Below are 56,130 nucleotides of genomic sequence, written 5' to 3'. Positions count from 1 at the left end.
CATTCTGCTGGGCGCAGTGGGTGGGCCCAAGTGGGATACGCTGGAAGATCTCTCCAAGCGTCCCGAAAAGGGCCTGCTGGGGCTGCGCAAGAACCTCAACCTGTTCGCCAACCTGCGCCCGGCGCTGCTCTACCCGCAGCTGGCCGAGGCCTCGACGCTGAAGCCCGAGGTGGTCTCCGGGCTCGACATCATGATCGTGCGCGAGCTGACCGGGGGGATCTACTTCGGGCAGCCGCGGGGCATCGAGACGCGCAACGGCGAGCGCGTGGGCTATAACACCTACGTCTACTCGGAGTCGGAGATCGAGCGCATCGGCCGAGTCGCCTTCGAGATGGCGCAGAAGCGCGGTGGCAAGCTCTGCTCGGTGGACAAGGCCAACGTGCTCGAGGTCACCATCCTGTGGCGTGAGGTGATGAACCGGCTGGCCCCCGAGTACCCGGACGTCGAGCTGTCGCACATGTACGTCGACAACGCCGCCATGCAACTGGTGCGCGCGCCCAAGCAGTTCGATGTGGTGGTCACCGGCAACATGTTCGGCGACATTCTCTCCGACGCCGCGGCGATGCTCACCGGCTCCATCGGCATGCTGCCCTCGGCGTCGCTCAACGAGCGCCAGCAGGGCATGTACGAGCCGTGTCACGGTAGCGCGCCGGACATCGCCAGTCAGGGGCTGGCCAATCCGCTGGCGACGATCCTGTCGGTGGCGATGATGCTGCGCTACTCTCTCGGCGAGAGCGCGCTGGCCGAGCGCATCGAGCGCGCGGTGGGGCAGGTGCTGGATGCCGGCCTGCGCACCGCCGACATCGCCTATCCCGGTACCCGCCAGGTCTCCACCGTAGAGATGGGCGATGCCGTGGTGGCCGCGTTCGCCAACGCTTGATTCCACCGCGCCTGCGGCCCGCGTGGACGCAACGTCGTCGCCTTTACGCGCTTGGCGCCTGCGGCGGATCGGCGCCGCGTCCGGCGGGCTGCTAGACTGAGACTCTTTCGAGGGGGCCGTGGCGAGCGCGATACGCGCGTCACGGCAGACGTTCATGGAAGCGGAGCCGTGTCGGCCGGGAGATGACTGCCGTGGTCGGTCGTGGCTCCCTCCGTCTTCGGGGTAACCAATCTATGTTGAAAGTCGGATTCGTCGGCTGGCGCGGTATGGTCGGTTCCGTGCTGATGCAGCGCATGCTGGATGACAACGATTTCGCCGGTCTCGAGCCGGTGTTCTTTTCCACCTCCCAGACCGGGCAGCCGGGGCCGGACATCGGCATGGACGTGCCGGCGCTCAAGGACGCCGACGATATCGCCGAACTCAAGGCGATGGACGTGATCGTGACCTGCCAGGGTGGTGACTACACCACCGCCGTCTACCAGCCGCTGCGTGAAGCGGGCTGGAAGGGCTACTGGATCGACGCCGCCAGCACCCTGCGCATGGCCGACGACTCGGTCATCGTGCTCGATCCGGTCAACCGCCATGTGATCGACTCCCAACTGGCCAAGGGCACTCGCACTTTCGTCGGTGGCAACTGTACCGTCAGCCTGATGCTGATGGGGCTGGGCGGGCTGTTCGAAGCCAATATGGTCGAGTGGATGACCTCCATGACCTATCAGGCGGCCTCCGGCTCCGGCGCCAAGCACATGCGCGAGCTGCTGGCCCAGATGGGGGCGCTCAACGGTGCCGTGGCCCAGGAGCTGGCGACGCCCTCCAGCGCGATTCTGGACATCGACCGCGAGGTCACCGCGACCCTGCGCAGTAGTGCTTTCCCCACCGACAACTTCGGTGCGCCGCTCGCCGGCAGCCTGCTGCCGTGGATCGACAAGGCGATGGAGAACGGGCAGAGCAAGGAAGAGTGGAAGGGCGGCGTGGAGACCAACAAGATCCTCGCCACCGGCAGTCAGCCGATCCCGATCGACGGCCTCTGCGTGCGGATCGGCGCCATGCGTTCGCACAGCCAGGCGTTCACCATCAAGCTGCGCCAGGACGTGCCGCTCGACGAGATCGAAGACCGTCTGGCCAAGCACAACGAGTGGGTCAAGGTCGTACCCAACGACAAGGACCAGACCATCGAACAGCTCACGCCGGCGGCGATCAGCGGCACCCTGACCATCCCGGTGGGGCGTCTGCGCAAGCTGGCCATGGGCGGCGAGTATCTGACTGCCTTCAGCGTCGGTGACCAGCTGCTGTGGGGGGCTGCCGAGCCGCTCAAGCGCATGCTGCGGATCGTGCGCGAACACGCCTGAACCGACGCGCTGACACGCGTCAGCCGACCCAAGAGCCCCGCTGGCGCCCGCGCCGGCGGGGCTCTTGCGTTCGCGCGCAGGAGAATCTGGGTTGGCGAGTTGCGTTGTTTTCGCGTAACGCGATGTTAAAGATTGTGTGGCGCTGGCCGATCATCCATGCGAACACTTCTCTTTAAAACCATCGTGCAGGCGGAGACAGCATGCGGTCATGGGTCACGCTCTTCATCGGCGGTTGCGGGCTGCTGCTGGCTACTCGAGTACACGCCCTGGGCATCGGGGAGCCGCTGACGGTATCACCGCTCAATCGGCCGCTGCATGCGGTGCTGCCACTGACCGCTAGCGCCAAGCTGGAGCCTGGCCAGGTCACGGTGACGCTGGCCGACGCGGCGGCCTACCGGCGTGCCGGGCTGACGCCGGACGCTCTCGGCGATGGCATCAGCGCGCGGGTCGAGAAGCGTGATGGCGGGCTCGCCATCGTGCTCGACAGTGACCAGCGCGTGCGCGAACCCTTCCTCGATCTGCTGCTGACCGTGAGCTGGCCCCAGGGGCAGTGGCAGCGCGACGTGTTGCTGCTTTTCGACCCGCCCGACTATGCCGCGACACGTCCGCCGCTGGCGGCTGCCGGGGCTTCGTCTGCGGGGAGTCGCGCCGCCGCTTGGCCGCGGACGCTGACGGTCGCGCCCGGTGCCACGCTCTCGACCCTGGCGGCCGCGTTGCCGCCGCATCGGGGTGTCTCCCGGGAGGCGGCCATGCTGGCGCTCTATCGCGCCAATCGCGGTGCCTTCGTGGACGGGAATCTCGACCGCCTGCGTGCCGGGGCGCGCCTCGACGTGCCGCCGGCGGACACGGTCGCGGCGCTGGCCGATCAGGCCCCGCAGGCGCTTCGCGCGCTGCGCGAGGCGGCGACCGACATGGACGCCGGATCGCCGGCAGGGTCTGAGAGGGTGGGGCAGCAGCGTCCGGCGCGGGCGCCAGGATCGGATGACACTGAGGCGCTGGCGCGCCAGGTCGCCGCGCTGACCCAGCAGACCCAGCGGCAGCAGGCGACCATCGCCGATCTTCAGCGCCAGCGTGATCAGCTGCGGGCGACGCTCGCCGCACGCGCCACGCCGCTCGAGACCGGAGAGGCGCCGGCGCGCGACGGCGTGGGCGAGGCCGCCATGGTGGCGGCCAAGGGATTGTCGGGGTCGACCGGCGATGCCTCGGCTTCCTCGGCCCCGGCTTCATCGACGCCGACCTCATCGACCTCGACCTCGACCTCGACCTCGACGTCATCGACTTCGGCTGGGACGGCCACCGAGGCGTCTACCGCGAATGATGGCGGCGCGGCGTCGGCTGAGGATGTCGCCTTATCGTCTGCGGCGGCGACATCGCTGGCCAAGTCCACACCGTTGACCCCGTCGGCATCCTCGACGTCTCCCGTGTCCCCGGCGCCAAACGCCAGCGCGGCGGCGCCGAGCCTATGGCAGCGTGCCGTGTCCTGGGCGCCGCTGCTCGGCGCGCTGGCGATACTCGCACTGCTGTGGGCCCTGCTGTGGCAGCGTCGCCGCGCCCGGGCCCAGATAGCGCATATGGGCGAAAACGAGATGAAAGGCGACGCTCCCGAGGCGCACGTCGAGCTCCCGGTAACGCCACGCCACCGGGCGCCGGGGAAGCTTCTGGGGTGTATCAAGCGCGGCGGGAGGCGCCGCGGCGCGCAGCAAGATGTCGCAGAGACCGAGACGGGCGATGCGGCGATCAGCCAGGCCGATATCTATATCGCCTACGGCCGCTTTGCCGCTGCCCGCGAGTGGCTCGAACCGCGGCTGACGGAAGATCCGCGTCATCGCCTGAGCCTGATCCGCGCGCTCGGCGAGCTGCGTGAGATCGAGGCCATGGAGCAGGTGCTGGCCGAGTTCGACGACAGCGCCAGCCGCGAGCAGCGGCGCAGCGCGGAAGCGCTGGCCGACGACTACCGCGCCCGCTATGTCGATGAGAGCAGGGCGGTGGCCACCGATAACGCAAAGGCCGCGGCAGCCGACACTGCCGCGGCCAATCTGCTGGCGGAGGACGAGGAAGCGCTCTCGCTGGCGCGGGTCGAGGATGTGGATGCGCTGTTCGACGCTGCGCTGGGGGCGAGACGTCGCCCTTGCCCCAGTCACCCCTGCCTCAATCATCACCGCCCGACACCGTGGCCTCGCCGGAAGCGCCGTCCTTATCTGAAGCGCCGTCCTTGTCCGACACCACGCCTGCGCCTGACGTGCCATCCGCGCCCGAGAAGACGCCTTCCTCCGATTCGGCGTCCACCGGTAGCGTGTTGGCGCCATCTGGCTCTGAGGGCTGCGGCGCAGAAGATAGCGAGCCGCCGGGCGATGCCGCGCCGACGCTGGCACTCGAACCCCTGCCGCATGACTTCGAGGTGGCCCCGGAAACGCTGGGGGCGGGGTCGCCAGTCACGCCAGATCGATCCGCTGCCGAGCGCGGCGAGAATCCTCTGCCCGCTGCGCGAGATAGCGCGGCGCTGGCCCTGGGCGATGACCTGGCGCCGCAAGCGTGGCGTATCGACTACCAGCCGCCGACCCTGGACCTCGATGACGCGCCAACGTCGCCAGCGACGCCGTCGGATGACGCTGCGCCTGAGATCGAGCTGCCACCGCTCGATCTCGATTCGCAAAACTGGCGTCCGCTGGGGGAGCCGGCGCCCGCCGAGGTGCCTTCACCGAGTGGTACGGCCGCCCCCGACGGCGTATTCGCTCGCGGCAGCGCACCTGCAAGCCCGGCCGCCGGGGAGACGTCTACGCACAAGACTTTCTCCGAGAGCAGGTCTTTCGAGAGCAGGTCGTTCGAGAGTACGTCGTTCGAGAGCACGTCGTTCGAGAGCACGGCTTCTGGAAACTCGTCTTCCGCCAATAGGTCTTCTGACACGACCTCTCTCGACACTACCTCTCCCGGTATTACGTCCGGGGAAAATACCGTGCCCGGGCACTCGTCGAGCGAAAAGGAGACGCCCCGACATCGGGTCGCCCCGGGGGATACCTCGCTGCAGCGCGGAATACCCGTCGGCTGGGAGGTCGAGGAGGTGGAATTCGAGCCGGTGCATCGGGATAATGGTCGGCCCTAAGTTTTCCCGCGTTGCAGGTTTCGATGGCGTTTTTTACCCGGCAGGACGATACCCAGGCGCTGAGCGGCCGCCTGGCCCTCGGCGTGGAGTATGACGGCACCCGCTACTGCGGCTGGCAGCGGCTGAGCCACGCCGAGTCGGTTCAGGGCACCCTGGAGGCCGCGCTGTCGCGGATCGCCGCGGCCCCGGTCAAGGTGCTGTGCAGTGGCCGTACCGACAGCGGCGTGCATGCCACGCGCCAGATCGTGCACTTCGACGCGCCCACGCCGCGTACCCAGAAAGCGTGGCTGTTCGGCGCCAACGCCACCCTGCCGCGAGATATCGCGGTACGCTGGCTGGTGCCGGTGAGCGATGATTTCCATGCCCGTTTCTCGGCGCTGGCCCGGCGCTATCGCTACGTCATCCTCAATCAGCCGACACGCCCGGTGATGGAGCGCCACCACGCCACCTGGTGTCGCGAGCCGCTGGATGCCGAGCGCATGCATCGGGCCGCCCAGGTGCTGGTGGGCGAGCACGACTTCTCCAGCTACCGCGCGGCGGGGTGCCAGTCGAAGACGCCGATCCGCCATCTGCATGCCATCGAGGTGTGTCGCTACGGCACCCTGGTGGTGATCGACGTGCAAGCCAACGCCTTCTTGCACCATATGATCCGTAATATCGCCGGGGTGCTGGTGGCGGTGGGGCGCGGCGAACAGCCCGAGTCCTATCCCGCCGAGCTGCTGGCGCTCAAGGACCGCACCCTGGGCAATGTCACCGCGCCGGCCTGCGGGCTGCACTTCGTCGATGTGCGCTTCGACGAGCGCTTCGCCCTGCCCGAGGAGCCGCTGGGCCCGCAGATGCTGGCGTTCCGCGGCGACTGGACCGGCGACCGCGACCTGATTCCCGACACGCCGCTGATGCGCCGGCGGCGGGTATGGCCGAAGTGGATCGACGCCGAGGGGAACGTGGTCGACACGCATCCCGATGCCCGTGCAGCCGAGTCCGCCTCGTGAAGAGCGCGGCCGAAAGCCACCACGCCGGCCAAGCGGCGTGCCATGCCCCAGGAGAGACGACGCCATGAGTCGGGTGAGAATCAAGATCTGCGGCATGACTCGGCGCGAGGATGTTCACGCCGCCGTGGCCTGCGGCGCCGACGCCCTGGGCTTCGTACTGTGGGCGGGCAGTGCTCGTGCCATCGATGCCTCGCGGTTGGCGGCGCTCAGCGCCGAGGTGGCGCCCTTCGTCACCCGGGTGGGGCTGTTCGTCGATGCCGACGCGGCCAGCGTCGAGGCGGCGCTACCTCATCTCGACCTGCTGCAGTTCCATGGCGATGAGTCGCCGGATTTTTGCGCGCGCTTCGCCAAGCCCTGGATCAAGGCGCTGCGCATGCGCGACGACCTCGATCTGAGGCGAGCTGCCCAGCGCTACGCCGGCGCCGGCGCGCTGCTGCTCGACGCCTACCGCCCCGGGGTGCCGGGGGGCACCGGCGAGACCTTCGACTGGTCGCGCATTCCCGGTGATCTGGGCAAACCTGTTATCCTTGCCGGTGGTCTGACGCCGGACAACGTCGCCACCGCCATCGCCCGCGTCGCGCCCTATGCGGTCGACGTTTCCGGTGGCGTCGAGGCGCGCTCGAATACCGGCGCAGCGTGCCACGGCATCAAGGATGCCGAGCGCATGCAAGCCTTCTGCCAGCATGTCCGCGCCGCCGGCGCGACCACCATCCACGCAGCGACACCATGAGGGTCCACTCGTGAGCCGATTTTCTGACCTGACGCAACTGCCCGATGCGAGCGGCCACTTCGGCCCTTACGGCGGGCGGTTCGTCTCCGAGACGCTGAGCTTCGCGCTGGAAGAGCTCGACAAGATCTATGCGAGCCTCAAGCACGACCCCGACTTCCAGGCCGAGTTCGACCGTGACCTGACCCACTACGTGGGCCGGCCGTCGCCGCTCTATCATGCCGAGCGCTGGTCGCGCGAGATCGGCGGTGCCCAGATCTGGCTCAAGCGCGAGGATCTCAACCATACCGGCGCGCACAAGGTGAACAACACCATCGGCCAGGCGCTGCTGGCCAAGCCCTCGGGCAAGCCGCGGGTGATCGCCGAGACCGGTGCCGGTCAGCACGGTGTCGCCACCGCCACCGTGGCCGCGCGTCTGGGGCTCGAGTGCGAGGTCTACATGGGCGCGGAGGACGTGGAGCGTCAGAAGCTCAACGTCTACCGCATGCGCCTGCTCGGGGCCAAGGTGGTGCCGGTGGAGTCCGGCTCGCGCACGCTCAAGGACGCCATGAACGAGGCCCTGCGCGACTGGGTCACCAACGTCGACAATACCTTCTACATCATCGGCACCGTGGCCGGTCCGCATCCGTATCCGATGCTGGTGCGTGACTTCAACGCCGTGGCCGGCCGCGAAGCGCGGCGCCAGTCGCTGGAGCAGATCGGGCGCTTGCCGGATGCGCTGGTCGCCTGTGTCGGCGGCGGCTCCAACGCCATGGGCCTGTTCTATCCCTTCGTCGAAGACGAAGAGGTTGCCATGTACGGCGTAGAAGCCGGCGGCGATGGCCTCGCCACCGGCCGCCACGCTGCGCCGCTGACCGCCAACGCGCCGCGCGGCGTGCTCCACGGCAACCGCACCTATCTGATGTCCGACGAGGGCGGCCAGATCGCCGACACCCACTCGGTCTCGGCGGGTCTGGACTACCCCGGCGTGGGCCCGGAGCACGCGCTGTGGAAGGATGTCGGGCGGGTCGAGTACGTCGCCGCCGACGACCACGAGGTGCTTGCTGCCTTCCGCGAGTTGACCCGGGTCGAGGGCATCATGCCGGCGCTGGAGTCGGCCCATGCGCTGGCCCACGCCAAGAAGCTGGCCGCCAGCCTGCCGCAGGACAAGCACATCGTGGTCAACCTCTCCGGGCGCGGTGACAAGGACATCCATACCGTGGCCAAGATCGACGGCATCGAATTCTGACGGCGGGGACCGACATGAACCAACACGCGAATCGTATCGACCGGCGCTTCGCCGCGCTCAAGGCAGCGGGGCGCAAGGCGCTGATTCCCTATATCACCGCCGGTGACCCGGCCCCGGCGCACACCGTCGATTTCATGCACGCCTGCGTCGAGGCGGGGGCCGATGTGATCGAGCTGGGCGTACCGTTCTCCGATCCCATGGCCGACGGCCCGGTGATCCAGAAGGCGTGCGAGCGCGCGCTCGTCCACGGCACGCGGCTGAGCCACGTGCTGGAGATGGTGGCGGCGTTCCGTGAACGCGACAGCGAGACCCCGGTGGTGCTGATGGGCTATCTCAACCCGATCGAGCGCATGGGCTATGCGGCCTTCGCGCGTCAGGCTCGGGATGCCGGCGTCGACGGCGTGCTCGCGGTGGACATGCCGCCGGAGGAGATGGGCGAGAACGCGGCGCTGTTCGCCGACCACGGTCTGCAGTCGATCTTCCTGCTCGCGCCGACCACCTCCGAGCAGCGCGCAACGACGATCTGTCACCACGGCCAGGGCTATCTCTACTATGTGTCGCTCAAGGGCGTCACTGGCGCGGCGACCCTCGATGCCGAGGCCGTAGGGGCTCAGCTGGCGAGCCTGCGTGCGCTCACCGAGCTGCCGCTGTGCGTCGGCTTCGGTATCCGTGACGGCGCCACCGCGGCGGCTATCGGGCGCGTCGCCGACGGGGTCATCGTCGGCAGCGCCCTGGTCGGACGTATCGCCGAACGCGCCGATAGCCCCGAGACGATCCCGCAGGCGCTGCGCGAGATCCTTGGCGAGATGCGCGAGGCGCTGGATCGCGACGCGCGCGCCTGAGCTGCGCAGGGCATTCTGGTATCATCTGCGCTTTCCGTGTCGCGCCGGCGTGTGGCTGACCGCCGGCGCGGACCCGTTTCCTTAAACTGATGGAATCTCTCCCGACATGAGCTGGCTAGACAAGATCGTCCCGTCGATGAGCCGCACCCAGCGTAACGACCGCCGCGCCAGCGTGCCCGACGGCCTGTGGCGCAAGTGCCCGAGTTGCGATTCGGTGCTCTATCTCCCCGAGCTGGAGAAACACCAGAACGTCTGCCCCAAGTGCCAGCACCACCTGCGACTCACGGCACGCAAGCGGCTCAACTGGTTCCTCGATGCCGAAGGACGTGAGGAGATCGCCGCCGACCTGCAGCCGAGCGACCGGCTCAAGTTCCGCGATTCGAAGAAGTACAAGGATCGTCTCTCGGCGGCGCAGAAGGAGACCGACGAAAACGACGCCCTGATCGCCATGCGCGGCACTCTCGACGGTCTGCCGGTGGTCGCGGTGGCGTTCGAGTTCTCGTTCATGGGCGGTTCCATGGGGGCGATCGTCGGCGAGAAGTTCGTGCGCGCGGCGAGCCTGGCGCTGGAGCAGGAGATCCCGCTGGTGTGCTTCGCCGCCTCCGGCGGCGCGCGCATGCAGGAGGCGCTGTTCTCGCTGATGCAGATGGCCAAGACGTCCGCTGCGCTGGAGAAGCTCAAGCAGGCTGGGGTGCCCTATATCTCGGTGCTGACCGATCCGGTGTTCGGCGGTGTCTCGGCGTCGCTGGCGATGCTCGGTGATCTCAATGTCGCCGAGCCCAACGCGCTGATCGGCTTCGCCGGCCCGCGGGTGATCGAGCAGACCGTGCGCGAGAAGCTGCCGGAAGGGTTCCAGCGCAGTGAGTTCCTGCTCGAGCACGGCACCGTCGACATGATCGTCGCGCGCCCCGAGCTGCGGGCGCGGCTGGGCAACGTGCTGCGTATCCTCACCCACCAGCCGTCACTGGGTGGTGAAGCCGAGGCGGACTTCTCGCCGCTGCCGGACGAGGCCGACGCCTCCCAGGCGTCGCGCTGAGATGTCCGCGGCGCTGGATGCATGGCTGGCGCGACTCGAGCGCCAGCATCCCGTCGCCATCGAACTCGGCCTCGAGCGAGTCGCTGAGGTGGCGGCGCGTCTGGGGCTGAACGAGCGGCCGCTGGCGGGGCAGGTGGTCACCGTGGCCGGCACCAACGGCAAGGGCTCGACGGTGGCGCTGCTCGAACGCCTGGCAGCGTGCCACGGCCTCTCCACCGCCTGCTACACCTCTCCCCATCTGCTGCGCTACAACGAGCGCCTGCGTCTCGACGGCGAGCCGGCGGACGATGCGCTGCTGGTCGCGGGCTTCGAGCGGGTCGAGGCCGCACGCCTGGCGGGCGAGGCGGTGAGTCTCACCTACTTCGAGGCCGGCACCCTGGCGGCGCTGTGGGCGATCGCCGAGCGCCAGCCGCAGCTGGCGATCCTGGAGGTCGGGCTGGGCGGGCGCCTCGACGCGGTCAATGTGGTCGACCCCGATATCGCGGTGATCACCACCATCGCCCATGACCATGCCGACTTCCTGGGTGACGATCTCGAGGGCATCGGCTTCGAGAAGGCCGGCATCCTGCGTCAGGGGCGCCCGGCGGTGCTCGGCAGTCGCCAGCTCCCCGCCAGCGTCTCGGCCCGCCTCGAGGCGCTGGCAGCGCCGGCCTACTGGCTGGGCCAGGCGTTCGCGCCCGAGGCACGCGATGGCGGCTGGCAGTGGCAGGGCAGTGACGCCGAGGGCCAGCGCTATGAGTTCGATAGCTTGCCCGACCCGGGCCTGCCGCTGGACAATGCCGCGGTGGCGCTGCAGGTGCTGACGCTGCTCGGCGTCACCGCGCAGGGCGATGCCGTGCGCGAAGCGCTCGCCACGGTATCGCTGCCCGGGCGTCTACAGTGGCTGGGCAACTGGTGTCTCGATGTGGCGCACAACCCCCACGCGGCGGCCTATGTGGCCGAGCGGCTGGCGGCGCGCCCGCGACCGACACGGCGCATCGGGCTGCTCGGCGTGCTCGGCGACAAGGACGCCGAAGCGCTGATCGCGGCCCTCGGCCCGGCGGTCGACGCCTGGGTCGCGGTCGGGCTCGACGGCCCGCGCGGGCGCTCGGCGGCCAAGCTGGGAGAGGCGATCGAGGCCGCCGGGGCGCCGCTGCTGGCCCGCTGCGATTCGCCGGCGGCCGGCGTGGCGTGGCTGCGCGAGCGGCTCGGCGCCGACGAGGAGGTGCTGGTATGCGGCTCCTTCCTGACGGTGGCCGAAGCCCTCGGCGCGCTGACGGCGCTCGACTGAGGGCGCGGTGTACCGGATCGGCATTTTTCATCGCTCCGGCCAATGGATGACCGGAGTTCGAACAGGCCCGCTTGAGGAGGTCTCATGAAGTACGGATGGCGTGAACGGATCAGTGGTGCGGTCATTCTGGTGGCGCTGGGCGCGATCTTCGTGCCGATGCTGTTCGACGACCCCGAGCCGCGTCAGCAGGGCCCGGAGCCGGTGATGGTGATCGAGCAGCCGGTGGATGGGGGAGAGGCGCGCCAGCGCATCATCGAGGCCCCGCAGCCACCCGCTTCGGTGGCTCAGCGCGACAGCAGCGGCGACACCGGCGCGGTGCCCGAGCCCGATACCCGTGCCCAGCTAGGCGGAGGCGACGACGACAGCTTCGGGCAGTCGGCGGACACCGGCCAGAGCGGCGGCAGCGGCGCGGCCACCACGGGCGGTGGCTCGCAGGCGACCCAGCCGCGCACCGACCCGATCGCCGAGCTGGCGCAGTCGGACACCAGCCAGCCGGCCGAGCGCCAGGCGCCGGCCGCCAAGCCGGCCCCGGCCAAGCCCGAACCGGCGCCCAGCACGCCTGCGCGTACCGCCGCCAGCAAGGATGGCGGCTGGGTGGTGCAGGTCGGCAGTTTCGGTCAGAAGGACAACGCCACGCGGCTCGCGGCCAAGCTCAAGGCGCAGGGCTTCGCCGCCTATTCGCAGCCGCGCGACAACAACCTGACCTCGGTCTATGTCGGGCCCTTCGCCTCCTCGGAGGCGGGCGAGAAGGCGCGCGCCGAACTCAAGCAGTCCGCCAACCTGTCGGGACTCTTGATTCGCAAACCGGGTAGCTGATGACTCTCACCTGGCTCGACTACGCCTTCCTGCTGGTATTGACGATCTCGATGCTGGCAGGTTTCATGCGCGGCCTGGTACGCGAGGCGCTGGGCCTGGGGGCGTGGATCGTCGCACTGCTCGCGGCGCGGGTTTTCGCGAAGCCGCTGGGCGAGATGCTCGAACCCTACATCTCACACCCGGACGCGCGCCTGGTCCTCGGCTTCGTCCTGGTGATCTTCGTCGTGGTGATGGTGTGTGGCTTCGTCATCCGACTGCTCAACGCGGCGATCGAGTGGGTCGGGATGGGTTTTTTCAACCGGGTCGCCGGGGCCTGCTTCGGCCTGGCCCGGGGGCGGCGATCCTGGTGATCGCCACCGTGGTGATCGGGCTGACCCCTCTGGCTCAGCTGAGCGCCTGGCAGCAGGCCCAGCTGCGCCCGGCGTTCGAATCGCTGCGGGCCTGGGCGGTGGTTCAGCTCGAGGGCTGGAACGTGGATGCGTCGCAGGCGGAGGACGCCATGCGGCGTCTGCCACTGACGCTGCCCGGTACGACGACTTCGACAGTCGAGCAGAGCGGCCGCGCCGTGCCACCTCCGGGTGGCGCGCCGGCCGCGCAACCGGCGCCCTGAGGGGCGCAATCAAGCGAGGTAAGGCGGCATGTGCGGTATCGTGGGCCTCATGGCCAATGAAGCGGTCAATCAGTCGATCTATGACGCGCTGACGGTTTTACAACACCGCGGACAGGACGCCGCCGGCATGATGACCTGGGATGACGGTCGGTTTCTGCTGCGCAAGAACAACGGGCTGGTGCGGGATGTCTTCCACACTCGCCACATGAAGCGTCTCCAGGGCAATCTGGGGATCGGCCACGTGCGCTATCCCACGGCGGGCTCGGCGAGCGAGGCGGAGTCGCAGCCGTTCTACGTCAACTCGCCCTACGGCATCACGCTGGCGCACAACGGCAACCTGACCAACTCCGACCAGCTCAAGCAGGAGCTGTTCTCCTCCGATCTGCGCCACATCAACACCAGCTCCGACTCCGAGGTGCTGCTCAACGTGTTCGCCCACGAGCTGGGCAAGCAGGGGCTCTACCTCACCCCCGAGGACATCTTCGATGCGGTGCGTCGGGTGCATCGGCGCTGCCGCGGTGGCTATGCCGCGGTCGCCATCATCAGCGGCTTCGGGCTGGTCGCCTTCCGTGACCCCCACGGTATCCGCCCGGTGGTCTACGGCACCCGCGAGGGCGTCGACGCCGAAGGGCGCCCGGGTCAGGAGGTGATGATCGCCTCCGAGTCGGTGGCACTCGATGTCAGCGGCTTCGAGCTGGTGCGCGATCTGGCACCGGGCGAGGCGATCTTCGTCGACATGCACAAGAATGTGCACACCCAGCAGTGCGCCGATCGCCCCCGGCTGACCTCGTGCATCTTCGAGCACGTCTATCTGGCGCGCCCGGATTCCAAGCTCGACGGTGCCTACGTCTACGGCACGCGTATGCAGATGGGGCGCAAGCTCGGTGACCGCATCCAGCGCGAATGGCCGGAGCACGACATCGACGTGGTGATCCCGATCCCCGACACCTCGCGCACCACCGCGCTGGAGCTGGCGCAGCACATCGGGGTGACCTTCCGTGAAGGGTTCATGAAGAACCACTATATCGGCCGCACCTTCATCATGCCGGGGCAGACCCAGCGCAAGAAGTCTGTGCGTCAGAAGCTCAACGCCATCGGCAGCGAGTTCGCCGGCAAGAACGTGCTGCTGGTGGACGACTCGATCGTGCGCGGCACCACCTGCAAGCAGATCATCCAGATGGCCCGGGACGCCGGCGCCAACAAGGTCTACTTCGCCTCTGCCGCCCCCGCGGTGCGCTACCCCAACGTCTACGGCATCGACATGCCGGTGGCCTCCGAGCTGATCGCCCATGGCCGCAGCGACGCCGAGGTGGGTGAGCTGATCGGCGCCGACCGCCTGATCTATCAGGATCTGGAGGATCTCAAGGCGGCCTGCCGCGAGGTCAACCCGGCCCTCGACGACTTCGACTGCTCGGTGTTCGACGGCAGCTACGTCACCGGCGATATCGACGAGGCCTATCTCGCCGCGCTCGAGGCCGCTCGCAGCGATGCGGCCAAGGAGAGCCGCGAGCGTGTCAATGCGGTGGTCGACCTGCACAACGACAGCTCGGACGACTGAACCGGTGCGCCCCGCCACCGGCGGGGCCGCCTCAGTCTGGACCTAGACGATATTCAGGAGTGTACCCGCATGCCCCTAGATGACGCCCCGGACGACGACCTCTCGCTCGGCCTCGAGACCCTGGCGATCCGTGCCGGCCATGAACGCACCCATGAGCAGGAGCACGGCGAGCCGATCTTTCCCACCTCGAGCTTCGTCTATGGCAGCGCCGCCGAGGCAGCGCGCAAATTCAAGGGTGAGGAGCCCGGCAACGTCTATTCGCGTTTCACCAACCCCACCGTGCGCAACTTCGAGCAGCGCCTGGCGGCGCTCGAGGGCGGTGAGCGCTGCGTCGCCACCAGCTCGGGCATGGCGGCGATCCTCTCGACCGTGCTGGCGCTGCTGCAGGCCGGTGACGAGGTGATCGTGTCGCGCTCGGTATTCGGCTCGACCATTGCGCTGTTCGACAAGTACCTGGCCAAGTTCGGTGTGGTGCCGCGCTATGTGGAGCTCAACGATCTCGCCGGCTGGGAAGCGGCGATCACGCCCAAGACCAAGCTGCTGTTCGCCGAGACGCCCTCCAATCCGCTCAACGAGCTGGTCGACATCGCGCAGCTGGCCGAGCTGGCCCACCGCCACGGGGCCTGGCTGGCGATCGACAACTGCTTTTTGACCCCGGCGCTGCAGCGTCCGCTGGCGCTGGGCGCGGATCTGGTGATCCACTCGGCGACCAAGTATCTCGATGGGCAGGGGCGGGCGATCGGCGGTGCCGTGGTCGGCCGCAACCAGGAGCTGGAGCAGCTGTTCGGTGTGGTGCGCACCTGCGGCCCGTGCATGAGCCCGTTCAACGCCTGGATCTTCCTCAAGGGGCTGGAGACGCTGAGCCTGCGCATGCACGCCCACAGTCGCAATGCCCAGGCCCTGGCCGAGTGGCTGGAGCAGCAGCCGGCGGTGGCGCGGGTCCACTACAGCGGTCTCGCCAGCCACCCCCAGCACGCCCTGGCCCAGCGCCAGCAGCTCGGCTTCGGCGCGGTCATGGGGGTCGAGATCGCCGGCGGGCGCGAGGCCGCCTGGCATGTGATCGACCACACCCGGGTGATGTCGATCACCGGCAACCTGGGTGACGTCAAGACCACCATCACCCATCCGGGGACCACCACCCACGGCCGTCTGAGCGATGCCCAGCGCGCCTCCGCGGGCATCGATGACGGGCTGATCCGCCTGGCGGTGGGGCTGGAGACGCTGGAAGACCTGCAGGCTGACCTGGCCCGAGGCCTGGATACCTTGGCGTAAGTCAGCCGGGGTAGTTGACCGAAAAGCCCGCTACGGCGGGCTTTCTCGTATCTATCGTTTCCTTTCCGTCATCAATCGTTTTCCCTGGCTCTGGCTGTCGGCGTGCGTCATTCCCCGTATGCTGAGGCGAAACGTGGACCGGGGGCAGAGCGATGTGGCGCAATTCTCACAGCGGTTGGGGCAGGATCAGCATCGCGCTGCACTGGCTCAGCGCGCTGGCGGTGCTCGGCCTGTTCGCGCTGGGCTGGTGGATGACCGGCCTGGGCTACTATGACACCTGGTATCATCTGGCGCCGTGGTGGCATAAATCAATCGGTATCCTGCTGCTGGCCGCGAGTCTTGCGCGGGTGGCGTGGCGCCTGACCCAGCCCACCCCGCGCGCCTACGGCAGCGTGTTCGAGCGGCGTGCCGCCCACGCCGGCCATGGGCTACTCTATCTGCTGCTGTTCGTGGTGCTGTTCTCGGGCTATCTGATCTCCACCGCCGAGGGCCAGGGCATCAGCGTGTTCGGCTGGTTCAGCGTGCCGGCACTGATCTCGGGGCTGCCGGATCAGGCGGTGCTGGCGGGTAGCGTGCACTGGTACGCCGCCTGGGCGCTGGTGATTCTCGCCGTCGGCCATACCCTGGCCGCGCTCAAGCACCACTGGTTCGACCGTCAGGACACCTTGACCCGAATGCTGACGACGCGCGCCGCGCGGCGTCGCTGAGCGCTGGCCGCCACCGGCGCTCACTCCACCCCCAAGAGCCCAATCCTCGAGGACTCTCGTATGCTGCTGAAGAAGACTGCCCTGGCCGCCCTGGTCGCTGCCGTACTACCGCTGGCTCAGGCCCAGGCCGCCGACTACAAGATCGACAGCGAAGGCCAGCACGCCTTCATCCAGTTCAAGATCAGCCACCTCGGCTACTCCTATATTCTGGGGGACTTCAAGCAGTTCAGTGGCGACTTCAGCTATGACCCCGACGCTCCCGAGCAGTCCAGCGTGGCGGTCAAGGTCGACGTCGACAGCCTCGACAGCAATCACGCCGAGCGTGACAAGCACATCCTGAGCGGCGACTTCCTCGACGCCGGCAAGTATCCGCAGGCCAGCTTCAAATCCACCAGCTTCCAGATCGACGACGATGGCGAAGAGGGCGAGATGACCGGGGAACTGACTCTGCACGGGGTGACACGTGAGGTGACCTTCGACGTCGATCACATCGGCGGCGGCGACGACCCCTGGGGCGGCTATCGCCAGGGCTTCGAGGCGACCACCACACTGAACCTGGCCGACTTCGATATCGACATGAGCAAGTTCCCGGAGCCGATGCGCAGCGTGGATCTCTACGTGGTACTCGAAGGCATCCGCCAATAGGCGATGACGCTGGACCACCGCGCTGGCGTGCGGTGGCTGTTCGCTGAAACGACCCCGGCCCCGTGCCGGGGTCGCGTTTTTGTGCGGCAATCTCCTTGGATGTCGGCGCGAGCGCCGGCGTGGACGTGATCGGGTCAGGCGTCGTCCAGATAGCGCGCCACCTCGCGGCGGTCGCGGCGATGCTTGAGCCGGCGTACCCAACGCCCGCGGCACCACAGCGAGCCGCGCCAGGCGATATCGCGCAGATCGCCCAGATTGAGTGCCTTCCACTGGCTGGCATGGGGCCGCGCCTGGGTGGGGGCATCGCCCAGCGCCAGCAGCGCCGCGAGCAGGTTGGCGCCGCGCTCGCGGGTGGCGCGGCGAGTGGGCTCGCCGGGGGCGCTGGCCTGGTTGACGAACACCCGCGGATCTTCGCGGCTGCGCTGGCGCGGATCGACCTCCACCCGGCCCTGGGCGTCATGGGCCAGCCCGAAGACCGCGAACGCCGGCGGCGGACGCAGCGCCTCGACCACCAGCAGCAGGTCGGCGTCGACGGCGGTACCGTCGTCGAGGATCAGGCTGTCACGTTCGTAGCGCGCTGCCGTGGCCACCAGCTCGAGGCGCAAACCACGCCGCTGCAGGCGCCGGGTCAGCCAGCGATTGGCGCGGCGGCAGGCGTCGGGCAGCGGCTGGCGCTCGTTGCCGATCAGCGCCACCGGCAGCGGGCGGCCGTAGCGCTCCCCCAGCGCCAGCAGGTTGGCCGCCAGCTCCACCCCCAGGGCACCGCCGCCCAGCACCGCGACACTGGGCAGACGCCGGGCCGGGTCGGCCAGCTCGCTCTCGAGCTGCTGGCGCAGCGCCCAGAGGGAGTCGGCGCTGGCGCCGTAGACGCCCTGGGCGGTGTAGAAGCCGGGAATGGCCTGGGCGTCGACCACCGCTGGCAGATCGATCGACAGCCAGTCGTAGTCGAGGCGCCGACCGTCATCCAGGGTCACCCGGCGGTTGCCGCGGTCGGCGGCGACCACGCTGGCGGCGACATGGGTGGCGCCGTGGGCGGCGATGCGTGCCGCCGGCAGGCGCACGTCGTCGAGCTGCCACTCGCCGCCGAGCATGCCGCCCAGCCAGTCGGCGAAAGCGAACGGCTGTGGCGTGATCAGGGTGACGTCGATACCCGCCTGCGCCAGCTCGCGCGCGTGGCTGGCGACATGCAGGTGGGCATCGCCATTGCCGACGAGAAGCAGCTGCTGGCGAGGAGAGGAGGGCGTGGCGTCTGACATGCCTCGATCCGGGCAGAAAACCGAACTTGAGTCTAGCATGGTCAGGCACGGTGCCCGAATGCGGGCGAGGCGGGCACCGCTTTTCGCTGGTTTTCTTACCCCCCGCACGATTCGAGGAGTAGCTTCATGTCACGTCATCTTCTGCCGCAGCCGGGTCTGGGAACCTATCGTCTCAAGGAGCAGGCGGTCATCGACTCGGTGACCTCGGCGCTCGACCTCGGTTACCGCCATCTCGACAGCGCCCAGATGTATGGCAATGAGGCGGCGGTGGGCAAGGCGGTGCGCCAGAGCGGGATTCCCCGCGACGAGCTCTTCATCACCACCAAGATCTGGTGGGATCAGCTCGAGCCGGCGGCGCTCACCGCCAGCCTGGAACAGAGTCTCGAAGCGTTTGGTCTCGATCAGGTCGATCTGGCCTTGATTCACTGGCCTTCGCCAGAAGACAAGGTGCCCATGGCGGACTATCTGGGCGCGCTCGACGCCTGTCGCCAGCGCGGCCTGACCCGGCATATCGGGGTGTCCAACTTCACCATCGCGCAGATCGACCAGGCCCTGGCGCTGCCCGGCGGCGAGCATCTGGTGACCAATCAGATCGAGGTGCATCCGTTTCTGGCCAACCGTGCGCTGGTCGAGCACTGTCAGGCCAAGGGGCTCGAGGTGACCGCCTACATGCCGCTGGCGGTGGGCCGGGTAATGGACAATGACGTGCTCCAGCGCATCGCCGAGCGCCATGCGGTGACCCCGGCGCAGATCGCGCTGGCCTGGGTCGCCGCCCGCGATATCATCGTCATTCCGTCGTCGACCAAGCCGGCGCACCAGAAGGCCAATCTCGAGGCGCTGGAGCTTCGTTTGAGCGATGCCGAGATCGCCGAGATCGATGGGCTCGATCGCGGCGAGCGGATTGCCGATCCTGATTTTGCCCCGGCCTGGGACGAGTAAGCCCGCCTCAGATAGTATCGACCCCCTCGGGCCGCCGGGTGCGAGGGGGACGCTGCGCGAATTTTTTTGCCCGACCGAGGTCTCAACAAGACATCGTCTTGAGAGGATCTGCCATGCGTTCTTGGACACGTCCCTGGGCCCTGGGTCTGGGTATCGGCTTGCTCGCCGCGGGCGGTGCGCTGCCGGCCCTGGCGCAGACGGCTGACAGCGCCACAGGCGGCGACGACTCGAGCCTGAGGGTGAAGGCCGACAGCGGCCAGCCGCAGCCGCCGGCCAATGCGTCCCAAGTGGACCGTGAGTCGATCGAGAAGTCCGGCGGGGTGGGGCGCGACAACGCCGCCTTTACCGACGGCGGCGCCCAGACACCGGTGGATCAGCGCCCCAATGCGCTGAGCTTCGACCAGCTCGACGTCGACAACGATGGCGTCATCGACCGTGACGAAGCGGTCAGCGCCAATCAGCAGGCGCTGTTCGAGCGGCTCGCCGACCCCGAGGCCGGCGGCATTACCCATCAGCGCTTCCGCGAGGCGATGGGCTCGGATACCCTCGCGCCCACCGAGTGACCCGGCGTGCGCTTACCGTATCTTGGTTTCCCTACCGATAGCGCAAAACGAAAACGCCCGGCCAGTGGCCGGGCGTTCTGCGTTGATGCGATTTCGGTACCGCTGCTGTCTCGGCTCCGTCAGTCGACCACGGCGGCGATCGCCTTGGCCACGTAGGGCAGGTTCTCGCTGGTGAAACCGGCCACGTTGGCGCGACCAGAGCCGACCATGTAGATGCTGAACTCGTCGCGCAGGCGCTTGACCTGCTCGGCACTCAGCCCGGTGTAGGAGAACATGCCGCGCTGAGCCGCGACGTGGGCGAAGCGCTTGTCGAGACCGTAGGGCGCAAGCGCAGTGACCAGATCGCTGCGCAGGCCGTTGATACGGTCGCACATCTCGGTCAGCTCCTCGCGCCATACCCGGGCCAGTTCCGCCGACTCGAGAATCTCGGTGACCACGGCCGCGCCGTGGGAGGGCGGGTTGGAGTAGTTCTCGCGCGCCACGATCGCCATCTGCGAGCGCACGTTCTGCATCTGCTCGGCATTCTTGGCGATCACGATCAGGCAGCCGGTGCGTTCGCGGTAGAGGCCGAAGTTCTTCGAGCAGGAGCTGGTGATCAGCACCTCGTCGAGGTTCTCGGCCATCAGCCGCACGCCGTAGGCGTCCGCTTCCAGACCCTCGCCGAAGCCCTGGTAGGCGAAGTCCACCAGCGGCAGCAGGCCGCGCGACTTGACCACTTCCAGCACCTGTTGCCACTGCTCGCGGTCGAGATCGAAGCCCGAGGGGTTGTGACAGCAGGCGTGCAGCAGCACCACGTCACCCTGCGGCACCTCCTTGAGCGTCGCCAGCATGGCGTCGAAGTCGAGGCGGTTGTCGGCGCTGACATAGGGGTACTTGCGCATCTCGATGCCGGCGGCGTCGAAGATGCCCAGGTGGTTGGGCCAGGTGGGGTCGGAGAGCCAGATGCGCTTGCCCGGCAGGTTCGACTTGATGAAGTCCGCCGCCAGCCGCAGGGCGCCGGTACCGCCCGGGGATTGCGTGGCGCTGGCACGATCGGCCGCCAGCACGGGGGAGTCGGCGCCCAGCACCAGTGGCAGCAGCACCTTGCCGTAGCGCGGATCGCCGTGCGAGCCGATATAGCTCTTGGTCTGCTCGTGCTCCAGCAGATACGCCTCGGCCTGCTTCACGGCGCGCATGATCGGCGTATGGCCGTGGGCATCGCGATAGACGCCGACGCCGAGATCGACCTTCTGCGGATTGCTATCCTGGTTGTAGGCTTCGATCAACCCGAGAATGGCATCCCCGGGAACGCGCTCGATCTTCTCAAACATTGGCGTGCACTACCTCGTCGATTCTGGCGGCCATGGTGATAGGCCGGTGGTGTAACCGGCCTGGCGTATCGTACAAATTCAGCGGTGGATCGGCGACCTCGCGGGGCGCCCGGTTTCATGATGCCACCGCGCCTGCGCCCGCGCCACTCGCTGGCGCTGCCCCGAGCCTGCGATACTCTCAGTGCCCACTGGCGTCGAGCGCCGAGCTCGGTTCAACTGAAGCCGACCACCTCGTGGGGCACGTAGGGAGCCTCCAGCGCGGCGATCTCGTCCTCGCTCAGGGTGATATCGAGTGCGCCCAGCGCTTGATCGAGATGATGCGCCTTGCTGGCGCCGACGATCGGCGCGGTGATACCGGGTTTCTGCAACAGCCACGCCAGGGCGACCTGGGCCGGCGATACGTTACGCTTCGCGGCCACCTGGCCCAGCGCCTCGATCACCGGGGCGTCTCGATCCTGGCCCAGGTTCCAGGCGCGCATCTGCTCGTCGCTGCGCGCGCGGGTGGTGCTGCCCTCGCTGCCCACCGCCTTGCTGCCGGCGAGAATGCCGCGCGCCAGCGGGCTCCAGGGGATCACGCCCACGCCCTGGTCGCGGCACAGCGGCAGCATCTCGCGCTCCTCCTCGCGGTAGATCAGATTGACCATCGGCTGCATGGTGACGAAGCGCGTCCAGCCGTTGCGCTCGGCGACGTGCTGCGCCTTGGCGAACTGCCAGGCGTGCATGCTGGAGGCGCCGATATAGCGCGCCTTGCCCGCCTTGACCACCTCGTGCAGCGCTTCCATGGTCTCCTCGATGGGGGTGTCGTAGTCCCAGCGATGGGTCTGGTAGAGATCGACGTACTCCATCCCCAGCCGGCCGAGCGAAGCATCGATGGCGTGGTGAACATGCTTGCGCGAGAGCCCGCGTTCGTTGGGCGAGCGGTTGCCGGTGGGGTTGTAGACCTTGGTCGCCACCACGACCTCCTCGCGCCGGGCGAAGTCGTTGAGCGCCTTGCCCACCACGCGCTCGGACTCGCCGTCGGAGTACATGTCGGCGGTATCGAAGAAGTTGATTCCGGCCTCCAGCGCCTGCTGGATGAAGGGCCGGCTCTGGGCCTCGTCGAGCACCCAGTCGCGCCAGCGTGGCGTGCCGTAGGTCATGGTGCCGAGACACAGTGGAGAGACCTTGAGGCCGGTCTGGCCGAGACGACGATATTGCATGATGGGGCTCCCGAATGCGTGTACGCCTTCCAACTTAGCAGCCAGCGGATAGCGCGTGGTGCGAGACCTACCTAGCGCATAGCGCAAGGCCTGACTAACGCGGAGCCTCAGGGGACGAGGGATCACCCGATAGGTAGTGAAAAAAAGTCTATTCTGATATCTGAGATATCATTAAAGATATTTAGAAACGACTATCGATGCTTTAGACTGAGTGCGTATCAAGTCTCAATGGGTGGAGCGTGCCATGATCACCGGTCCTCAAATGCGTGCCGCCCGCGCCCTGCTGGGCATCGATCAGCGTGCCCTGGCGGCGCTGGCGGGCGTTTCGGTACCCACCATCCAGCGCATGGAAGCCAGCCCCGGCACCGTGCGCGGCGTCATCGGTAGCCTGACCAAGGTAGTGGAGGCGCTGGAGCGTGCCGGTGTCGAGCTGATCGGCGATGAGGCGATCAGCCAGGCCAGCGGGCGCGGTGTGCGTCTCAAGACCGCGCCCGGCGGGCCCTAGGCACTGTCTGAAAAGTACTGCGCTCACCCATGCGGCGTTAAAAATCGACTCAAAATGCTCATTTACACCCCGTAAACTCCGCGTTTTCGCCGATTTTTGCCTTGCCTGGCCTTCGCTCGTCGACTTTTCAGACAGCGCCTGATCCCGCCGATATCACCTTCCACGCTCGACGCTAGAGGCCTCGCCCACCATGAAGCATGTCCGCACCGCCAAGGCGCCGGGTTTCGCGGCGCTGTTCACACCCAAGCTGGTGACCGTCCTGCGCGAAGGCTACGGGCTCGCCAAGCTGCGCGCCGACCTGGTTGCCGGGCTGACCGTGGCCGTCGTCGCACTGCCGCTGTCGATGGCCATTGCGATGGCTTCCGGCGCCTCTCCCGCTCAGGGGCTCTACACCTCGATCGTCGGTGGTTTCGTGGTCTCGCTGCTGGGTGGCAGCCGCTTCCAGATCGGCGGGCCGGCGGGCGCGTTCATCGTGCTGGTGGCGGCGACCGTACAGGCTTATGGCATGGCCGGGCTGCTGCTGGCCACGCTGCTGTCCGGGGTGATGCTGGCGATGATCGGCTGGCTGCGGTTGGGCAGTCTGATTCGTCTGATTCCCTATCCGGTCACGGTCGGTTTCACCGCCGGGATCGCGCTGATCATCTTCGCCAGCCAGCTCAAGCCGCTGCTGGGGCTGACCTTCGCCGGGCAGGAGCCCGGCCCGCTGTTGGAGAAGCTGCCGGCGATCTGGCAGGCGTTGCCCACGGTCAGCCCGGTCACCCTGGCGGTGGCGCTGGCGACCATCGCGAGCATCGTCGTGATCAAACGCTGGCGGCCGCGCTGGCCGGGCATGCTGGTAGCGATAGCGGTGTCGGCGGTGGTGGCGACGCTGCTGGATCTACCGGTGGCGACCATCGGCTCCGCCTTCGGCGGGATTCCGCAAACGCTGCCGATGCCGTCGCTGCCGGCACTCTCCTGGCACCAGGTGATCGAGGTGCTGCCCAGCGCCGTGGCCTTCACCCTGCTGGGGGCGATCGAGTCGCTGCTCTCGGCGGTGGTGGCGGACGGCATGAGCGGGCGGCGTCATCGCGCCAACTGCGAGCTGGTGGCGCAGGGCGCGGCAAATATCGCCTCGGCGCTGTTCGGCGGTATCTGTGTCACTGGCACCATCGCGCGCACGGCCACCAACGTGCGCGCCGGCGCGGTAAGCCCGATTGCCGGTATGCTGCATGCGCTGTTGCTGCTGCTGTTCATTCTGGTGGCGGCGCCGCTGCTGAACTACATCCCGCTGGCGAGCCTGGCCGGGGTGCTGGCGGTGGTGGCCTGGAACATGGTCGAGAAGCACGCTTTCGCCAGCCTGCTGCGGGCGTCGCGGGGCGATGCCGCGGTGCTGCTGATCACGCTGTTGCTGACCGTCTTCCGCGACCTGACCGAGGGGATTCTGGCCGGCACGCTGCTCGGTGCGCTGCTGTTCATCCAGCGCATGTCGCACAGCGTGGGGGCGGCGCAGATGCCCTGGGTGCCGGAGGACGTGGCCGACGCGAGCCTGGACTACCATGACCCGGGGCTTTCGCCTGCCGATCCCGAGCTGGTGGTCTATCGGCTCTCCGGCGCCTGGTTCTTCGGCGCCGCCACCTCGATCGAGTCGATCCTTTCGCGGGTGTCCGATCGCCACCGCGGGCTGATTCTCGACTTCACCGAGGTGCCCTTCATCGATGTCAGCGCCGCCCGTACCCTGGAGGGCGTACTCAGCGCCTCGCGCCGTGCCGGTATCCGCATCGCCCTGACCGGCACCCGCAGTGACATGCGCCGGGTACTGTTCGCCAACGGCGTGCGGCCACCGCTGGTGCGCTATGAACGCTCCATCGAAGCAGCGGTGAAGAAGCTGCGCGGCTGACGGCACGCTTGTCCATCCTGGGTGATGATATGTCCCGTTCCGAACGTCTGTTCGACCTGTTGCAGGTATTGCGTCGTCATCGTCGCCCGGTGAGCGCCAGCGTGTTGGCCGAGGCGACCGGTGTCAGCGTGCGTACGCTCTATCGAGATATCGCCAGTCTGCGCCAGCAAGGCGCGTCGATCGACGGTGAGGCGGGCGTGGGCTATGTGCTCAATCCCGGCTTCCTGCTGCCGCCGCTGATGTTCTCGGCCGAGGAGATCGAAGCGCTGGCGCTGGGCCTCAAATGGGCCGGAGAGCGTACCGACGGGCCCATGGGGCTGGCGGCGCGGGAGGCCATGGCCAAGATCGAAGCGGTTCTGCCCGCGGCATTGCGCCATCGTTTCGAGGACGATGCCCTGGTTATCGTCCCCAACTGGGAGCCCTCGACGCGGGAAGACCTGCCCCTGATTCGTCAGGCTCTGAACGAGGAGCGCAAACTGTCTCTGGATTACACCGACCAGACAGGGGCGAGGACAGAACGGATCGTGTGGCCGGTGAACGTGGGTTTCTTCGATTCGATCCGGGTGCTGACCGCCTGGTGTGAGCTGCGTAATGCCTATCGTCACTTCCGCATCGATCGCATCCTCGGGGCCAGCATATTGCCCGAGAGAACCCCCAGGCGGCGTCACCAGATGATGAAGGAGTGGCGCAAAACGCTACTGACAAAAACTGACAGTGGTGAGCGCTAGAGTCTCCTGACACCCACCAGACGCCAGGAGAACACCATGAGCCCGGAATTGATCTTCTACACCAACCCCCAGTCACGCGGTAATACGGTGCAATGGATGCTGGAGGAAGTCGGCCAGCCTTACGAGACCCGAGTGCTGAGTTTCGGCGCCACCATGAAAGCGCCCGATTACCTGGCCATCAATCCCATGGGCAAGGTGCCCGCCATTCGTCACGGCAGTGTCGTGGTCACCGAAGCGGCGGCGATCTGCGCCTATCTGGCCGACGCCTTCCCCGAGGCTGGCCTGGCGCCGATATCGGCTGCGCGTGGCGACTATTACCGCTGGCTTTTCTTCACCGCTGCCTGTGCTGAACCGGCCATGTCCGACCATGCCGTCGGCTGGAAAGCCGATACCCCCGAGATGCAGCGACAGTCCGGCTACGGGTCGTTCGAGATGACCTATGACGTACTGGCAGGCTGGTTGGCCGGACGCGCCTTTGTCGCGGGTGAGCGCTTCAGTGCGGCGGACGTCTATCTGGTGTCGTTGCTCAACTTCGGGATGACGTTCGACGCGATTCCGCGTCGGCCGGAATTCGACGCCTACGTCGCCCCGCTGCTGGAGCGTCCCGCCAAAAAGCGGGCCGAGGCGAGAATTGCCGAGCTGATGGCCGCGTCTGACCCGACAGCCCTGTAGAGATGCGGGGCTACTGTCTCAGTGGCCCCGCTCCCGACAGGCCTGGCGGCATAGCGTCCATCACCTCGGCTAGGTGGAGTCACCCGTCTGCGGCGGCGATCAGCAGGGGCGGCGCGCTTCGAGTCGGTAAGCGCACCGTTACCCGGATCGTCATGACCTGAAACCGTAACCTTGGCATAATGCGGCGCTTCACGAGCACCCGCGGCAGCGCCATGGGCGGGTGCGGTTTTTCCTGTCTGGAGTCGACATGACCGCCTGGAACAAGCTGCTGGTCGCGACGACGCGGCTGCTCGATCTGCATGACAGTGCCCACGAGCCGGGGTCGCCCTTCGTCCAGGTCACCCAGGAGCAGCGGCGCGGCCTGCGTGACGGCTACTGGCTCGATCTGGGCTGCCTGCTGCTCGACTACCTGCTCGAGGTGGATTTCGCCACCAACAGCGCTTTCGTCACCCAGCGCCGCTGCCTGTCGCATCTGCGCGGCGAGTACCCGTCGCTGCCGGCGGACGATCTGAGTTTCGTGATCAATCTGCTCGCCACCCCCAGCGAGATCCACTATCGCGAGTGGCAGGCCGGGCCCGCCGGCGACGAGCTGGCCCCGGGCGATCGCAGCGTGCGCAGTACCAAGCGCACCGCGCTGATCGAGAAGCAGGGACAGACCGGCCAGGTGCGTCTCACCCCGAGTGGGCGCCAGGCGGTGACCCTGGCCAGTCAGGTCGAGGATCTGCTCTATTCCGAGTATGACGCGGCCAAGGTGGTGGCGGCGCTGTCGCGGGGCGACTACGCCCGGGTGCCCGATATCACCCAGCAGATCCTGATGGCGATCCGTGCGCTGACCCAGGAGCTGCGCCGGGTGCGCGAGAACCCCACCCACGAGGGCAAGCTGGCGGCGCTGGAGGAGAACGAGCGCCACTACCACAACGCCCTGAGCACGATCCAGAACACCCTGCTGAGTGCCCGCGCCCAGCTCGCTGCCCCCGGCGTCGCCGAGCACTTTGCCCACTGGGCCGAGCAGCAGGAGACGGAGTGGGACCTGCGCATGCTCTCGGGGGCGATCGGACGCGTGCTCAACGCCATCGAGAACCTGTCGCGGCGCCTCTCCGAGCTGCTCTCCGACATCGCCGAGGGGCGCATCCAGTCGATGGGCGTGATCGACTTCGCCGGGTTGGCCCAGCGCCTGCTGCTGGCACCACCGCCGCAGCGCCTGCAGGACGCGGTAGTGGCGCGCATGATGCCGCTGGGCACGCAGGTGGCGATGCCCCGGGTGGAGACGCTGCTGCCGCTGGTGGAGACCCGCCGCGCCGAGCGCAGCGGTGCCGCGCTGGTGTTCGACGAGGCCGGCGACCGGCCCGGGGCCGATCCGCTGCTGGCGCGCTATCTCAAGGCGCGCGGCCCGGCGCTGCGCCAGCGTCTGCGCCAGGCGCCGCTGTCGCTGCCCGAGGCGCTGCGCGAGGGCTGGCACCGCTTCGACGACGAAGCGCTCGACTGTCTGCCCCAGCTGCTCAACACCTTCGTCGATACCCAACTGCTCGACGACCAGCTCAGCGTGGGGATCGACGACACGCCCTTCGCCATCGAATTGCCCGACGGGCGCCGGATCGAAGGCGCCGTCACACCGTCGCTGCGCGTACGCGAGACGACGCTGCCAGACCAGGACGTTTGACTATGAACATGATGGAAATGGGCGAAGTGGTCGCCTACCTGCTGCGCTATCGCACCGCCGAGCGCGTCCCCAGCGGTGGCCGCAAGCGGCGTGCCGCGCGCGAGGGTCAGCTCTCCGAGCGTGATGTCTGCGCGCTGATCGACGACGCCCAGGAGAGCGAGCGCGAGGCGCTGCGCGACTTTCTCGCCGGCCAGGGCATGCGTCTCAAGGTGTTCGAGGCCGGTGACTATCCCGGTATCGCGCCGGGCTCGCGCTTCTTCGCGCTGCTGCCGGACCCGGAGCTGGAGCAGCCGCCGCTCTATACCCGCGATGCGGTGTTCGAGGCGCTCAAGCTGCGCCAGGAGAGCCGCGCCGAGCTGGCGCTGTGGTATCTGCAGCTGTGGCTGCTGCTGCACACCCTGATCTACACCCGCCTCAACCGCGCGCTCTCCGATGTCAGCCGCTATCAGGAGGCGACTTTCGTCACCCGTGAGCTGGTCGAGCTGGTACGCGATCAGCTCGAGATCCTGCGCGGGCTGGGCGAGAGCGCCCCGGAGAACAGCCGGGTGCTGCTCGACGAGCGCGGCGAGGATATCCCGCGCCGGGTCAAGGCGTTCATCGATCTGCTGGTACGCGCCGGGCATCTCGACCTGGTGCGCGAGTCCGGCGACGAGGACGTGTGGCAGCAGACGCTGCTGGGGGCGCTCGAGGCCGAGCAGATCGGCGTCCACCACCTGACCCATCTGATCGAACTGACCGCCGCCGAGGGTAGCGACGGCGAGCGTCTTCTGGCGACGGCGGAGACGCCTGACGTCGAGGCAGACTCCCAGTCGAGCGCCGCTGAAGAAGGTGAGGCGAACACCATGGCAGATGACGAGCCAGTCACCGAGGAGGACGAGGCCGCAGCCGCCGGGTTGCAAGACAAGGCCCCCGGGGACCAGGAAGACGAGGAGCCGCGTCAATGAGCGTCATTCACCGCATCGAGATCGCCAACCTGCTCAACAAGCACGGTGATATCGCCTCGCCGTGGGAAGCCAAGATGCGCCACCTGCTGATCGATCTGCGCGGGCAGTCGAGCGCGATCAGCATGGAGAACGGTTTCGGCAAGACCACCATGGCCGAGGCGCTGATCGGCATGCTCTCGCGCGACCGCCAGCTGCTCACGCGCACGCGGCGCAAGTGCTCGCCCTCCAAGGTCGCCGGTGAAGCGCGCAGCTGGACCCATCTGCGGGTCGAGTTCCGCGCCCAGCAGGGCAGCACCCAGCAGGACGACATGCTCGCGGTGGCCGGCGAAGAGGTCGCCGGCGAGACCTTCGTCTTCGGCATGTACGGCTACAGCGACGGCAGCGGCCTGGTGTTCTACCACTACCCGGGTCAGCTCTCCGACGTGCCGGTGCACCATATCACCCGTGACGGCAAGCTGGCGCTCTACGCCAATACCGACTTCCAGAGCCTGATGCGCGCCCACGGGGTCACCCGCGCCACCAACCGCGAAGAGTGGCTGGAGGCGGTAGGGGTGCACATCTCACGGCGCGAGCTGGCCCAGCTGGCGGCGTTCCAGAAGGAGGGCGGTGCCGACAAGAGCCAGATCTTCAACGCGATCAAGCCACGCGCCGGCGAGAAGGCCGATCAGGCATTCTTCTATGAAGTGCTGGCGCCGCAGATTCTCTCCGGGGCCACCCGCGGCGAGACCGACGAGGAAGAGGAGCTGATCGAGGACGTCATCCTCAACTCCGGCACCCGCATCACCGAGCTGCGCCACCGCCTGGCCGAGGCCGAAAGCGATCAGCAGCGCGCCGACGACAAGGTCGAGCGGCTCGCCACCCTCAACGAAGAGGGCGAGAGCCTGCTCGAATCGCGACGCCAGCTGGCCGCGCTGGACGCCTCGCTGCTCGAGGCCGAGCGGCTGCTCGGCGGCCAGGCGCTGGCGCCGCTGCCGGGGCTGCCGGGCCAGCGCGAGGATGCCGAGACGCTGGAAGCCGGCGTCGCCGAGGCGGCGAGCGGGCTGGCCTGGGCGATCGGCGACACCGAGCGCCCGCGGGTCTCCACCTGGCTGCTGGCCAAGCTGAGCCGGCAGGCCGAGCGCAACGTGCGCCTGGCGCTCTCCGAGCGCGGGGCGCGGGTCGACACCCACCGCCGCCTGGTGCATCTGCCCCAGGCGAGCTGGATCGTGGCCCGCGACATTGGCCATGTCGCCTTCGATCAGGCACGCGCCTGGCTCGCCGACAGCCACGCCTTCGCCGATGACGCCGCGCGCTACCGCGCCCTGGGCGTGCTCGACGAGGCCGCCGAGGCGTTCGAGGGCCTCGACGGCAACCGCTTCCGCGAAGAAGTGATCGCCGACCGCGAGTACCGCCGTTCGCTGCGGCTGGACGCCGAACAGCTCGACGAGTCGCTGGAGCGCCTGGAGCAGGAGCGCGAGCAGCTGGAGTCGCGTCAGCGCGACTTTATCGACAACCAGAGCGTCTACACCCAGGCGCTTGCCGAGGGGCTGTTCAGCGAAGCCGAGCTGGAGACGCCCGAGGCGACCCGTGAGGCCGCCCGCGAGGCGCTGGAACAGGCGCGCCGCGAGCATGCCGAGCATCTCGGGCGCATGGGTGAGCTCAAGCAGCCGGCGCAGTGGTACGCGGACTTCGAACGCGAACATCCCGGCGCCACGCCGGAAGCGGTGCTGGCCCTCAAACAGGAGCGCCAGGAGACGTTGGAAGCGGAACTCGGCGAGTGGGACGCCCAGGCCGCCAATCTCAACGCGCAGCGTGATCGGGCCCGTGAAGCGCTGCAGGCGCGGCGCGAGCAGCGCCAGCGCCTCGAGGGCGAACTGGCGCCGCTGGCCGCCGGACGTCAGGCGTGGCAGGCGTTCAATGAACAGTGGCCGGCGCACTCGGCGATCGGCTTCTGGGACGCGCGGCGCGCGTCACTGAGCGAGCACGAGCAGATCCTGGCTGATGCGCGGCGCGAGCTGGCCGATCTCGACGCGCGCCTGGGGCGTCTGGCGCCGCTGGAAGACGCCGCCGAGCGCTACCGCCACTGGCATGCCGACGCCGCGCCGGTGCATCTGCGCGATACGCTCTACCGTCAGTCGCGGGAGTGTCAGGACCGGCTGCACGAACTGAGCCAGCAGCGCGGCGAGCTCGAACGTCTGGTGCAGGCGCAGGCGGACTTCGGCGACTGCAGCGAGCAGTCGCCGGAGGCGTGGCTCAAGGATGCCAAGGCGCGCTATCCGCGGCTGCTGCGCGAGCGTGAAGGGCTCGAAGAGGCGATCGAAGCCCGCGAGCGCTATCTGCAGAGCCTGAGCGGCGACCCGCTGGCGCGGCTGGCGGCCGAGAGTGACGCGCAGCGCCTGCTCGAGGCGCGCGAGATCGCCTTCCGCCCGCTGCATGAGGTGCTGGCCGCGGCCGAGGCCGACACCCAGGTGCGTCGCGACTGGCTGGCCCAGGCCGCGGGGCAGCTGTTCGCGCCGGTGGTCGAGGGCGAGGACGCGGCGCGCGAGGCGGCGCAGTGCCTGATCGATGGGGGCTGCGGGGTGCCGGTGCTCGAAGGCGAGCGGCTGCGTGCCACGTTGGCCCGCGGCGAGCTGCCGCTGGGGGCGATCCAGGGCGTGGAGACGCTGGCGGTCAAGGCCGCGCTCGATCCGGCCTATCTCACTGCGCTGCGCGACGAGACCCAGCAGCGTCTTGAGATCGACCACCAGCGCCTGGCGGCATTGGGCGCCGAGATCGAGCGTCTCGACCCGCACGGCGAACGCTTCGCTCTGGCGCTGCGCGCAGCCGAGGCCGTGAGCCGCGAGGCAGCGGTGGAACTGGCGGCCCTGGAGGAGCGCCAGGCTTGCCTCCTCGCCGACCAGGAGGCGCTGACGCCGCGCCTCGGCGAGGCCGCGCTGAAGGCGATCGACGACTACCAGCGCTTCCTCGAAGAGGGGGGAGGCGGCGCTCGCCGCGGCGCGTCAGGCGCGCGCCCAGGTCGAGGAGCGCCTGGCCGAGCATACCCCCGAGCGCGAACGTCTGGCGCGGGAGTTCGAAACCCACGGCGAAGGCTGGCTGGCAGCGGAGCGCTTCGCCAGTGCCGGCGGTGTCGAACGTCTGGAGGAGATCGACGCCAGCCTCGCCGCGGTGGCCGAGGAGGCGGCGGAACTCGAGGAGACCCTGGCCGAGCTGACGCTGGAGAGCGAGGCGCTGGACGCGCGCCGCGACAGCCACCGCGAGCAGCTGCGCCAGCTGTTCGCCGACGGCGAGCGCGAGCGTCTGCGCCGCCTGGCGGCGTTCGTCGCCGAGGACGGCCCGGTCTTCATGCAGCAGGCCGAGCAGCGCGAGGCTGCGCTGCAGGCCGCTCTGACCGCTGCCAGCCGGCGCGCCGACTTCGATTTCGAGCGCATCCGTGCCTTCCTCGACGTGCGCGACGAGAAGGGCGGCAACCGCACCCTGGAGCGCGATATTGGGCGGCTCAAGCAGACGCTCAAGGAGACCCGCGACAAACGCCGCCACAACGGCCGCGAGCAGGAGGCGCTGGAGAGCCGCCTGGCACGCCATCAGCAGGCGCTCAATATCACCGACCAGCTCGCCGTGGCCTGGCTCGAAGTGCTGCGCCAACTGCCCGAGGGCTGGGCCGAGCGCGCCCTGGCCGACCCCGGCGCCGGCTGGCCGCAGGACCACGCCGAAGCCGAACGCCTCGATGCCGCCCTGGCCGACTGGCGGCGCTGGGCGCACGCCTCACTCGACCCGGACGATAGCGATGCCTTCGACCCGGCGGCGTTCGAGACCTGTCAGCAGACCCTGCTCGATGGCCTGGGCGGGCTCAATCTGGGCGAGCGTGCGCGCAACCGCGAGCGCCAGGCCCGCGATGTCGGCGCCCGCGAGAAGGCGCTGGCGCTGTCACTGGAAGCGGCCAGCGCCAGCCGGCTGTTCAACGAGTCCGAGCGCGCTCGTCTGGGCACCCTGGAGGGCGTTAGCCACGAGGCGCTGGAGTCGCTGCGCGGCCTCCATCGTCAGCTCCAGGGCCAGCTCGACGAGCACCGCACCCGGGTTACCCGGCTGCACGCCTCACGCGAGCAGATCGAGGACACGCTGGTCGAGCGTCTGAGTTCGATCATCATCGATGCCGCCGGCAATCTCGAGATTCTCAAGCGGGTGGCGAGTCGTTCGAGCGACGGCGGTGCCTACTTCGAGGTCAAGGCGGCGCTGATCGCCGACGATGCCGTGCGTGAGCTGATCCAGCAGCTGCTGGCGGATATCGACGCCCACCTGGCGGTGCAGCGGCGGCGTCTGGAGCAGTCCGGCGAGGCCGCCCAGAGCAAGGGCGGTCGCGATGACGAGCTGACCCGGCAGATTCGCCGGCGTATCTATCGCGGCCTGTTCCAGGCGGTGAGTATCCGCATCAAGCACGATGCGATCCGCCCGCACGGGCGGCTGTTCTCGCTCAACGAGGACATGTCGGAAGGGCAGCGCGAGGCGGTATCACTGATGTGGCTGGTCAAGCTCTCGGAGTTCGCCATCGAGCGCGAGCTGCGCGAACTGCCGGGAACCCACAAGCGCCGCGCCCGGGCCAGCCGCGAGAGCGTGATTCTGCTCGACGGGCTGTTCTCCAAGCTCTCCCACCGGCGCCTGATCCAGGACTCGCTGGAGTCGCTGCGCAACACCCGCGGGCGCTTCCAGATGATCGGGCTGATCCACAACCCCAACTACGAGAACGACCCGAGCATCTTCCCCACCTATCTGGTGGGCAGTGTGATCGGCGGTCAGCAGGGGCAGGGCGGCCACGTCATCGTGCGCGACGGGCGTCAGGTCGCGCCCGAGGAGACCGGGCGCGGCAGCGGCGAGGCGAGCCTGTTCGGCATCCACGTTACCCCGGCGACTACCGAATAGCGCCGGATGGCCTAAGCGCTGCGTGGCTTCGGCGAGAGGCCGCGCAGGGCCCAGCTCAGCGCGGCGCCCAGCTCAGCGCGGCGCTCAGTTCAGCTCGGTGCAGCACCTGGTTCAGCTCAGCGCGGGGCGTCGTAGCGGCCCTGGCGCGAGTGCGAGAACACCACCTGCCACAGCTGCAGCTCGCGGGCGCGGAAGGCCCCGGCGCAGGCGCCCAGATAGTAGAGGAACATGCGCTTGACGCGCTCGCTGTAGCGGTCGGCGATCTCGTGCCAGTGGCGCAGCAGGTTCTCCTGCCACGCCATCAGCGTGGTGTCGTAATCCGGGCCGAAGTTCTGCCAATCCTCCATCACCAGCTTGCCCTCGCTGGCATCACTGATCTGCTGCACCGAGGGCAGCACACCGTTGGGGAAGATGTACTTGTTGATCCAGGGGTCGGCGCTCACCTCGTTGGTGTTGGAGCCGATGGTGTGCAGCATGAACAGCCCGCCCGGCTTGAGCAGCCGTGTGACGGTGTCGAAATAGGTGGCGTAGTTGCGCTGGCCGACATGCTCGAACATGCCGATCGAGACGATGCGGTCGAATTCGCCGTCGAGATCGCGGTAATCCTCCAGCAGAATCTCTACCGGCAGCGCCGCGCAGCGCTCGCGGGCCAGCTTGGCCTGCTCCTCGGAGATGGTGATGCCGGTCACCTCGACACCATAGTGGCGCGCGGCGTGCTCGGCAAAACTGCCCCAGCCGCAGCCGATGTCGAGCACCCGCATGCCCGGTTCCAGTACCAGCTTGCGGCAGGCAAGGTCGAGCTTGGCGACTTGGGCCTGGTGCAGCGTGGTCGCCTGTTTCCAGTAGGCGCAGGAGTAGCACAGGGTGGCGTCGAGCATGCGCGTGAACAGGTCGTTGCCGAGGTCGTAGTGCTCGCGGCCGACGATATAGGCGCGCGCCTTGCTCTGCAGGTTCATGAAGCTCGAGCGCAGCCGGTAGAGCAGCCGCCCGGCGGGGGTGTGGGCGGCGCCGCCGAGCCCGTGGCGCAGCAGGCGGTGCATCATCTCGTCGATGCGTTCGCACTCCCACCAGCCATCCATGTAGGCTTCGCCGAAGCCGATCGAGCCCTGACGCACGATACGCGCGAACAGATCGGGGTGGTGGACGCGAATGTCCCAGGGCTGGCTGCCGTTGAGGGTGACGCCGGAGCCTTCGAGCATCTTCTCGATGGTGTGGCGGGCGCGGGTATCGGGTAGGGCCACGGGGGCCATGGGTGAATTACTGATCATCGTCGTTCCTCGCATGGGGCGCGTGGCGCTCCCCCGGCCGCACGGCAATGCCTGGGCGTACATGCGATGAAAGCCGAGTAGGAGAGGCATGAGATGACGCGAGTGACGGCCTGTCCCGGTCGGCGTCTCGATTCGCCTAAAACGACCCGAGCGATGAACGATGGCGGTGGAGGAGGGGCGTGGCCCCGGTTCCCTGAACTTTACCCGGTGGCGACCGCCGCCATCGGGCAATTACATTGCGTGCTAACTTCTTTGCCCCTCTTAGGGTAGCGCGCCTGGACGATTATTCCAGCCGCTTCGTTGGGGCTTGGTGACGTCAGGCTTTTTCGTCTGCGTCACCGGCATCGGCAGGGCACGCATCGAGTGCTAGTCTCGGCCTGAAAGGGCCGGCGATGAAGACCGCCGACATCAGCGTATCCGTACGAGCGACGACTATGAGCAGTGACGATATCAAAAGCGACATGAACGGCCAGCGCCAGGCGCCCATGCAGGTGATCGTGGATCTCTGCGTGGTGCCTTTGGGCGTCGGGGTCTCGGTATCCGAGTACGTGGCGGCGTGTCAGCGGGTGATCGAGGCCTCGGGGCTCGGCTACCGCATGCACGCCTATGGCACCAATATCGAAGGGCCCTGGGACGCGGTGATGGCGGTGGTCAAGGCGTGCCATGAGCGCGTTCACGCCATGGGTGCGCCACGTATCACCACCACCCTGAAACTGGGTACCCGCACCGATCGCGAGCAAAGCATGGACGACAAGGTAGCGAGCGTCGAGACGCGCCTGCGTTCCTCTGCCCCGGGCGCTGCCGAAGCGTAGCCTTGGCAGCGCCTGGCGGCGTGCCCGCCACGCTGGCGGCTGACAGCGGTCGGCGTCGGGTAGCGGTCGGTGTCGGGCAGCGGCTCAAAAAAATCGGCCCCGGGCGAGCGCGCCGGGGCCTGAGTCTCAGAGGGTGTCAGTCGTTCAGCGGCAGCGGATGGTCCAGGTCGCCTTGTAGCCATCGCCTTCCTGGGTGGCCGCCTGCAGCTCGGTATCTTCGTTCACCGTGGCGCCTTCCATCTGGGCATTGACTTCGGCTGCCTTGCCGGCGCCGTCGTTAGGTCCGAGGATCTGCTGCTTGACGATCACGAACTCCTCGCGATCTTCGGACTCGCACTGTTCCAGCGCGCGTTCCTTGGCGTTCTCCAGCGCCTCGTCCTGGTCGTCGCCCAGGCCGGTGACCACGTACTGCGAGCTGTCCTTCTCCAGTGAGCTGCTGTCGCTGGCGCAACCGGCCAGGGCGGTCAGCGAGAGGCCGGCGGCGAGGGCGATCAGCAGACGTTTGTCGAGGGTTGGGAGGGTCATATCCACGTTCTCCTTGTGCACAAAATGCGGTACCTCATCCGGATACCGATAAGGTTGAGTCTAGAAGCTCGCGCCGTCTTCGCAAGTCGTTGGAAAGTCTCAAAAAAACGTTGCCAAATAGCGACACACCAGAAGCGTCGAACAACGCCCCTGACATGAGACTCGCTAATCAGGCGTACGCGCCGGGGCCTGGCGACGCTTCCATGGGCAGCAGCCAGTCGTCGCTGGCAGAGAACAGGTGGACGGTGAGCGCGTCCAGCAGCTCGCCGCCGTGGCGCCAGAAGTGCCAGTAGAGGGGCACGTCCAGCGGCCGGCTGGGGTCGAGATCGACCAGCTCGCCGTGCTTCAGGGCGGTCTGCGCCTGGCACTCCGGGATCAGCGCATAGCCGATGCCCGCCAGCACCATGTGCAGTACCCCCTCCGATGACGGGCACAGATGGTGGGGGAAGGGCTCCTTGAAGCCCTGGCTGTCGAGGTAGCGCTGCTGCAGGCGATCGTCGGGGCCGTAGAGAATCGCCGGTGCCCGCGCCAGCGCCTGGGTCGACACCCCCTCGGGGAAATAGCGCTCGGCGAAGCCGGGGCTGGCGGCGACCCGGTAGCGCATGTGCCCCAGCGGGCGCGAGCGAGCGCCCTGCACCGGACGCGCGGTGGCGCAGATGCAGCCGGCGACCTCGCCATCGCGCATGCGCCGTAGGGCCACTTCCTGATCGTCGACCACCAGATCGAGCAGCACTCCGCGGCGATGGCAGAAGTCACCGATGGTCGGCGCCCACCAGGTTGCCAGGCTGTCGGCGTTGATCGCCAGACGCAGGCGCTGGGTGCCCTCGCCCAGGGCGGGGATGCGATCGAGCAGATCGTGTTCGAGCAGACGCACCTGCTGGGCGTGATTGAGCAGCCGTTGACCCAGCGGTGTGGGCAGCAGTCGCGGCGTGCGCACCACCACCGGCTGACCCAGGCGCGCTTCGAGTAGCTTGATACGCTGCGACACCGCCGACTGGGTCAGATTGAGCTGCTGCGCCCCGCGTTCGAACCCGCCCTGGTCGACGATCGCCGCGAGAGCTTCGAGTAGCTTGTAGTCGAGCATTAGGGTTCCTAATGATCCATTAGGGGTTTTAACTTCAGTTAATAGAGCATAGCACGCCATTCTGCGGGCCTCTGCCCATCCCAGGACCTATCGCATGAACCTCTCCGTCGACGCCGGATTCGCCCCTGACGCAATCGCCGCCGCGCCGCTTGGCGACTCACTGCTGCAGGGGCTGGTGATCGGCGCCGGGTTGATCGTGGCGATCGGCGCCCAGAATGCCTTTGTCCTGCGTCAGGGGCTGCGCCGGGAGTACGCGCTACGGGTGGCGGCCATCTGCGCGCTGTGCGATCTGGCGCTGATCGCGCTCGGCGTGGCGGGGTTCGCGCCGCTGCTGGCAGCCAACCCGCTGTTGATGCAGCTGGCGCGCTGGGGCGGGGTCGCCTGGCTCTGCTGGCAGGCCGGGCTGGCGCTGGGGCGCGCGCGTCGCCCGCAGGGGCTGTCGCCGGCGGCAGGCGCCGCTGCCAGCGCGCGCCGAGTGGTGCTGGCGACCCTCGGCGTGACGCTGTTGAACCCGCATGTCTATCTCGACACCCTGGTGATGCTGGGGCTGATCGGCAGCCAGCAGGCGAGCCCGCCGGCTTTTGTCGCCGGCGCGGCGCTGGCTTCGCTGCTTTGGTTCTTCGGTCTGGTGGGGTTGGCCCAGTGGTTGGCGCCACGCCTGCGCGACCCGCGCTGGTGGCGCGGTATCGACCTCGGCGTGGCGCTGGTGATGCTGTGGGTGGCGCTGCATCTGGCGCTGGGCTGACGGCGCGGCCGGCAGCGAGTCCCGGGCCCGCGTTCGTCCCGCGGCACCGCACCTCAACCGATCTGGATATCGCCGCGTGCGTAGCGTACGCCGCGGGCCCGCCGCGTGGCCAGGAAGTAACCCACCGAGAGTGGCCCAACACGCCCCAGCAGCATGGTCAGCCCGAGCAGGAACTGACCCGGCAGCGAGAGATCGCTGGTGACGCCGCGCGACAGTCCCACGGTGCCGAAGGCGGAAACGGTCTCGAAGGCGAGATCCAGAAACGGTTTGTCGGCGTCGGTGATGGTCAGTCCGAACAGTGCCAGCACCACCAGCAGGACCCCCGCTAGGGCTACGGTGATCGCCTTGATCACCGTCTCCTGGGGGATCGAGCGGCCGAACGCCGTGGGCTGTTCGGTATTGCGGTAGAAGGCGCGGGCGGTCAGCAGCAGCACCACGAAGGTGGTGATCTTGATCCCGCTGGCGGTGGAGCTGGAGCCGGCACCGATGAACATCAGCACCATGGTCAACAGGGTCGAGGCGTTGGTGAGCGACCCGGTATCGAGGGTGTTGAAGCCCGCGGTGCGCGGGGTGACGGCCTGGAACCAGGCAGCCTGGACCCGACCGAAGATATCGCCGATGGCGCCCAGCGTCTTGGGGTTCGACCACTCCAGCCCGAGCAGAATGGCGGTGGCGATCAGGTTGAGCCACAGCGTGGCCAGCAGAACGACTTTGGTCTGCATCGCCAGGCGCGACCAGCGACGCTGGCGATAGATATCGCTGACCACCACGAAGCCCAGGCCGCCGACGATGAACAGCAGTGTGATCACGCCGTTGACCAGTGGGTCGTCGACCTCGCCCATGAGGCTGTCGGACCAGGTCGAGAAGCCGGCGTTGTTGAACGCCGAGACAGCGTGGAACAGGCTGTGCCAGAGGCCCAGGCGCCAGCCGTACTCGGGCACCCAGTGGGCCGCCAGCAGCGCGGTGCCCAGGCTCTCCACCAGCAGCGCGAACAGGATCACCAGATTGACCAGATGACGCACGTCGCTGAAGGCGATCTCGCCGAGGGCCTCGCGCACCAGGTTCTGCTGCTGGATCGGCAGGCGCGCGCCGATCAGCAGCACCGTCAGCGCGGCGAAGGTCATGAAGCCGAGCCCGCCGATCTGGATCAGAACCAGCAGCACCGCCTGGCCGGTGAAGGTGAGATCGTGGCCGACGTCGATCACGCTGAGCCCGGTCACGGTGACCGCCGAGGTCGCGGTGAACAGCGCCTCGTGCCAGGCCAGCGGGCGCACCGCGCTGCCCGGCAGCCACAGCAGCAGCGCCCCCAGCGCGCACAGCAGGGCAAAGCCGAGCAGCAGCACCTCGGGCGGTGACAGACGCAGGACGCGGCCGTGGGGCGCCCGGCGCAGCGGCCTGCGCAGGCGTTGCCAGCGTCTCATTGGCGCACTCCCGTGTAGCGGGCGGTAGCCCGTGGTGCGCCGCTCATATCTGCTTGCCGATTTCGCGCAGGGCGTCGAGATCGCCCATCAGCACCAGGTTGTCGCCGGCCTGCAGCGTGGTGTCGTCGGAGGGGTTCTGGATCACCTCTTCGCCGCGCTTGATCGCTACCAGGAACAGCGAGTCAGGGTCGATCGCCAGTTCGGCCACGCTCTTGCAGTTGTCGACCAGCCGTTCGGTGGTCTCGACCTCGACGATGAACTGGCGCTCGCCGAGGCGGATGAAGTCGACCATGGCGTGGTAGTTGAGGCTCTCCGCCACGCGCACGCCGGCGTCGTACTCGGGGTAGATGACGCGGTCGGCGCCGAGCCGCTTGAGCAGCTTGTAGTGGGCATCGCTGTGCGCCTTGGCCCAGATCTCCTTGGCTCCCAGCTCCTTGACGTGGAGGGTGCAGATCACGCTCGCCTCGAGGTTGCCGTCGACATCGATCACCACCGCGTCGTAGGACTCCAGCGACAGCTCGGCGAGCGCCTTCTCGTCGGTGAGGTCGGCGATCACGGCGTGGTCGAGCAGGTCCGAGAGGGCATCGACGCGCGACTCGTCGCGATCGACGCCGAGAATCTGGTTCTGGTGACGCTTGAGCTCGCGGGCCACGGTGCTGCCGAAATAGCCCAGGCCGAGGATGGCGAATTGCCGGGACATCGATCACTCCTTGTATCGCCCGCCACGGTGCGGACGCAGACCCGCAGCTTGGCACAAGCCGCGGCATCGGCCAAACCGTGGGGCGCACCGTTACCCACGGCATGCACGGCTGTCGCATCGGCGCCGGGCCGACGGTACAATCCCCGCCGCATTTTCGCAGGCGCGGCCATCGGGACCGTGTCATCGCGCTCCATTCGCTGCCTGGTCCGTCAGGCGCGCTTTGCGTTCGAGGAATCATGACCGACACCGCACCCACCAAGACCCTCTGGCTCGGCCGCTGGGGTTTCGTGCTCGCCGCCACCGGCTCCTCCGTGGGCCTGGGCAACATCTGGAAATTCCCCTACATGACCGGCGAGTACGGCGGCGGCGCCTTCGTGCTGGTCTATCTGCTGTGCATCGCTGCCATCGGCGTGCCGGTGATGATGGCCGAGATCGCCCTTGGCCGCCGTGGTCGTGGCAGCCCGGTGGATGCGATTCGCCGGGTGGCCCGAGAGTCGGGGCGCAGCGGGCTGTGGTCGGCCTTCGGCTGGATGGCGATGCTGTGCGGCTTCATGGTGCTGTCGTTCTACGTGGTGGTCGCCGGCTGGTCGGTTTCCTATCTGTGGAAGGCGGTCACCGGCGGGCTGCAGGCGGATAGCGTCGACGGTATGGCGGCGATCTTCACGCAGAACAACGCCAACCCGTGGAACCTGGGCTTCTGGAGTACGCTGGTGACGATCGCCACCATGGCGATCGTCGGCAAGGGCGTGCAGGCGGGGATCGAGCGCAGCGTGCGCTGGATGATGCCGGGGTTGGTGGTGATGCTGGCGATCATGATCGTCTATGCGCTGTTCAGCGGCGGCTTTGGCGCGGGCTTTCACTTCCTCTTCGCCTTCGACCCCCAGAAGCTGACCGGGCCTGCGGTACTCGCGGCGATGGGGCATGCCTTCTTCACTCTGTCGCTGGCCTCCGGGGCGATCCTGACCTATGGCGCCTACCTGCCGGCGCAGCAGTCGATCGGCCGTACCACCCTGACGGTGGCGCTGTGCGATACCCTGGTCGCGCTGATGGCGGGGCTGGCGATCTTCCCGGTGATCTTCGCCAACGGCATGGACCCGGCCTCCGGCCCCGGGCTGATCTTCATGAGCCTGCCGCTGGCGTTCGCGCAGATGCCCTTCGGCGGCGTGGTCGAGGTGGTGTTCTTCCTGATGCTGGCGGTGGCGGCGCTGACCTCGGCGATCTCGATGATCGAGGCGACCGTGGCCTGGCTCAACCAGAGCCATGGCATCGCCCGGCGACGTGCCGCCTGGGGCGTGGGGATCGTGCTGTGGCTGGTGAGCACCCTGGCGATGCTGTCGTTCAATGTCGGCGCCGACTGGACCCTGGCCGGCAAGACCGTGTTCGACTGGCTCGACTTCCTCACCTCACGCCTGATGATGCCGCTCGGCGGGCTGGGCACGGCGCTGCTGGCCGGTTTCGTGCTGCGGCGTGAAGTGGTGCGCGAGGAGCTGGGGCTGCCCAGCGGCGCGTTCGCGCTGTGGCAGTTCGTGATCCGCTATGTCAGCCCGCTGGCGATCTTGGTGGTGTTCCTGGATGCGCTGGGCTGGCTGGGCGCCGGCTTCGACCTGCGCTGGGTCGCGGCGATCCTGCTGGTGGCGCTGATCGGCGAGATCGCGCTGGGCCGCGCGACGCAGCGTCAGGCGTCGTAGAGCAAATCGAGTGAGGCAGATCTCTCGAGAAGCCCTCTGCGCCGCGGGGTTCGCGGCGCAGAGGGCGGGCTCGACCGGCAGTGTCAGTCGTCGATCGACCAGGTCACGTTGACTCCGGCGTCGATGTCGATCTCGCCGCTGCGATACTCCGGTGCACTGCCGGCGCTATCTTCGGCGGCGGCACGCATCATCATCATCTGCGGCTTGAAGCTGGGGGCGGTGGTCTCCTCGACGCTGATCACGTCGCCGAGATCCACGTCCAGGGTCTTGGCCATCAGCTTGGCCTTGGCGCGGGCGCGTTCAAGCGCCTGAGCCAGCGCCCGGTCGTCGGCGGCGTCGCTGTCCTTGAGCCCGTAGGTGACGCCATCGAGGGCATCGACGCCAGCGCTGGTGAGGGCATCGAGTACTCGCGGCAGCCGCTCCAGGTCGTCCAGCGTGAGGGTGATCGGGCGCTCCAGCTGGGTGCGTACCTGCGGCGGCTGGGTGTCGTCGCCACGCTGCGGTGACGGCACATAGTCGGGCCGCACGCTGAGCGAGCCGGCGCGGATGGCATCACGCGGGATGCCTGCCTTCTCCAGGGTGCGGATCAGCTCGCCGGTGCGCTGCTCGAGCCGCTCGCGGGCCTGCTTGAGCGCGGCGGCGTCGCCGCTGGTCTCGCTGCCCTGGGCCTGCGCCGGGGTGCGCTCCCACAACCTTGCATCGAGGGTCGCGGTATCGGGGGCGACGCTGAGGGTGGCATTGGCCTGGACGCGCAGCTCGTGCGGGGTCTTGTCGGCCAGCGCCGGGGTGGCCAGGCTCAGGCCCGCCAGCAGGCCGACGGCCCCCAGGCCGAGGGTACGCGGCAGACGGCGAGTGAGCGGGCGGGCGGCGTTGGGGCGGTTGCGAATCATGGCGTTTCCTTGCTGTCGTGGCTGACTTCCAGCGTTTGGCTTGCACAGTTCACGGTGTCGGTGGCAGCAGCTGCCATCGCCGACACACGCTGGGCTTAGCCTCTCATGCTATGCTCGCCGGCGCCCATGTCCCAAGCGAGAAGGGTCGCCATGCGCGCTTTTTCCCCAATCATTCGCCCTATCGCCAGCCATATGCGCTGGTATCGCGGCTTTTTTCAGGCGCAACGTCCCTGTCGACCGCGATCTTTGTGGCCGCGATCTTCGTGGCTGGCCCGTGGCTTGGGGGGCGTCCTGCTCGTTCTGTTGGCGCTACCCACGCAGGCGCAGATCCGGGTGGTCGACGATCAGGGTGACACCTTGACGCTGGCCGCGCCGGCCCAGCGTATCGTCGCGCTGGCGCCGCATCTGGTCGAGGATGCCTTTGCCGCCGGGGCCGGTGCCGCGCTGGTCGGGGTGATCGCCGGCAGCGACTATCCGCCGGCGGCCCGCGAGCTGCCCCGGGTCGGCAGCTATCGCGGCATACCGCTGGAGGCGGTGGTCTCGGCGCAGCCGGATCTGGTGCTGGCGTGGGGCAGCGGCACCCCGGATGCGCTGGTGCGCCAGCTCCAGGCGCTGGGGATCCCTGTCTACCGCAGCGAGCCGCGGCGGCTTGCCGACATCGCCGCCAACCTGCGCGATATCGGCCTGCTGAGCGGCCATCCGGCGGCGGGTGGGCGTGCCGCCGCGCGCTTCGAGCGCGCCCTGCTGGAGAGTCGCCAACGGCTGACGCCGGCGCCGCGGGTGTTCTATCAGTTGGGGCAGGCGCCGCTGACCACCCTGGCCGACGGCCAGATCGTGACCCGAGTGATCCGCCACTGCGGCGGCGAGCCGCTGTTCGCCGATGCCCCAGTGCTGGTGCCGGAGATCGGCTGGGAGGCGCTGCTGCTGGCGCAACCCCAAGTGATTGTCGCCGCCGCGCGGGACGACGCCTGGCAGGCGTTCTGGGCCGGGCACGAGGCGCTGCCGGCGGTGGCTGCCGGTACCCTCTACAGCCTCGACCCGGATGCGATCAGCCGCCCCGGGCCGAGGCTGGCACAGGCCGCGCGCCAGCTGTGCGCGGACCTGGCCGATGCCGCTTCACGGCTGGTATCCCCCAGCCCCGGTCAGCGGCAGGCCCAATAGACGACACGCGCAATCGTCGCTGTGATCCCTCATCGATGCTGTGATCAATAGTCGATGCCGCGGCGGGCCTGGATGCCGGCATCGAAGGCGTGCTTGACGTCCTGCATCTCGCTCACCGTGTCGGCCATCTCGATCAGCTCGCGATGGGCGTTGCGCCCGGTGACGATCACGCTCTGCTCCGGCGGCCTGGCGGCGATCGCCTGGCGTACGGTGTCGATATCGAGATAGCCGAACTTGAGCATGTAGGTGATCTCGTCGAGCACCACCAGATAGACCTCGGGGTCGGCGAGCAGGCGCGCCGCGTCTTGCCATACTGCCTGGCAGGCGGCGGTATCGCTCTCCCGGTTCTGGGTCTCCCAGGTGAAGCCGGTGGCCATGATCGACACCTCGAGATTGGCGTCATCGGCCAGCCGCTCGCGCTCACCGCACTCCCACAGCCCCTTGATGAACTGCACCACGCCCACGCGATAGCCGTAACCCAGGGCGCGGGTCACCGTGCCCCAGGCGGCGGTGGTCTTGCCCTTACCGTTGCCGGTGAACACCAGCAGCAGGCCGCGCTGCTGGTCGGCGGCGGCGATCTTGTCGTCGACATGGGCCTTGAGTTTCTGCATTGCGCGCTGATGGCGCTGCTGGCGGTCGGTCATGCTGGCTCCTGGCTGACGATTCCTGGCTGGCGATTCCTGTCTGACGGCGAGACACGCGCGCGGGCATCGCGTTAGTCGGCGGGCGTGGCGGGCGGCGGTGGATAGCCCAGGGTCTGGGCCAGGGCGGCGGCGTGGTTGGCGATCCACTCGGCCGACAGCGGGCCCCAGTCGTGGATCACGTAGCGCCCGCTGAGGTGGCGCGCGCCGGGTGTCTGCTCGAACTCGCAGCGGATATCGAGCTCGCCCAGGGCGGCGATGGTGTCCTGGGCGGTGCGCCGCGGCATGCCGGTGGCGGCCACCAGTGCCGGGACGCTGGTGGCGAGCCCAGAGTCGATCAGGTAGGCGACGTAGAGACGGCGATAGAAGCTGGTGCGAGTCTTGCTGAGCGACATGCGCAGGGCTCTGGCTGCTGGCTGGGCGCTCATCCTACGATATGCGCGCAGCGACGACGAGCCCGCCGCGGCCGGGCTCAGTCTCCCATCACCCGCTGCATCAGCGGGCGCCGCTCGCGGTACCAGGCGGCGAAGCGCTCGATGCCGGTCTCCAGCGGCACCTGCGGCACATGGCCGGTGGTCTCGCGCAGGCGCGTGGTGTCGGCCCAGGTGCGTTCGATATCGCCCGGCTGCATCGGTTGGAAATCGCGCGGGGCGCGGGCGCCCAGGGCGCTTTCCAGGGTGTCGATGAAGTCGAGCAGGGCCACCGGGTCGCCGCGGCCGACGTTGTAGAGCGCATGCGGTGCGCCGGTGTCGCCGGCGGGAGCATGGGGCAGCAGCCGCACCAGGCTTTCGACGATGTCGTCGATATAGGTGAAATCCCGCGCCATGCGGCCATGGTTGAACACCGCGATGGGGTCGCCGCGCAGCAGGCGCTCGGCGAACAGGCATGGCGCCATGTCCGGGCGCCCCCAGGGGCCGTAGACGGTGAAGAAGCGCAGGCCGGTGGCGGGCAGGCGATGCAGGTCGGCATAGCTGTAGGCCATCATCTCGTTGGCGCGCTTGGTCGCGGCGTAGAGCGACGCTGGGGTATCGACCGGGTCGCTCTCGCAGAACGGCAGCCGCTGCTGGCGCCCGTAGACCGAGCTGGAAGACGCGTAGAGCAGATGCTCGACCGCGTGACGCTGGCACACGTCGAGCAGGTTGAGAAAGCCGGTGAGATTGCTGTGGCCGTACTGATGCGGGTGACTGACCGAGTAGCGCACCCCGGCCTGGGCCGCCAGGTGCATCACGTGGGTGAAGCGCTCCCGCGCGAACAGTGCATCCAGCGCGTCGAGGTCGGCGATATCCAGGCGCACGAAGGGCACCTTGCCCAGGCGTTCGAGACGCGCCTGCTTGAGCGCCACCGCGTAATAGTCGTTGAGGTTGTCCAGCGCGACGACGCTATGACCCTCGGCGGCGAGGCGCCGGGTGAGATGAAAGCCGATGAAGCCGGCGGCGCCGGTGACGAGAATTTTCATGCAGGGTCCTGAGGAACGGGGCCGACCACACCGGCGCTCAAGGCGCCGGCGTGGTGTTGCCGCAGAGCGCCGACTGGCCGGCGTGGAAGAGTGCGCGGGTGGGCAGGATATCGAGCTTGCCGCCGCGGTAGTCGAAGGTGTGCACCGCGCTGATGTCGGCGATGTAGCGCTGCCAGTCACGCTCGCGGCCGACGATCCAGGCGTCCGGGTGGGCCTGATGCAGGGCGCAGGCATCCTGGGGCGAGCCGAGGGTCGCCAGCGGCTGCGCCAGACGTCCGGCGAACTGGAAGGTGGCCTGATAGTTGCCGTCGAAGGCCACCGGTCTGCCTTCCAGCTGCAGCTGGGCGATCAGCTCGCCGGGGCGGGTCACGTCGTAGCGCTGCCATAGCGGCGCCAGCATCAGCTGCGCCAGGATCAGCAGCGCGATGCCGCTGCCCAGCGCCAGCCCGCGGGCGGCGATACTGCGCTTGGCGGGTCGCCAGCGCCACACGATCGCCCCCCAGGCGATCAGCGCCAGGCTGCCGAAAAGCGACAGCGTGGTGGCATCCAGCACGCCATGGCCGAACAGCGCAAGGCCCAGCCCCAGCGCCCCCAGGGCGATGATCGCCGCGGCTACCGCGCGCACCCGGCGCGGGCGCTCGTCCTCGGGTTGCGCCAGCCGGTCCATCACCATCAGTGCCAGCGCCGGCAGCAGTGGCATCAGGTAGTGAATCTGCTTGCCGCTGATCAGCGAGAACAGCACGAACGGCACCAGCGCCCAGATCCACATCAGCCGCTGGTGACGCTGGCGCGGCCGGCGCGGCCAGGCTGCCGGCCACAGCGACCACGGGAACAGCAGTACCGGCAGCCACGGCAGATACCACCACAGCGGCCGGGCATGGGCCATGGAGTCGTGCAGGCGATCGACGCTCTGACCCCACAGCAGCTCGCGGGCGTAGGCGTGCCCACCGATCACGGCGGCGCTCAGGGCCCAGGCGGCGAGCATGGCGATGCCCAGGGCCAGGGCCAACAGCAGGCGGCGGCGCCCGCCGGGACCCAGCGGCTCGGCGCGCCACCAGCGCAGGCCGAGCAGGATCGGGCCGAAGGTGACGAACACCGCCGGGCCCTTGGCGAGCAGGGCCAGGCCCAGCCAGATGCCGCAGCGCAGCGCGCGTCGAGGCGTCAGGGCGCCGCTCACCAGCGGGCTGATCGCACCCAGCAGGCAGGCGGTGAGCAGGATGTCGAACATCAGCGCGCCGCTGTAGAGGTTCCACATCAGCATCGCCATCAGCACCAGCGGTGCCACGCGGGCGCGGCTGCCGGCATAGCCCAGGCGCCGGGCGATACGGTAGAGGTGCTGCATCGCCACCAGCGCCGCCAGCGGCGCGATCAGCTTGGGCCACCAGGCGTTGACGCCCAACACCCCCCAGCCGGCCTGGATCAGCCAGAACAGCAGCGGCGGCTTGTCCGAGTAGGGCTCGCCGTTCATCAATGGCAGCACCCAGGAGTGGGCGTGCCACATCTCCCAGGCGACCGAGACGTAGCGGGTCTCGTCGATCGGCATCAGCGGGCGCGACAGCGCGCCGATGACCGCCAGCGTCCATAGCAGAGCGATGGCCAGCGTATCGCGGTAGCGGGCCTCCCAACACAGGGCGGGGAGGCTTAGGCTCTTCTTCAAGGTCGTCATCACGGCTCTGGGCTCTCTACCTGACTCGGCGGCTACTGTGTACGCTGAGTCTTAACGCAATATTACTGTCATGGCGTTCCGGGGCACGTGTAGGGGGATCATGCAACGCGGGCGGGCCTGGCGCGCCGGGCCCGCGGCAGGCTAAGGAAGCGTTAAGCTGGCTGTGACTCAATGAGCGCGTGATAGCGTCGCCAGGAGCCTGCCATCGGTTCGCTGGCGCAGGTTCGTACCGCACGCCGGGCGGATGACGCTCACCAGACAACGAAAAGGAAGTGGACGACGACGATGCGCGTACTGTTGGTGGAGGATGATCCGCTGTTGGGGGATGGCATTCGCACGGCCCTGATTCGCGAAGGCTACGTGGTGGACTGGCTCACCCGCGGGCGCGAGGCACTGGAGGCGGTCAAGATCGAGCCCTTCTCGCTGGTGGTGCTCGACCTGGGCCTGCCGGATATCGACGGTCTGGCGGTGCTCAAGGAGATCCGCCGTCAATCCGCACTGCCGGTTTTGATCCTGACCGCCCGAGACGCCGTCGAGCAGCGCATCGAGGGCCTCGACGCGGGCGCCGACGACTACGTGCTCAAGCCCTTCGATCTGCAGGAGCTGCTCGCCCGCATGCGCGTGGTGACCCGGCGTGCCGAGGGACGTTCGACCCAGCTCTTGACCATCGGGCGGCTCTCCATCGATGAATCCCAGCACGAGGTCACCTGGAAGGGTGAGCCGGTCGTTCTGGGGCGGCGCGAGTTCGCGCTGCTGCTCGAGCTGGCACGCCATCGCGACAAGGTGATGTCGCGGCCCAAGCTCGAAAGCCTGCTCTACGGCTGGGGAGAAGAGGTCGGCTCCAATGCGCTGGAGGTGCATGTGCACCACCTGCGGCGCAAGCTCGACAAGCAGCTGATCACCACCGTGCGCGGCATCGGCTATCGGTTGGACAGCCGCGTGGCATGACCTCGATTCGACGCTATCTGAATTGGGCGCTGGCCACGCTGCTGGTGGTGGTGATGTCGCTGGCGGTGACCGCGGCCTATTTCGTCACTCGTCACGAGATGGAAGAGATCTTCGACGCTCAGCTGAGTCTGCAGGGGCGTATCGTCGCCGGCCTGGTGACCGAGCGCACCACCTCGGACGAGTACGCCAGGATCGCCGCCCAGCTTTCCCAGCCGGGCCACTTCGCGCGCTGGTACGGTAGCACCGGCAATCTGCTCACCGACCTGGCCGCGCCCGCGCTCTACGACCACGAAGAGAAGATGATCTCGCTGGGGGTGTGGAGCGACAGCGGCCGGCCCATTCTGATGGGCGCGCGCTGGTACGACGATGCCGACGCCACCAGCTTCCCCGCGCCCCATCACGAAGGGCATCGCTGGGTCAGCTATCAGGGGCATCGCTGGCGCACCTTCAGCATGCCGATCGCCGGCGGACGCTGGCTCAGCATCGGCCTGCGCGATGCCTTCCAGAGCGAGCTGTTCAACAAGGTCGCTCTGGGCAATTTCGTGCCGCTGCTGCTGACGCTGCCGATCCTGTTGTGGCTGATGGCGCGTCTGATCCGGCGCGGCCTGGCGCCGATCGGGGAGCTGTCGCGTCAGGTCGAGGCGCGGGACGAGAAGGACCTGCGCCCGATCCGGGTCGCGGTGCCTCAGGAGCTGCAGGCGCTACGCGGCGCGCTCAACGACTTCATCGATCGGCTGGGGCAGACCCTGGAGCGCGAGCGCCGCTTTACCGCGGACGCGGCCCACGAACTGCGCACGCCGCTGGCGGCGCTGAAGATTCATCTCGATAACGCACGTTTCGGCGAACCCAGCGCGCTGGACAAGGCCTACAACGGGATCGAGCGGCTGCAGCGGGTGGTCGAACAGCTGCTGCTGTTGGCGCGCCTGGAGCTGGATGATCAGGGCGCGGCGCCGGAAACGGTGGAACTCTCTTCGCTGGTGCTCGATCTGGCCGCCGAGCTGTGGCCGCTGGCGGAGTCGCAGCAGCAGACGCTGGAGATCGCCGAGAGCCCGGCGCTGAGTCTCGAGGGCAATGCCACCGAGCTGGGCATTCTCATCCGTAACCTGCTCGATAACGCCCTGCGCTACACCCCGGAGGGGGGCGGGTCGAAGTGGCCATGGGCCAGACCGCGGACCGGCGGCCTTGGCTGTCGATCCGCGACAGCGGCCCGGGGATCCCCGAGGCGCTGCTCGAGGCCGTGACCCAGCGCTTCCAGCGCGCCGCCGACCAGCGCATCAGCGGCAGTGGCCTGGGGCTCTCCATCGCGGTCGAGATCGCCGAGCGTCAGCAGTTGAACATGAGGCTGTCCAACCGGCCCGAAGGCGGCCTGGAAGTCAGGTTGGTGTGGCAGCGCCCCATGGCGTGACGTCGACGACGAGGGGCGTTAAGTCTCGACATTCAGTCTTTCAGTCTCGCCATATAGTAGGCATCGATCATTTCCCCATCACGCATGGCGTAGCGCTTGGCGGTGCCTTCGATGTCGAAACCGAATTGCTGGTAGAGACCGATCGCTTTTTGATTATCGACGAACACCGTCAATTCGATCCGCGTGATCTGCAGCCAGTTATCACACAGGTCGACCATGGCGGCCATCAGCGCCTTGCCGATACCCCGTCGATGAAATGCCGGATCGACGCCCATGCCGATGGTCGCGCCATGCCGGCGCCGTGCCACGGTGAAGCCCTCCAGCGTGAGTTGCCCCACCACGCGGGTCTCGATACAGGCCACCAGAATGACAAGACTGGGGCGCGCCTCCGTTAGCCGTTGTTGCCAAAGGGTGGGTGACTGATAAGGCAAATGGAGGGTATCTGACTGAGTTTCTGGCTGACTGTAGATGTGCGTCAGCGCCGCAGCATCGTCTGGTGTCGCGTGACGGATCGTGACCTGGCTCATGAATCGGTTCTCGGGCAAAAGCGAATAACGTCGGAACAACTCAGATCGAAGGCTGAACCTAATGGGCGAGGAAGTGCGCGCTAGGCCGAGCAGAGGCGTCACTCCCTTCTCCCTTTTCTCAGAAATCGCCGGATCTGCCAATCCTTCGGGATACTGCTTCGGGAGAACGCCTAGGACACGAAAAGTGACTCCCCGGCCCTTGGGCCGGGGGCGGGACTCACAAGCGCGGGGCTTTGCCGTCAGGGTCGGGCAGGGTGGTGGGGGCGACGAACACTGGGGCGGCATTGGGGTCGCCCTGGCACTGGATCGCGGCACGGGCAGGAATCAGCCACCAGTCGTCACCGTTTTGCACGCCCATGTCGGTGATCTGATCGCGCGCGATACACGGATAGTCCTTGGCCTGGCGCTCCATCGCGAACAGCCAGCGGTCATCACCCTGCTTGAGCCAGGCGAAGGCGCGCTGGAACTGCTGGCTGGCCGGGGTCTTGTCACCGAACTGGACGCTGGGCTGGCGCGCCTGGAGCAGGAACTCCTCGTCGAAGTCGGGCAGCCCCAGCCACGCCTGGGGCCCGGTGATCGCGGCAACCTGGGTCATCATGTCGCGCGGTGAGCGGGCGTGATCCTGCAGCGCATAGCCCCAGGTGGACCAGCTGAGCCAGAACAGCGCCAGCCAGCCGCCCAGCGCCCACAGCCCGCGCGCCGGGCGGGTCCAGGCCAGCAGGCCGACCCCCAGCGCGCCGATCACGATCCACCAGGCCCAGGGGTCGACCTGATGACGCTCGGCCACCCGTGCCAGCGCCGGCAGGCCGAATGCGCCGAGTATACCGGCGAGCAGCAGTAGGCCGGCGAGCAGCGCCAGCACCACGAAGGCGGCGCGATGCAGGCCGCGGCGCCGGATCAGCCCGGGCAGCAGCGGCGCCAGCGCCATCACCAGCAGTGGCAGCGTGGGCAGCATGTAGACGCCGCGCTTGCCCGGCGAGAGTGAGAAGAACACCACGATCAGGATGACCGCGCTGAGCGGCATCCAGACCCGCGCATCACTGCGCTTGAGGCGATGCCACCACGCCGGCAGCGCCCACGGCAGCGCCAGCACCAGCGGCATCCAGGCCCATGGCAGCACCTTGACGACGTAGTAGTACCACGGCTCCAGATGGGTCCAGGAGTCGGCGTAGCGCTGGCCGGTCTGCTTGAACAGGATATTGTCGCGGTAGGCGGCGAGCGCCGGGTCGCCGCTGAAGCTGGCCATCAGCATCATGGGGATGGCCCAGGCGGCGATGCAGGCGAGCATCACTCCCAGCCCCAGCAGCAGTTCCTTGAGGCCGAGGCGCACCGCTCGGCCGCGATAGCCGAACCACAGCCATGCTGGTAGCAGCGCCAGCGGCAGGATACCCACGCCCTTGGTGATCACCCCGATACCCATTGCCGCCCAGCCGATCAGCCACCAGCGGCGGGCCGGGCCGAGCAGGGCGTGGCGCAGCAGCCCGTAGGCGCCCAGGGTGGTGAAGAAGGTCAGCATCATGTCGATCTGCGCGGTCTTGGCCTGCAGCACGAACTGGAACGCGGTCAGCAGCGCCAGCCCCGAGAGCAGTGCGACACGCCGCCCATGCAGGCGCCGGCCGAGGTCGACCACCAGCAGCAGGGCGCCCAGGGCACTGAGCGCGGTAGGGATCAGAAAACCCAGGCGTACCGAACCGGTCAGCCAGATCGAGAGCGCCGAGGCCCACATGAATACCGGGGGCTTGTCGGGATAGAGCTCGCCGCCGCGATGGGGGAACCAGAACTGGCCGGTACGCAGCATCTCCAGCGCATTGAGGGCGAAGCGCGGCTCGTCGGCAGGCCAGGGGTCGCGCAGCCCGATACCGATACCCAGCAGCACGATCGCCAGCAGTAACAGCAGCAGCCAGGCGCGCCGGTAATGCGCCTGGGAAGGGTCGTCGAGGAAAGATCGCATGGTCTTGGGCATCCGCTCAGGACGAGGATTGGCTGGGGGCGGCGCTTTCGCGCTTCTCGCGGCGAATCAGCATCAGATTGCGGACATAGATGATCAGCCCGGCGCCCTGGCCGGCGATGAACACCGGGTCGCGCCGATAGAGGGCATAGGCGAGCAGTGTAGCGCCGCCGCCCAGGCTGAAGAACCAGAAGGCGACCGGTACGATACTGCGCCGGGCGCGCTCGCTGGCCAGCCACTGGACGATGAAGCGCGCCGAGAACAGCGCCTGACCGACGAATCCGATCGCTACCCACACCCACTCGGCACTCATGCGCGGGCCTCCCCGTCGAGATGTTCGGGTGCCACCGTCGCGGCCGGGCGCTCGGTCATTGCCAGCGGCTCGATCGCCGCGGGCAGGCGGCTGCGCCGGCGCAGCCACATCACCCCGACCATATCGACCAGACCGACCCACAGACGGTTATTGAGACCGTAGTGCGAGGCCCCGGTGCCGCGAGGGCGGTGATTGACCGGCAGCGACACGCACTCGCCGCCCTGGGCCCGCACCAGCGCCGGCAGAAAGCGGTGCATATGGTCGAAGTAGGGCAGGTTGAGGAAAGCGTCGCGGCGCACGATCTTCAGCCCGCAGCCGGTATCCGGGGTGGCATCGTTGAGCAGCGCCGAGCGGACCCGGTTGGCGACCTTCGACGAGACCCGCTTGAGCCAGTCATCACGGCGATTGGTGCGGTGACCGGCGACCATCACCACATCGCCCCGACAGGCGCGCTCGAACAGTCGCGGCAGATCGGCGGGGTCGTTCTGGCCGTCACCATCGAGGGTCGCAAGCCAAGTGCCGCGGGCGGCCCAGGCCGCCTGCCACACCGAGGTGCTCTGGCCGGCGCTTCGCGCATGGCGCAGCGGGCGCAGGCGCGAATCGGCCGCGGCGCGGCGCGTCAGCATCTCCCAGGAGCCGTCGCTGGAGGCGTCGTCGACCACGATCACTTCGTGCTCGATCTCCTGCAGGGCGCGGGAGATTTCGTCGAGTAGCCCCGGCAGATTGCCGACTTCGTCCTTGGCGGGAATGAGAATCGAGAGCTGTGGAGAATGCATTGACGCTGAGTTCCTGGCGATGGGACTTTTATTGGACGCTCCGCCATGCCGCCCTTGCCGCTCCTGGCAAGAGGGCACGCCGGCCGTGCGCTGGAGACCCGCCCTTTATGAAAGGAGAGTGAGCAAAAGGCAAACGATGGCACAGGTTTTGCGACCATCGAATGCGAATGTCGCCATGATCGAGGCCATGACTTAAAGGAATCTTAAGAACGCGGATTCTCAGGAACGCGGAACCCTTATCGTGCCACGCTGGCGGCGCGAGCAGAAGCTCAACGGAACAGATCCTGCTGGCGGTGGGGCGGGCGAAAATGGCGGATGTCGAGCCCCTGGTCTGGGCGCCGCTGCAGGCCCAGGCGACCGGCGGCACGGCGAAAGCGCTGATCGATCATGTCGACGAAGATCCCTTCGCCGCGCATACGGTGGCCGAAGCGGCTGTCGTTGCTGGCGCCGCCGCGCGACTGGCGGATCAGACTCATCACCTTGCCGGCGCGCTCAGGGTAGTGGGCTTGCAGCCACGCCTCGAACAGCGGTGCCACCTCCCGTGGCAGACGCAACAGGGTCCAGCTGGCGCTGGTGGCGCCGGCTTCGGCTGCGCGTTCGAGCAGTGTCTCTATCTCGTGGTCGTTGATCGCCGGAATCACCGGCGCCAGCAGGGCGCCTACCGGAATGCCCGCGGCGGCGAGTTCGCTCAGTGTCTTGAGTCGGGCCGCCGGCGAGGCGGTGCGCGGCTCCAGCGTGCGCTTGAGCTCGTTGTCCAGGCTGGTGAGGCTGATGAAGACGCGCACCAGGCGCTGCTCGGCGAGTGCGGCCAGCAGGTCGCGATCCCGCAGGATCAGCGCGCTCTTGGTCACCAGCGTGACCGGATGACGGCACTCGAGCAGCAGCGCCAGCAGCTCGCGGGTGGTGCCGTACTCGGCCTCGATCGGCTGGTAGCAGTCGGTGTTGCCGGAGAGATTGATCGGCTGGCAGCGATAGCCGGGCTTGCACAGCTCCTCGCGCAGCCGCGCCGCCATCCCTTGCTTGGCGATCAGCCGGGTCTCGAAGTCGATGCCCGGTGACAGATCCCAGTAGGCGTGACTGGGGCGGGCATAGCAGTAGATGCAGCCGTGCTCGCAGCCGCGATAGGGGTTGAGCGAGCGGTCGAAGCCCAGGTCCGGGGAGTGGTTCCAGGAGAGCGCGCTGCGCGGCGTCTCGTGCTGGATCTGGGTGGGTATGCGTTGCGGCAGCGCTTCCTGCCACCAGCCATCGTCGAAGGCTTCGGTATGGCTCGGCTGAAAGCGGTTATGCGGATTGAAGGTCGCGCCGCGGCCCTTGAGCGGGCCCGGTGACGCGGCGTAGGGATCGCGCGGTGGGGTGGGAGACGACATGACGACTCCGTGATCGGAAGCTGTTCAAATATACAGTATCACGGGGTCGTCACGACGCAAAGTGCCGGTCGTGGAGGCATGGCGCCGCTCGTGGCGTCAGCACACCCTCACCCGGCGTTGGCCACCAATGGATGAGGCCGCCAATGGATGAGGGCGCCATCGGGATGGACAGTTACAGCGTCAGCTTGACGCCGGCCTCGACATAGCGGCCCTGGGTGTTGTAGCCCTCGGCCAGGGTGTAGTCGCGGTCGAAGGCGTTATCCAGCTTGGCCGACAGTTCGACCTGCGGCGTCACCTGCCACGCCGTGCGCAGATCCACGATGCCGTAGCCGCTGACGGTGGTGTCGCCGTAGGGGAAGGTGTAGCGGGTATCGCGACGGTCGCCGGCGGCGCGCAGGGTGGCGCCGTAGCGCCAGTCGCCCAAGGCGTAGTCGGCATCCAGACGGCCGAAGGTTCTGGCTCGGCGCTTCAGCCGCTCGCCGCTATCGCGGTCTTCCGGATCCTGATGGGTCAGGCTGGCGCGCAGCGAGAGGCCGGCGTATTGCCAGCCACCGCTCAGTTCGACACCGCGGATACGCGCGCGGTCGACGTTGTAGGGCACGAAGGCCGCGTCGAAGGCGATCAGATCGTCGATCCGGTTCTCGAAGGCGCTGACGCGTGCATGCCAGGCGTCATGCTCGATGGCCCAGAACGCCTCCAGGTTGCGCGAGGTTTCGGCGTCGAGGTCGGGGTTGCTGCCGTAGGGCCCGTAGAGATCGATCAGGTTGGGCGCCTTGAAGGCGGTCGAGTAGACCAGCCCGAGGCGCTGTGCCGGTGTCAGACGGTAGGCGTAGCCGGCACTGCCGGTGGTTTCGTCGCCGAAGCGTGAATCGTCGTCGTATCGTAGCGAGCCGCTCAGCTCATGGCGCCCGTACTCGCGCTGCAGCATGCCGTAGAGGCCGTAGTTCTCGCGGCTGTCCTTGGCGTAGCGCCCGGCGAACGGGCTCGCCGAGTCGAAGTCGACATGCTCCTGGCGGTAGTCCACCCCCAGGGTGTCGACGCCGTTGGCGCGGGTGAAGCTGTGCTGGATGCCGAGTTCGTTGCGGTGCGATTCGGTGACACTATAGCGCTCGCCGGCATAGCGCTCCTCGCGGCGCTCGTCGAAGTGTCCGGCGGTGATCGCCATGTCCCAGTCGGGCGCCAGAGCCAGATCGTAGCGCCCGCCGAAGGTCT

53 protein-coding genes and 1 pseudogene (2 of these 54 running past the window's edge) are annotated in these 56,130 nt (G+C 68.0%); 33 read left to right on the top strand and 21 right to left on the bottom strand.

The window, feature by feature from the left end; genetic code table 11:
- The 3 genes and pseudogenes from leuB to QO259_RS20365 form a co-directional block, all read left to right on the top strand.
- Positions 1–880, top strand: the 3' portion of a protein-coding gene (gene leuB / locus QO259_RS10815) for a 3-isopropylmalate dehydrogenase (RefSeq protein WP_285949990.1). The gene continues 200 nt to the left of window position 1, outside the view; the window shows 880 of its 1,080 coding nt (coding positions 201–1,080); the start codon falls outside the window, past its left edge; its stop codon occupies positions 878–880.
- 233 nt (positions 881–1,113) lie between these two features.
- On the top strand, positions 1,114–2,229 hold the full coding sequence (gene asd / locus QO259_RS10810; protein ID WP_285949989.1) for an aspartate-semialdehyde dehydrogenase: 1,116 nt from the start codon (positions 1,114–1,116) through the stop codon (positions 2,227–2,229).
- A gap of 200 nt (positions 2,230–2,429) precedes the next feature.
- A pseudogene (locus tag QO259_RS20365) lies at positions 2,430–2,804 on the top strand (type IV pilus assembly protein FimV); the annotation flags it as partial.
- Positions 2,805–3,304: 500 nt separating this feature from the next.
- Here QO259_RS20365 and QO259_RS10805 read toward each other — a convergent pair.
- The gene (locus QO259_RS10805; RefSeq protein WP_285949988.1) at positions 3,305–3,526 is read right to left on the bottom strand and encodes a hypothetical protein; all 222 of its coding nucleotides are present in this window, start codon (positions 3,524–3,526) and stop codon (positions 3,305–3,307) included.
- 163 nt (positions 3,527–3,689) lie between these two features.
- Complete coding sequence (locus QO259_RS10800; RefSeq protein ID WP_285949987.1) at positions 3,690–4,388, bottom strand: hypothetical protein; 699 nt, start codon at positions 4,386–4,388, stop codon at positions 3,690–3,692.
- A 53-nt stretch (positions 4,389–4,441) separates the two neighbouring features.
- Between QO259_RS10800 and QO259_RS10795 the strand changes: the two genes are divergently transcribed.
- From QO259_RS10795 to QO259_RS10735, 14 genes are all read left to right on the top strand, one after another.
- Positions 4,442–5,329 carry a hypothetical protein gene (locus tag QO259_RS10795; protein ID WP_285949986.1) on the top strand — a complete coding sequence of 296 codons (888 nt, stop codon included), beginning with the start codon at positions 4,442–4,444 and terminating at the stop codon, positions 5,327–5,329.
- A 23-nt stretch (positions 5,330–5,352) separates the two neighbouring features.
- The gene (gene truA / locus QO259_RS10790) at positions 5,353–6,321 is read left to right on the top strand and encodes a tRNA pseudouridine(38-40) synthase TruA (RefSeq protein WP_207037064.1); all 969 of its coding nucleotides are present in this window, start codon (positions 5,353–5,355) and stop codon (positions 6,319–6,321) included.
- A gap of 64 nt (positions 6,322–6,385) precedes the next feature.
- Positions 6,386–7,051 (top strand): phosphoribosylanthranilate isomerase, encoded by a 666-nt coding sequence (locus tag QO259_RS10785; RefSeq protein WP_285949985.1) that lies wholly within the window; start codon positions 6,386–6,388, stop codon positions 7,049–7,051.
- A complete protein-coding gene (gene trpB, locus QO259_RS10780) occupies positions 7,005–8,276 on the top strand; it encodes a tryptophan synthase subunit beta (RefSeq protein WP_502949109.1) in 1,272 nt (423 codons plus the stop codon). The genes QO259_RS10785 and trpB overlap by 47 nt, the downstream gene beginning before the upstream one ends.
- Positions 8,277–8,290: 14 nt before the next feature.
- Positions 8,291–9,118, top strand: coding sequence for a tryptophan synthase subunit alpha (trpA, locus tag QO259_RS10775; protein WP_285949983.1), 828 nt, complete (start codon positions 8,291–8,293; stop codon positions 9,116–9,118).
- Between the two features lie 106 nt (positions 9,119–9,224).
- The gene (gene accD / locus QO259_RS10770) at positions 9,225–10,154 is read left to right on the top strand and encodes an acetyl-CoA carboxylase, carboxyltransferase subunit beta (protein ID WP_285949982.1); all 930 of its coding nucleotides are present in this window, start codon (positions 9,225–9,227) and stop codon (positions 10,152–10,154) included.
- A gap of 1 nt (position 10,155) precedes the next feature.
- Positions 10,156–11,424, top strand: a complete 1,269-nt coding sequence (locus QO259_RS10765) for a bifunctional folylpolyglutamate synthase/dihydrofolate synthase (RefSeq protein ID WP_285949981.1) — start codon at positions 10,156–10,158, stop codon at positions 11,422–11,424.
- A gap of 84 nt (positions 11,425–11,508) precedes the next feature.
- Positions 11,509–12,240 carry an SPOR domain-containing protein gene (locus QO259_RS10760; protein WP_207037075.1) on the top strand — a complete coding sequence of 244 codons (732 nt, stop codon included), beginning with the start codon at positions 11,509–11,511 and terminating at the stop codon, positions 12,238–12,240.
- Positions 12,240–12,590, top strand: coding sequence for a CvpA family protein (locus QO259_RS20285; protein WP_353057279.1), 351 nt, complete (start codon positions 12,240–12,242; stop codon positions 12,588–12,590). The genes QO259_RS10760 and QO259_RS20285 overlap by 1 nt, the downstream gene beginning before the upstream one ends.
- Positions 12,587–12,850 carry a hypothetical protein gene (locus QO259_RS20280; RefSeq protein WP_353057278.1) on the top strand — a complete coding sequence of 88 codons (264 nt, stop codon included), beginning with the start codon at positions 12,587–12,589 and terminating at the stop codon, positions 12,848–12,850. Before QO259_RS20285 ends, QO259_RS20280 begins: the two co-directional genes overlap by 4 nt.
- A 28-nt stretch (positions 12,851–12,878) precedes the next feature.
- Positions 12,879–14,408, top strand: a complete 1,530-nt coding sequence (purF, locus tag QO259_RS10750; protein ID WP_285949980.1) for an amidophosphoribosyltransferase — start codon at positions 12,879–12,881, stop codon at positions 14,406–14,408.
- Positions 14,409–14,477: 69 nt separating this feature from the next.
- Positions 14,478–15,680: an O-succinylhomoserine sulfhydrylase gene (locus QO259_RS10745; RefSeq protein ID WP_285949979.1), complete on the top strand. Its 1,203-nt coding sequence runs from the start codon at positions 14,478–14,480 to the stop codon at positions 15,678–15,680.
- A gap of 152 nt (positions 15,681–15,832) precedes the next feature.
- The gene (locus tag QO259_RS10740) at positions 15,833–16,387 is read left to right on the top strand and encodes a cytochrome b (RefSeq protein ID WP_285949978.1); all 555 of its coding nucleotides are present in this window, start codon (positions 15,833–15,835) and stop codon (positions 16,385–16,387) included.
- Positions 16,388–16,450: 63 nt separating this feature from the next.
- Positions 16,451–17,032 carry a YceI family protein gene (locus QO259_RS10735; protein ID WP_285952765.1) on the top strand — a complete coding sequence of 194 codons (582 nt, stop codon included), beginning with the start codon at positions 16,451–16,453 and terminating at the stop codon, positions 17,030–17,032.
- Positions 17,033–17,166: 134 nt separating this feature from the next.
- Here QO259_RS10735 and QO259_RS10730 read toward each other — a convergent pair whose 3' ends face one another.
- Positions 17,167–18,288: an NAD(P)/FAD-dependent oxidoreductase gene (locus tag QO259_RS10730; RefSeq protein WP_285949977.1), complete on the bottom strand. Its 1,122-nt coding sequence runs from the start codon at positions 18,286–18,288 to the stop codon at positions 17,167–17,169.
- Positions 18,289–18,414: 126 nt separating this feature from the next.
- On the opposite strand from QO259_RS10730, the gene dkgB reads away from it, so the two are divergent.
- Positions 18,415–19,227, top strand: a complete 813-nt coding sequence (gene dkgB, locus QO259_RS10725) for a 2,5-didehydrogluconate reductase DkgB (RefSeq protein WP_285949976.1) — start codon at positions 18,415–18,417, stop codon at positions 19,225–19,227.
- A gap of 113 nt (positions 19,228–19,340) precedes the next feature.
- Positions 19,341–19,790, top strand: coding sequence for an EF-hand domain-containing protein (locus tag QO259_RS10720; protein ID WP_285949975.1), 450 nt, complete (start codon positions 19,341–19,343; stop codon positions 19,788–19,790).
- A 119-nt stretch (positions 19,791–19,909) separates the two neighbouring features.
- Here QO259_RS10720 and QO259_RS10715 read toward each other — a convergent pair whose 3' ends face one another.
- Positions 19,910–21,100 (bottom strand): amino acid aminotransferase, encoded by a 1,191-nt coding sequence (locus tag QO259_RS10715; RefSeq protein WP_285949974.1) that lies wholly within the window; start codon positions 21,098–21,100, stop codon positions 19,910–19,912.
- Between the two features lie 212 nt (positions 21,101–21,312).
- Positions 21,313–22,299 (bottom strand): aldo/keto reductase, encoded by a 987-nt coding sequence (locus tag QO259_RS10710; protein ID WP_285949973.1) that lies wholly within the window; start codon positions 22,297–22,299, stop codon positions 21,313–21,315.
- A gap of 244 nt (positions 22,300–22,543) precedes the next feature.
- Here QO259_RS10710 and QO259_RS10705 point away from each other — a divergent pair, with 244 nt between their 5' ends.
- From QO259_RS10705 to QO259_RS10675, 7 genes are all read left to right on the top strand, one after another.
- Entirely contained in the window at positions 22,544–22,804 is a 261-nt protein-coding gene (locus tag QO259_RS10705; RefSeq protein WP_207037089.1) for a helix-turn-helix domain-containing protein, read from the top strand.
- 190 nt (positions 22,805–22,994) lie between these two features.
- A complete protein-coding gene (locus tag QO259_RS10700; RefSeq protein ID WP_285949972.1) occupies positions 22,995–24,680 on the top strand; it encodes a SulP family inorganic anion transporter in 1,686 nt (561 codons plus the stop codon).
- 8 nt (positions 24,681–24,688) lie between these two features.
- Positions 24,689–25,408, top strand: coding sequence for a helix-turn-helix transcriptional regulator (locus QO259_RS10695; RefSeq protein WP_285949971.1), 720 nt, complete (start codon positions 24,689–24,691; stop codon positions 25,406–25,408).
- Positions 25,409–25,444: 36 nt separating this feature from the next.
- Entirely contained in the window at positions 25,445–26,080 is a 636-nt protein-coding gene (locus tag QO259_RS10690) for a glutathione S-transferase family protein (RefSeq protein ID WP_285949970.1), read from the top strand.
- Positions 26,081–26,327: 247 nt separating this feature from the next.
- Entirely contained in the window at positions 26,328–27,740 is a 1,413-nt protein-coding gene (locus QO259_RS10685; protein WP_285949969.1) for a hypothetical protein, read from the top strand.
- Between the two features lie 2 nt (positions 27,741–27,742).
- The gene (locus QO259_RS10680) at positions 27,743–28,684 is read left to right on the top strand and encodes a hypothetical protein (protein WP_285949968.1); all 942 of its coding nucleotides are present in this window, start codon (positions 27,743–27,745) and stop codon (positions 28,682–28,684) included.
- On the top strand, positions 28,681–32,445 hold the full coding sequence (locus QO259_RS10675) for a coiled-coil domain-containing protein (RefSeq protein WP_285949967.1): 3,765 nt from the start codon (positions 28,681–28,683) through the stop codon (positions 32,443–32,445). Before QO259_RS10680 ends, QO259_RS10675 begins: the two co-directional genes overlap by 4 nt.
- 1,248 nt (positions 32,446–33,693) lie before the next feature.
- Here the strand turns inward: QO259_RS10675 and cfa are convergent.
- Positions 33,694–34,845 (bottom strand): cyclopropane fatty acyl phospholipid synthase, encoded by a 1,152-nt coding sequence (gene cfa, locus QO259_RS10670; RefSeq protein ID WP_285949966.1) that lies wholly within the window; start codon positions 34,843–34,845, stop codon positions 33,694–33,696.
- Positions 34,846–35,330: 485 nt separating this feature from the next.
- Here cfa and QO259_RS10665 point away from each other — a divergent pair, with 485 nt between their 5' ends.
- Positions 35,331–35,657: an MTH1187 family thiamine-binding protein gene (locus tag QO259_RS10665; protein ID WP_285952764.1), complete on the top strand. Its 327-nt coding sequence runs from the start codon at positions 35,331–35,333 to the stop codon at positions 35,655–35,657.
- A 144-nt stretch (positions 35,658–35,801) separates the two neighbouring features.
- Here the strand turns inward: QO259_RS10665 and QO259_RS10660 are convergent, their stop codons facing one another.
- Positions 35,802–36,182 (bottom strand): YgdI/YgdR family lipoprotein, encoded by a 381-nt coding sequence (locus QO259_RS10660; protein WP_285949965.1) that lies wholly within the window; start codon positions 36,180–36,182, stop codon positions 35,802–35,804.
- Positions 36,183–36,351: 169 nt separating this feature from the next.
- On the bottom strand, positions 36,352–37,266 hold the full coding sequence (locus QO259_RS10655) for a LysR family transcriptional regulator ArgP (RefSeq protein ID WP_285949964.1): 915 nt from the start codon (positions 37,264–37,266) through the stop codon (positions 36,352–36,354).
- Positions 37,267–37,360: 94 nt separating this feature from the next.
- Between QO259_RS10655 and QO259_RS10650 the strand changes: the two genes are divergently transcribed.
- A complete protein-coding gene (locus QO259_RS10650; protein ID WP_285949963.1) occupies positions 37,361–38,011 on the top strand; it encodes a LysE/ArgO family amino acid transporter in 651 nt (216 codons plus the stop codon).
- Positions 38,012–38,064: 53 nt separating this feature from the next.
- Here the strand turns inward: QO259_RS10650 and QO259_RS10645 are convergent, their stop codons facing one another.
- Entirely contained in the window at positions 38,065–39,432 is a 1,368-nt protein-coding gene (locus tag QO259_RS10645) for a TrkH family potassium uptake protein (RefSeq protein WP_285949962.1), read from the bottom strand.
- Positions 39,433–39,475: 43 nt separating this feature from the next.
- Positions 39,476–40,132 carry a potassium channel family protein gene (locus tag QO259_RS10640; RefSeq protein WP_035469539.1) on the bottom strand — a complete coding sequence of 219 codons (657 nt, stop codon included), beginning with the start codon at positions 40,130–40,132 and terminating at the stop codon, positions 39,476–39,478.
- Between the two features lie 236 nt (positions 40,133–40,368).
- On the opposite strand from QO259_RS10640, the gene QO259_RS10635 reads away from it, so the two are divergent.
- Positions 40,369–41,820, top strand: coding sequence for a sodium-dependent transporter (locus tag QO259_RS10635; RefSeq protein ID WP_285949961.1), 1,452 nt, complete (start codon positions 40,369–40,371; stop codon positions 41,818–41,820).
- 83 nt (positions 41,821–41,903) lie between these two features.
- Here QO259_RS10635 and QO259_RS10630 read toward each other — a convergent pair whose 3' ends face one another.
- The gene (locus tag QO259_RS10630) at positions 41,904–42,710 is read right to left on the bottom strand and encodes an SIMPL domain-containing protein (protein ID WP_285949960.1); all 807 of its coding nucleotides are present in this window, start codon (positions 42,708–42,710) and stop codon (positions 41,904–41,906) included.
- 303 nt (positions 42,711–43,013) lie between these two features.
- Here QO259_RS10630 and QO259_RS10625 point away from each other — a divergent pair, with 303 nt between their 5' ends.
- Positions 43,014–43,871: an ABC transporter substrate-binding protein gene (locus QO259_RS10625; protein WP_285949959.1), complete on the top strand. Its 858-nt coding sequence runs from the start codon at positions 43,014–43,016 to the stop codon at positions 43,869–43,871.
- 44 nt (positions 43,872–43,915) lie between these two features.
- Here the strand turns inward: QO259_RS10625 and cobO are convergent, their stop codons facing one another.
- From cobO to QO259_RS10605, 4 genes are all read right to left on the bottom strand, one after another.
- Positions 43,916–44,515, bottom strand: a complete 600-nt coding sequence (gene cobO, locus QO259_RS10620; RefSeq protein WP_285949958.1) for a cob(I)yrinic acid a,c-diamide adenosyltransferase — start codon at positions 44,513–44,515, stop codon at positions 43,916–43,918.
- A 71-nt stretch (positions 44,516–44,586) separates the two neighbouring features.
- Positions 44,587–44,907, bottom strand: a complete 321-nt coding sequence (locus tag QO259_RS10615; RefSeq protein ID WP_285949957.1) for a winged helix-turn-helix domain-containing protein — start codon at positions 44,905–44,907, stop codon at positions 44,587–44,589.
- A 77-nt stretch (positions 44,908–44,984) separates the two neighbouring features.
- On the bottom strand, positions 44,985–45,968 hold the full coding sequence (locus tag QO259_RS10610) for an SDR family NAD(P)-dependent oxidoreductase (protein ID WP_285949956.1): 984 nt from the start codon (positions 45,966–45,968) through the stop codon (positions 44,985–44,987).
- A gap of 37 nt (positions 45,969–46,005) precedes the next feature.
- Positions 46,006–47,634, bottom strand: a complete 1,629-nt coding sequence (locus QO259_RS10605) for a glycosyltransferase family 39 protein (RefSeq protein ID WP_285949955.1) — start codon at positions 47,632–47,634, stop codon at positions 46,006–46,008.
- Between the two features lie 285 nt (positions 47,635–47,919).
- Between QO259_RS10605 and QO259_RS10600 the strand changes: the two genes are divergently transcribed.
- The 3 genes from QO259_RS10600 to QO259_RS20275 are packed head-to-tail and all read left to right on the top strand — an operon-like array spanning position 47,920 to position 49,987.
- Positions 47,920–48,582, top strand: a complete 663-nt coding sequence (locus tag QO259_RS10600; protein WP_207037106.1) for a response regulator — start codon at positions 47,920–47,922, stop codon at positions 48,580–48,582.
- Complete coding sequence (locus QO259_RS10595; RefSeq protein ID WP_353057277.1) at positions 48,579–49,823, top strand: histidine kinase dimerization/phospho-acceptor domain-containing protein; 1,245 nt, start codon at positions 48,579–48,581, stop codon at positions 49,821–49,823. Before QO259_RS10600 ends, QO259_RS10595 begins: the two co-directional genes overlap by 4 nt.
- The gene (locus tag QO259_RS20275; RefSeq protein ID WP_353057276.1) at positions 49,739–49,987 is read left to right on the top strand and encodes an ATP-binding protein; all 249 of its coding nucleotides are present in this window, start codon (positions 49,739–49,741) and stop codon (positions 49,985–49,987) included. The genes QO259_RS10595 and QO259_RS20275 overlap by 85 nt, the downstream gene beginning before the upstream one ends.
- 32 nt (positions 49,988–50,019) lie before the next feature.
- On the opposite strand, the gene QO259_RS10590 is transcribed toward QO259_RS20275, so the two are convergent.
- From QO259_RS10590 to QO259_RS10565, 6 genes are all read right to left on the bottom strand, one after another.
- On the bottom strand, positions 50,020–50,514 hold the full coding sequence (locus tag QO259_RS10590; RefSeq protein ID WP_285949954.1) for a GNAT family N-acetyltransferase: 495 nt from the start codon (positions 50,512–50,514) through the stop codon (positions 50,020–50,022).
- A 217-nt stretch (positions 50,515–50,731) separates the two neighbouring features.
- Positions 50,732–52,465, bottom strand: coding sequence for an ArnT family glycosyltransferase (locus tag QO259_RS10585; protein ID WP_285949953.1), 1,734 nt, complete (start codon positions 52,463–52,465; stop codon positions 50,732–50,734).
- Positions 52,466–52,481: 16 nt separating this feature from the next.
- Positions 52,482–52,775, bottom strand: coding sequence for a lipid-A-disaccharide synthase N-terminal domain-containing protein (locus tag QO259_RS10580; protein WP_106419978.1), 294 nt, complete (start codon positions 52,773–52,775; stop codon positions 52,482–52,484).
- A complete protein-coding gene (locus QO259_RS10575) occupies positions 52,772–53,551 on the bottom strand; it encodes a glycosyltransferase family 2 protein (RefSeq protein ID WP_285949952.1) in 780 nt (259 codons plus the stop codon). Before QO259_RS10575 ends, QO259_RS10580 begins: the two co-directional genes overlap by 4 nt.
- A gap of 269 nt (positions 53,552–53,820) precedes the next feature.
- Complete coding sequence (locus QO259_RS10570; protein WP_285949951.1) at positions 53,821–54,918, bottom strand: PA0069 family radical SAM protein; 1,098 nt, start codon at positions 54,916–54,918, stop codon at positions 53,821–53,823.
- Between the two features lie 172 nt (positions 54,919–55,090).
- Positions 55,091–56,130: the 3' portion of a TonB-dependent receptor domain-containing protein gene (locus QO259_RS10565; RefSeq protein WP_285949950.1), read on the bottom strand. Its footprint extends 805 nt past the window's final position; only the last 1,040 of its 1,845 coding nucleotides appear in the window; the start codon falls outside the window, past its right edge; the stop codon is at positions 55,091–55,093.

This window comes from Salinicola sp. JS01, from assembly GCF_030284585.1.
In the GTDB taxonomy this organism is placed as follows: domain Bacteria; phylum Pseudomonadota; class Gammaproteobacteria; order Pseudomonadales; family Halomonadaceae; genus Salinicola.
The sequence above is the reverse complement of the archived record's forward strand: the minus strand, read 5'-3'. Positions and strand labels throughout refer to the sequence as shown.

Bases quoted from the DNA above. Each gene is read 5' to 3' on its own strand.
- asd (WP_285949989.1), top strand. From the start codon at position 1,114: ATGTTGAAAGTCGGATTCGTCGGCTGGCGCGGTATGGTCGGTTCCGTG.
- truA (WP_207037064.1), top strand. From the start codon at position 5,353: ATGGCGTTTTTTACCCGGCAGGACGATACCCAGGCGCTGAGCGGCCGC.
- QO259_RS10785 (WP_285949985.1), top strand. From the start codon at position 6,386: ATGAGTCGGGTGAGAATCAAGATCTGCGGCATGACTCGGCGCGAGGAT.
- trpB (WP_502949109.1), top strand. From the start codon at position 7,005: ATGTCCGCGCCGCCGGCGCGACCACCATCCACGCAGCGACACCATGAG.
- trpA (WP_285949983.1), top strand. From the start codon at position 8,291: ATGAACCAACACGCGAATCGTATCGACCGGCGCTTCGCCGCGCTCAAG.
- accD (WP_285949982.1), top strand. From the start codon at position 9,225: ATGAGCTGGCTAGACAAGATCGTCCCGTCGATGAGCCGCACCCAGCGT.
- QO259_RS10765 (WP_285949981.1), top strand. From the start codon at position 10,156: ATGTCCGCGGCGCTGGATGCATGGCTGGCGCGACTCGAGCGCCAGCAT.
- QO259_RS10760 (WP_207037075.1), top strand. From the start codon at position 11,509: ATGAAGTACGGATGGCGTGAACGGATCAGTGGTGCGGTCATTCTGGTG.
- QO259_RS20285 (WP_353057279.1), top strand. From the start codon at position 12,240: ATGACTCTCACCTGGCTCGACTACGCCTTCCTGCTGGTATTGACGATC.
- purF (WP_285949980.1), top strand. From the start codon at position 12,879: ATGTGCGGTATCGTGGGCCTCATGGCCAATGAAGCGGTCAATCAGTCG.
- QO259_RS10745 (WP_285949979.1), top strand. From the start codon at position 14,478: ATGCCCCTAGATGACGCCCCGGACGACGACCTCTCGCTCGGCCTCGAG.
- QO259_RS10740 (WP_285949978.1), top strand. From the start codon at position 15,833: ATGTGGCGCAATTCTCACAGCGGTTGGGGCAGGATCAGCATCGCGCTG.
- QO259_RS10730 (WP_285949977.1), bottom strand. From the start codon at position 18,288: ATGTCAGACGCCACGCCCTCCTCTCCTCGCCAGCAGCTGCTTCTCGTC.
- dkgB (WP_285949976.1), top strand. From the start codon at position 18,415: ATGTCACGTCATCTTCTGCCGCAGCCGGGTCTGGGAACCTATCGTCTC.
- QO259_RS10720 (WP_285949975.1), top strand. From the start codon at position 19,341: ATGCGTTCTTGGACACGTCCCTGGGCCCTGGGTCTGGGTATCGGCTTG.
- QO259_RS10715 (WP_285949974.1), bottom strand. From the start codon at position 21,100: ATGTTTGAGAAGATCGAGCGCGTTCCCGGGGATGCCATTCTCGGGTTG.
- QO259_RS10710 (WP_285949973.1), bottom strand. From the start codon at position 22,299: ATGCAATATCGTCGTCTCGGCCAGACCGGCCTCAAGGTCTCTCCACTG.
- QO259_RS10705 (WP_207037089.1), top strand. From the start codon at position 22,544: ATGATCACCGGTCCTCAAATGCGTGCCGCCCGCGCCCTGCTGGGCATC.
- QO259_RS10700 (WP_285949972.1), top strand. From the start codon at position 22,995: ATGAAGCATGTCCGCACCGCCAAGGCGCCGGGTTTCGCGGCGCTGTTC.
- QO259_RS10690 (WP_285949970.1), top strand. From the start codon at position 25,445: ATGAGCCCGGAATTGATCTTCTACACCAACCCCCAGTCACGCGGTAAT.
- QO259_RS10685 (WP_285949969.1), top strand. From the start codon at position 26,328: ATGACCGCCTGGAACAAGCTGCTGGTCGCGACGACGCGGCTGCTCGAT.
- QO259_RS10680 (WP_285949968.1), top strand. From the start codon at position 27,743: ATGAACATGATGGAAATGGGCGAAGTGGTCGCCTACCTGCTGCGCTAT.
- QO259_RS10675 (WP_285949967.1), top strand. From the start codon at position 28,681: ATGAGCGTCATTCACCGCATCGAGATCGCCAACCTGCTCAACAAGCAC.
- cfa (WP_285949966.1), bottom strand. From the start codon at position 34,845: ATGATCAGTAATTCACCCATGGCCCCCGTGGCCCTACCCGATACCCGC.
- QO259_RS10665 (WP_285952764.1), top strand. From the start codon at position 35,331: ATGCAGGTGATCGTGGATCTCTGCGTGGTGCCTTTGGGCGTCGGGGTC.
- QO259_RS10660 (WP_285949965.1), bottom strand. From the start codon at position 36,182: ATGACCCTCCCAACCCTCGACAAACGTCTGCTGATCGCCCTCGCCGCC.
- QO259_RS10655 (WP_285949964.1), bottom strand. From the start codon at position 37,266: ATGCTCGACTACAAGCTACTCGAAGCTCTCGCGGCGATCGTCGACCAG.
- QO259_RS10650 (WP_285949963.1), top strand. From the start codon at position 37,361: ATGAACCTCTCCGTCGACGCCGGATTCGCCCCTGACGCAATCGCCGCC.
- QO259_RS10645 (WP_285949962.1), bottom strand. From the start codon at position 39,432: ATGAGACGCTGGCAACGCCTGCGCAGGCCGCTGCGCCGGGCGCCCCAC.
- QO259_RS10640 (WP_035469539.1), bottom strand. From the start codon at position 40,132: ATGTCCCGGCAATTCGCCATCCTCGGCCTGGGCTATTTCGGCAGCACC.
- QO259_RS10635 (WP_285949961.1), top strand. From the start codon at position 40,369: ATGACCGACACCGCACCCACCAAGACCCTCTGGCTCGGCCGCTGGGGT.
- QO259_RS10630 (WP_285949960.1), bottom strand. From the start codon at position 42,710: ATGATTCGCAACCGCCCCAACGCCGCCCGCCCGCTCACTCGCCGTCTG.
- cobO (WP_285949958.1), bottom strand. From the start codon at position 44,515: ATGACCGACCGCCAGCAGCGCCATCAGCGCGCAATGCAGAAACTCAAG.
- QO259_RS10615 (WP_285949957.1), bottom strand. From the start codon at position 44,907: ATGTCGCTCAGCAAGACTCGCACCAGCTTCTATCGCCGTCTCTACGTC.
- QO259_RS10610 (WP_285949956.1), bottom strand. From the start codon at position 45,968: ATGAAAATTCTCGTCACCGGCGCCGCCGGCTTCATCGGCTTTCATCTC.
- QO259_RS10605 (WP_285949955.1), bottom strand. From the start codon at position 47,634: ATGACGACCTTGAAGAAGAGCCTAAGCCTCCCCGCCCTGTGTTGGGAG.
- QO259_RS10600 (WP_207037106.1), top strand. From the start codon at position 47,920: ATGCGCGTACTGTTGGTGGAGGATGATCCGCTGTTGGGGGATGGCATT.
- QO259_RS10595 (WP_353057277.1), top strand. From the start codon at position 48,579: ATGACCTCGATTCGACGCTATCTGAATTGGGCGCTGGCCACGCTGCTG.
- QO259_RS20275 (WP_353057276.1), top strand. From the start codon at position 49,739: ATGGGCCAGACCGCGGACCGGCGGCCTTGGCTGTCGATCCGCGACAGC.
- QO259_RS10590 (WP_285949954.1), bottom strand. From the start codon at position 50,514: ATGAGCCAGGTCACGATCCGTCACGCGACACCAGACGATGCTGCGGCG.
- QO259_RS10585 (WP_285949953.1), bottom strand. From the start codon at position 52,465: ATGCGATCTTTCCTCGACGACCCTTCCCAGGCGCATTACCGGCGCGCC.
- QO259_RS10580 (WP_106419978.1), bottom strand. From the start codon at position 52,775: ATGAGTGCCGAGTGGGTGTGGGTAGCGATCGGATTCGTCGGTCAGGCG.
- QO259_RS10575 (WP_285949952.1), bottom strand. From the start codon at position 53,551: ATGCATTCTCCACAGCTCTCGATTCTCATTCCCGCCAAGGACGAAGTC.
- QO259_RS10570 (WP_285949951.1), bottom strand. From the start codon at position 54,918: ATGTCGTCTCCCACCCCACCGCGCGATCCCTACGCCGCGTCACCGGGC.